The following is a 50,738-nucleotide window of genomic DNA, read 5'->3' on the forward strand; positions in this document are numbered from 1 at the left end:
GAAACATCGTTGTGCTTATTTAAATTTCGCTTTGGCCTGAATAGTATTTATACTCATTACATATTTGAGATGCTCCCGTAAAAAACCCGTTTTTTTTGGTCGGAGTGCGTAAATATTGTCTGCAAGAGAACTAATGAGTTATATTCTTCAGTCCTCTTTGAGAGGACTTGCACTATGAGACAGGGAATTAATTCCCTGGCGGACTGTGGAATGAATCTTTATTCGCGATCGCGTCTCAATCTCAAAACGGATGGAAGTGAACCATCTACTCTACATATTCACATACTTTGCACTTTCCCGCAATTTATTTTGCACCTCATACTTAATCAAGTCTGTGGGTATAACGAATGATTTTCCGATCTGGGTTGCTTAAGATTTAAGTCAAGTGTTAAGAGGATTTTTTTATGACTTTACAACCCGATCCGTTAGAATCTCGACGATTAATTGGCGACAATACATCCGAATTTGTTACTTTGTCGATCGCCGATGCAGCTAATTTTCCTTTGGGAGCTTGGATGCTTGCAGGTGACGATTTCGTCACTGGCTCAACAGCTAATGATTTGGTTTATGGCAATGAAGGAGAAGATTTTATCAGCGGGGATTTGGGCAACGATTCTTTATTCGGAGGGAAAGGTAAAGACTTCCTGACTGGAGAAGATGGAAATGATTCTCTCAGTGGCGGTCAAGATGCAGATTTTATAATAGGTGATGCAGGAAACGATATTCTCTTGGGCGGCAGAGGCAATGATTTGTTAATCAGCGGTAGCGGAAATGACACTCTGGTGGGAGGTTTGGGTCAGGATTTTTTAGCAGGTTTGGATGATAATTATTCAATCAAAATTGGGGGCAGCAACTTGTACGTCATCCAAGCAGAACCCGGAGTTACAGATGTCAATAATGCGGATTTAATTCTAGGTTTCAGAGTTGGCGTCGATCAAATTGGATTGGCAGGCGGTTTGAATGCTAGCGATGTAGACTTGCAATACGTGACAAACATCACAGTTTTATTGGATTTTGATGCACCAGAAATTTTTAACCTATTGACCCCGCCCGGTACATTAGATACTCAACCGATACAGAGTCAAGGCACTCTAATTAAAGTGAGGAATTCCGGCGAGATAGTAGGCTTTGTGGAAGATGCAAGAGTGGCTGATATTCAAGGTAGTATTATCTCTGCTCCGGGATTTTAATCACTTGTTATAGCTTCGTAGCGAGGAATAAATTCCTCATCAATGGCTCTTAAAAACTTCTGTGCCTAAAAGCGACATTTATATCTGAAAGAGGACTAATGAGTTATATTCTTTAGTCCTCTTTTAGAGGACTTGCGCTATGAGACAGGGAATTAATTCCCTGGCGGACTGTGGAATGAATCTTTGTTCGCGATCGCGTCTCAATCTTAAGACTGATGGAAGTGAACCATCTACTCTACATATTCACATACTTTGCACTTTCCCGCAATCTATTTTGCACCCCGTACTCGATCGAGTCTGTGGGTATAACGAATGATTTTTTGATCTGTGCTGCGTAAGATTTAAATCAAGAATGAATCTAAATATCTGAGGTTTTAAATTATGTTAGACATCACAACTAATTCTAACGATCGCCTTTATTTCAATCAACAGCAAAACAATCTCGCCACATCAACATTTCCGGCTAACAATGACTTGCTCAACGGAGCGATAGATCCATTGAATATTCCTGGTTATAGTGCTGAATCTAGCTTGACTAATCCCACAGCATCTAGCATCGACCAACACAAACAGATAGCAGATTTTATTGTAGCTAATGCAGGCGAGGGCCTCAGTGTCTCTGCGGGCGATGCTCAACTCAAACCGCAGTCACAATCGCCGATCGCAAATGCAGATCCACTAACAGGAACGATATCTGATTCTGGGTTGAATTTCTCCGATCCAGGTAACTCTCTTTCGACTGCTCGTAATATTCTTGGTGTTGAGAATGGTAGCATCAGCTTAACTGATTTTGTCGGAGTTGGAGATTCCAACCATTTCTATCGATTCGATATCAACACTAAAAGCAATTTTAACCTGCGTCTAGACGGTTTGAGAGCGGATGCTGACGTAAAGCTAATTCAAGATAGAAACCGCAACGGTGTAGTTGATTTGGGAGAAACTATTGACTACTCTCTTGAGATTGGCACCAGCCCGGATGTCATTAATGTACCCAATCTGGCTCCAGGAACATACTATGTCCAAGTCTCTAGCTTCTTAGACAACTCTACTAATTACAACCTGAATCTTTCTGCAACCTCTATTCCTGAACTAAATATTCCCACACCTAGCGGCACTTTTAATAGTAATTACGGCTACGGTTTAGTGAATGCAAATGCAGCAGTTTCCACTACCTTAAACAGCTCAAATCCTTTCCCTGATGTTCCCGGTTTGGGCGGGACTAATGGGGCGCTAGATGTCATAAATGCACCGGAAGTTTGGAATCAGAACATTACAGGAAATGGGATTGTTGTAGCTGTCATCGATACTGGTGTTGACTACACCCATCCTGACTTGGATGACAATATTTGGCAGAATACTGGTGAAATTGCGGAAAATGGTATCGATGACGATGGCAACGGATATGTTGATGATATTCGGGGTTGGGATTTTGTGGCTAGCGACAACAACCCAATGGATCTGGATTTAGACGGTCACGGGACTCACATAGCAGGTGCGATCGCGGCGGAACGAAATGATTTTGGCATCACAGGAGTTGCGCCCAATGCTAAGATTATGCCTGTCAGAGTGTTGCCAGCCTTGGGCAGTGGGAATCCGAATAATGTTGCTACTGGAATCCGCTATGCTGCTGATAATGGAGCAAATGTAATTAACCTTAGCTTGGGAAATGAGTTTGTCCCTTCCAACGTAATAAATAACGCAATTGAGTATGCAAATAACAAAGGCTCTCTTGTGGTTATGGCAGCCGGAAATTTGGGTGTTGAGCAACCAGCTTATCCAGCTCGTAATGCCGATCGCTGGGGAATTGCCGTGGGGAGTATTGATATAAACGGCAGCATGGATTACGACTCTAACCGTGCGGGTTCCACAGCTTTGGATTACCTAGTTGCTCCGGGAGTAGACATCTATTCTACAACTCCCTATAGCACCTATGACACCCTAACTGGCACATCTATGGCAACGCCACACGTAGCTGGTGTAGCGGCTTTAGTTTTGAATGCTAATCCGACTTTAACTCCGGCTCAAGTTGAGTACATTTTGACGACAACAGCTAATCGAAATGGGTTAACAGGATAGCATTGCAAATCCCCACTTAAGTCCTGCGGACATTAATCGAGCATTAGAGCAGACGGCTCTGGATAGAGACGATTTAAACACGCCAGGTTTTGATGTTGGATTTGACTATACCAGCGGATAATGGTTTGATTCAAACCGATCGCGCGATCGCTAAAATTGTCCTCTAATTCACATTTGAGTCCTCATCCCGGCCGCGAGATTGGGGAGGCAGAGTAAACTTCTATGAAAGTCGATCGCCTGTGGCAGAATTAGCCCGATCGCACGACGACGGCAGAAAGAGCGATTGGGCTAATTCTCTAAATTCCAACTCTAGAATTCTATGCTGTATTCCCCATTTAAGCGACTCAAATCAACCCACTCTAGGCTCACTCATGTTTTCCTAGCTTCCATTTCCCTGTTCGTGCTTGCCACTATCCCCCTATTAACTACTCCTGACTCTCTCTTCCCAGCGATCGCTCAAACTACGGATGCTCGTAAAGCAGAGGGCGATCGGCTAATGCAGCAGGGCCAGCAACAGTATCAGACTAGCCAATTCCCCGCAGCGCTGAATTCTTGGCAACAGGCACTGCAAATTTATCGCGCTCTCAAAAACCGCCGAGGGGAGGGTGGGGCACTGGGCATTTTAGGATTGGCTTACCTCTCTTTGGGCAACGATGCCAAAGCCATTGAGTATTCACAGCAGAGTTTAGCCATCGCCCGCGAAATTAAAGACCGCAAGACGGAGGGTGTAGCATTACGCATTTTAGGACTCGCTTACTTCTATCAGGGCAACGATGCCAAAGCCATTGATTATTCACAGCAGAGTTTAGCCATCGCCCGCGAAATTAAAGACCGCAAAGGGGAGGGTTCGGTACTAGGCAATTTGGGAAATGCTTACTACTCTCTGGGCGACTATGCCAAAGCTATTGAGTATGGGCAGCAGAGTTTAGCCATCGCCCGCGAAATGAAAGACCGCGAAGGGGAGGGTTCGGTACTAGGCAATTTGGGAAATGCTTACATCAATCTAGGAAACGATGCCAAAGCCATTGAGTATGGGCAGCAGAGTTTAGCCATCGCCCGCGAACTTAAAGACCGCAAAGGGGAGGGTGGGGCATTAGGCACTTTGGGAGTCGCTTACATCAATCTAGGAAACTATGCCAAAGCCACCGAGTATACACAGCAGTGGTTAGTCATCGCCCGCGAACTTAAAGACCGCAAAGGGGAGGGTGGGGCATTAGGCAATTTGGGAGCCGCTTACCTCTCTCTGGGCAACTCGGCCAAAGCCATTGAGTATTCACAGCAACAGTTAGCCATCGCCCGCGAAATTAAAGACCGCCAAGGGGAGGGTGTTGCACTCGGCAATTTGGGAGGTGCTTACCTAAAGCTTGGCTACGATGCCAAAGCCATTGAGTATATACAGCAGAGTTTAGCCATCGCCCGCGAACTTAAAGACCGCAAAGGGGAAGGTGAGGCAGTAGGCAAGTTGGGAGTCGCTTACCTATATGTGGGCGACTATGCCAAAGCCATTGAGTATTCACAGCAGTGGTTAGTCATCGCCCGCGAAATTAAAGACCGCCAAGGGGAGGGTGGGGCATTAGGCAATTTGGGAGCCACTTACCTAAAGCTGGGCGACTATGCCAAAGCGATTGAGTATTCACAGCAACAGTTAGTCATCGCCCGCGAAATTAAAGACCGCCAAGGAGAAGGTACGGCGTTCAACAACCTCGGAGGGTCGTTCTTAAAGGCTGGCAACCCCACAGAATCTGAAAAAATGCTCGTGAATGCGATTCAAGTTTGGGAATCGATGCGGCAAATGCTCGGCTCCAACCATGCCAATAAAATCTCCATCTTTGAAGAACAAGCTCGCACCTATCGCGTTCTACAACAAGTCCGAGTGGCTCAGAATAACCCGATCTCCGCTTTAGAAATTGCCGAACGGGGACGTGCCCGTGCCTTTGTCGATCTCCTGACAGAACGCTTATCTTCAGGTTCTACCAATCCGGTGATTAACACTTCTCCCAACCAAGATCAAATCCGCCAAATAGCCAAAGCACAGAACGCCACTTTGGTGCAGTATTCCATCATCTACGACGAGTTCCAGATTCAGGGCAAACAACAAACGCGAGAATCCGCGCTCTACATTTGGGTGATTCAACCCACGGGCGAAATTACCTTCCGTGAGGTTGACCTCAAACCCCTTTGGCAACAGCACAAAGCCTCTCTAACCGATCTAATTATTGGCAATCAGGAGTTTCTTGCCGTTCGCAGTCGCAGCAGCCTGAGCTCCACCCAACCCCAACCCAACTTACCGACGCTGCATCAACTGCTGATTGACCCAATTGCCAGTCTCCTACCAAAAGATCCCAATGCTCATGTCATTTTCATTCCTCAACGTTCACTGTTCCAAGTACCTTTCCCCGCCCTCCTTGATGCCAACGGTACTTACTTAATCGAAAAACACACGATTCTCACCGCCCCTTCGATTCAAGTTTTGGATTTGACTCGACAGCAACGGCAGAAGTTAGTACAGAATCCAGCCAACGATCGCGGTAATGCTCTAGTATTGGGCAATCCTACGATGCCGAGCGTGTCTCCCTCTCCAGGAGAACCCAAACGGCAATTGTCTCCTCTACCTGGGGCCCAAGCTGAAGCGATCGTGATCGCGCCTCTGCTCAACACCCAAGCCATTACAGGCGCACAAGGGACAAAAGCTGCGATCGTCCAAAAAATGCCCCAAGCATCGATTATTCACTTAGCAACGCATGGATTGCTTGATGATGTAAATGGATTGGGAAGTGCGATCGCCCTGGCTCCTTCTGGTACTGACAACGGCTTATTGACCGCAGAAGAGATTTTTGACATGAAACTGCAAGCAAGCTTAGTCGTTTTGAGTGCTTGCAACACTGGAGAAGGCAGGATTACCGGGGATGGCGTGATTGGTTTGTCGCGCGCTTTGATTTCGGCAGGCGTTCCCAGCGTGATTGTTTCTTTATGGGCGGTTCCCGATGCGCCGACATCGGAATTGATGCAGGCATTTTATCACAACTTGCAAAATAATCCCGACAAAGCGCAGGCATTGCGGCAAGCAATGTTAACTACGATGAAAACTCATCCCCAGCCGCGAAATTGGGCGGCATTTACTTTGATTGGGGAGGCAGAGTAAGGATGATCGCGACAAGCAGATTACAGAGTACGATCGGGGATAATAACCATTACCGCGAAACTGGCGGCTGCAAAACTTTAGCATCCTTTGCTATTTCCGCTGACTCCAAAACCTCCTCTAAAACCGGAGAAGGAATCGGCACTTCTTCAACTACCTGATGCTTTTCCAAAGTCAAGCGAGACTGCGACGAACCAGACAATCTTTTCAACAATTTCGGTGTCGGATCGTACAGCAAATAAATAATTCGATCGCCTGCTTGCCAAATCTGGGTCGCCGAGACTACTTGCAAATACCCCTGCCTTTCCAGCAGCAGCGGCGCTAACTCCCCGGCTTTAACTAAAGCTTGTAAGTGAGCAATCTGAAACTGCAATCCCTCTGTTTTTAACTCAGTTTCCCCCAATTTCACTTCGCCGTCGCTCAAATATTCGTTCCAATCCTTCAGCGACAAATCGGAGACAAAAGCTTGATTGATTTTACTCTGATTAGCAGGCGTATTTGCTTGCGGATCTTTGGGGAATATTGCCAAAACCCTCGGCGGTGCAAACTCTTCGGCTGCTCTCTGAGCTAACACTAAGTTTACCTCGCCGTTGTTAGTCATTGCCAGAAAAGTTCCCATCGACTCCAGTCCGGCTTCTTCTAACACGCTGTGATCCAGAGCACTGCTCAAAAACACGCGCAAACCCTCTCGTTCTGCTTGCGCGCAAGCTTCGGGATTTGTGTCGATAATTGCCACCGATTCTCCCCGTTCTTGAAACAAGCGAGCAATTAATCTGCTCAAAGGATTTGACCCCACAATTGCAGCACCGGTTGCGGATTTTGAGGTGATGCCCAAAAGTTGAGCGATCGCTCCGGCCGTTAGTCCCTGGACGAAAACTGTCATAATAATTGTTAGGAAAACTAAGGCTTTAATCGAGTCGCCGCCGTTGATTCCCCGCTGGGTGAGCAAAATTGCAAATAAAGATGCGATCGACGCTGAGACAATTCCCCTCGGCGCTACCCAACAAACAAATAATTTCTGCCGCCAATTCAGTCCGCTGTTCCAAGTACACAGCCAAACGTTGATCGGCCGCACTACCCACATTAAAGCTAAAACTGTAAACAAACTTCCCCAACCGAGGGCGACCACACTAGCGAGGGATAAATCGGCCGCCAGCAGCACGAACAGCATGGAAATAGCCAGGACTGTGAGTTGACCTTTAAACCTCCTCAGCAGCCTTTCTTCCGGCACAGCAGCGGCTCTGAGGACGATGCCGGATACCACTGTTGCCATCAGTCCCGATTCGCTGCGGATTTCTTCTGCTAACCCGAAAAATCCCCACAAACCGGCTAAAACTACTAAGTTTTTGAGGTCTTCTGAGAGAAATTGCGATCGCTTGAGAATGAATCCCAGCAGCCAACCTCCCGCAACTCCGATGACGGCGCCAACTAATAGTCGCACGATTAAATCTCGGAACAAAACCACCAAATCAGCATTGCCGTTCAAAATAATATTCAGCACCAAGACTGCCAGAATTGCCCCGACAGGATCGATTAAAACGCCTTCTGCTTCTAGCAAGGCGGCAACTTTTTTGTCAACGGATACTTGTTTGAGCAAAGGGCCGATTACTGTCGGGCCGGTGACGACTACTAGAGAAGCATACAAAAATGCGATCGGCCAGGGAAATTCCCCCAACCAGTGTGCGGCCATTCCGCCGCCAATTAGCGTAATTAAAGTGCCTACGGTAACTAAATTGCGGATGCTGCCGGAAAGTTTGCCCAAATCTCGCAATTCCAAATTCAAGCCGCCTTCAAACAGAATTAAAGCTACGCAAAGGGATACCATAACTTCCAAACCGCTGCCCAGCAGATTCGGGTGCAGCACTCCCAAGCAGTCTGGGCCGGCTAAAATGCCAAACAACAGCAAAAAGACGATCGCCGGAACTTTCAGATAGGCGGCGATAACTTGAGCGCTGATGCCACAGATGACGGTCATGACCATCAACAGGGTGATGTTAAAGGGGATTTCCATAGATATAATTGTTACAGGCTGCCCGCTTAGTTTTAAATGTTCGATCGCGGGTAATTGGAGTGCAGGCGCTATTTTCGGCGCAGCTTACAAACTCGGCACGGCCCTGGATTTTTCCCAATAAGATTAAAAAACCTTGATAGTCGCTATAACTTTATCAGATAATTCTCTTGGCGTCAAAGATGCGAGTAAGCTGTAGCTAAGCTGTTGCGGCATTTAAAGGGTATGTCAAAAAAAATTAAAGTCTTGTGGGGAGTAGGGGTTGGGCGTCCCGCCCGCCCTGAATATACAATTTAAATGCGCGACAGCTTAAGCCAGAGATTGTCTGTTATGTTCGAGAGTCCGATGGGGATGCGGGGACAGAGGGAGAGGATTTGACGAATTTTAATGGGGAGTCAATCGATTTTAGATTTTAGATTAAAGCATTGAAGTATTGACCCCACGGATAAATTCGGGGGGCAAGTTTCATCGGATAAGCTGTTGCGGCATTTAAATGGTATGTCAAAAAATTTTAAAGTCTTGTGGGGAGTAGGGGTTGGGCGTCCCGCCCGCCCTCAATCTACAATTTAAATGCGCGACAGCTTACAGGTTTTTTATTTCTGGGTACTGAGTCTGCTTTCGGAATAAATCCGGGGGCTTGTATCCTGGATGCTTTTGGTCAATCTCCAATTAAAAAGCTCACATCTCAAATCGAGCGCCCCCAGACTCATCTTTAGAGTAGAGTTTCCATCTAAAATCCCAAGATTCATCTGTAGAGTCAATCTACAATCTATAATCTAATCGATCGTTCCCACACTCATCTTTAGAGTAGAGTTCCCATCTAAAATTTTACATCACAAGATTCATCTGTAGAGTCAATCTAAAATCTATAATCTATAATCGACTCGCATTCTGCCACCGGCGAAAAAACTCTGATAGAATGGTCGGCGAAATTCGCCCTTCCAGCCAATCTAAAGCCTGGTTTTGCTGGGGTGCGGCCCGATAAAATTTGCACGCATCTATCAGCCGAATCGGAGAATTAGTGACAGATTGAGAGCGCCATTTTTGTGCAAACTCGGTAATAATAGCTGGAGAAAGTTGTTTTTGCAGCCAATCTAAAGCTTGGTCTTGTTGTGCTAAACCGCGATAAAATTTGCCCACATCTATCAATCGCAAATTACTGTCTGGAGGTAAGGTAGTTGCCCGCCATTTTTGAGCAAATTGCCCTAAAACAGAGGGAGTAACCTGACTTTGCAGCCAAATTAAGGCAGTATCTTGGCTAGCCTTAGCTTGATAAGACGAGAATACCTGAGTCAGCCGCACGTCTGAGATGGGAGTGGGAGTCGGAGAAGGAGTCGGCTGCGGGACGGGTGTCGGGGCTGGAGGGGGGACAATTACTTTGGGAGATTTTCGCATCAAAGCGGCCCAGGTTTTTAGGCTGGCAATGCCGTCTGGATTGAGACCTTGAGATTTCTGAAATGAGATGAGCGCCGCTGTGGTGGTGGCTCCAAATTTGCCGTCCATCGCGCCTTGATAGAAACCTTTAATTCTTAATTCCCTCTGGATGTCTGCAACTTTATAACTTACGGCGCCTTCTCGGACGCTTTCATAAATATTGGTGTCTACATTGCCCGATACGCCGGAGACGCTGCCGCTGTCGCTGTACTGCCAAAAAGTCCAAGTTTTCCAGCCGCCGGGAACCCAAGGTTCCTCAGCACTGGTATAGTGAGCAATCCACAGCGGGTAATCGGCAAACCGTGTTGTCCCCAGGTTGTCCCAGAAACCGGGGTAGGTGTAGATAATCGGCCGCATCAACGTGGCTTTTTCGACTGCTTCTAACCAAATTGCGGCTCGATCGCACAATTGAGTCGCAGTCAAACCGCCTGTAGTTTCGATATCCAAGACTGGCGGCAAATCCCCCGCTTCGAGTTTTACAGTTTTCAAGAACAAATCTATTTGTCCTTGAATGCTGCTTGCAGGTCGAAAAAAGTGGTAAGCACCGCGTTGAATCCCCGCCGCTTTCATCGCCACCCAATTGCGAGCGAAAGTTTGGGCAACGAACGTTGCACCCTCGGTCGATTTGACAAAACTGAAGGTGATACCATCCCGGGCAACTGCTGACCAATTGACATTGGGCTGGTAGTCGGAAACATCTATACCGCGAATACTCATATGACGAAGAGTGGAGAAAAGCTGGTTTACTCTGAAGCAGCGACTCGATTAAGGGTACATTAAATTGTAATGCTAAGTCGCTAATTGTTTTTTTTGCAGGGGAGATGGTGCAAATGAACTTCGATCGAATAGAGCCCGGCCCTGGTCAAGAGTCTGTTTGGGATTACCCACGTCCCCCTCGGCTTGAGGAATCGACCAAACACGTACAGATAATTTTTAATGGAGTGACGATCGCCGACACGCGCCGTCCTCAGCGGGTATTGGAGACCAGTCACCCTCCTGCCTACTATATCTGCCCCGATGACATCAAAATGGAATATTTGCACAAAACTTTACGGGGTTCTTGGTGCGAGTGGAAGGGACAAGCCGGTTATTACACTGTGACGGTAGAGTCGAAAGAAGTAGTAAATGCTGCTTGGTTTTATCCCAATCCTAATCAGGTTTTTGCAGCTATTAAAGATTATGTGGCTTTTTATCCAAGCAAGATGGATGCCTGTTATGTGGACGGGGAATTAGTGCAATCTCAACCAGGGGATTTTTACGGCGGCTGGATTACCAAAGATATTGTCGGCCCGTTTAAGGGAGGGCCTGAAACTTGGGGGTGGTGAGGGAAGGTTTAGTTTTGAATTTTGAGTGGACAACTGGGGCAGAAACCACGTTTTTTTATGCAAAACCTCGTTACAGCCTCGACCCGGTTTAAAAACCAGGTTTTTTGAGTTTTTGTGCGCCGTCAATGAGTTGAGTAATGGCGCAGAAATCAGTTTTTTTTACGCCGTAAGAAGCCCATCGTAAAAAAATTAGTAAAAAATAGAGAATTATTCAATAAATCTGTAATTTAGGAACCAGGAATCAATGCCATGCAGCTACGGCAAAAACTAACGCTGCTGCTTATTCCATTCTTAAAAAGAGTGTAGTAAACAATACAACGAATGGCAACAAATAAATACTAATATAGCAATCCTCGCATCAGTTTCAATAACTGGTTAACTTCCAAGCTCTGCCTGGGAACCGATGTAAGCGAGGCTCTGCCTCGGCCCAGACTATCGAGGCTCTTCCTCCGGATATGCGTTACCAGGAAGAGCCTGGTAACGAGTATAATCATTTAGGATTGCTATATAAGTTAATAGTTGACACTAGCTTTGTTGCTGCTTTATTATTTATTCGGATCTGCGCTGTGTCTGTTGAATTTATTGAGCCGTCTAACTCGGCAGAAAACTCACCCCAAAATTTATCTTTAGAGTCTACTCTTAAGGATCTGGCTCTATTCAATTTTCAGGTTGACTCCTCATATCTCGCCAAAGAAGTAGCTCGGTTGTTTCAATCTCACCCGCTGCTTCCGGGAGTTATCTTGACCGTAAATGGCGAATTTTTAGGGATGATATCGCGTCGGCGATTTATGGAACGCATGAGCCGACCTTACGGAGTAGATATATTTGCTTGCAGACCGATTATAGCCTTGTATCAAATAGCTCAAACCGATAGTTTGATTTTACCAGGAGTAGCCTTAATTGTCATGGCAGCTCAGCGCTCCGTGCAGCGACCGCCGGAACTGCTTTACGAGCCGATTGTTGTACAGTTAGAACCTCAAGTTTACCGACTTTTAGACGTGCATCAACTCTGGGTAGCTTTATCCCAAATTCACCAACAAGCTACTTGGTCTATGAGCGAACTTTATTACAATTTATCGCTTACGCAATCCGAGCTAGAAGCAGCTAATTCTCAATTAAAAGCAGCTAATTCCGAATTGTATCGCCTTGCCAACTTAGATGGCTTAACTCAGATTGCCAACCGCCACTGTTTTAACGAATACTTACAGAAAAAATGGCAAGAATTGGGAGAAGCAGCAGCAGAACTATCTTTGATTTTATGCGATGTTGACTTTTTTAAGAGATACAACGATACTTACGGACATCAGGCGGGAGATGCTTGTTTGCAACAGGTAGCCAAAACTATTGTTGAGGCTGTAAATTACTCAGCAGGCGCAGTTTCGGGGGAGACTCTGGTAGCTCGTTACGGAGGTGAAGAATTTGCGGTAATTTTACCCCGCACTTCGTCCGAAATAGCTGTTTGGATTGCAGAGCAAATTCGAGTGGGCGTAAAAAAACTAGAAATCGAACACCTTAATTCAGCGGTGTGTTCTTTCGTGACGCTGAGTTTGGGGGTAGCGAGCACGTTTCCTCAGCCCGAAACTTCTCAGGAAAACCTGCTTGCAGCGGCAGACCGTTCGCTTTATCAAGCTAAACACCGAGGGCGCGATCGAGTGATTTTAGATTTTAGATTTTAGATTGGAAAAAGCGATCCACGAATTTATCCGTGGGCTTGTTTAACCCTCTTTTGTCACTCTACGCAGAGGAAAAGTGGAAATAAGGGATATTGAGGTTTTGAAAAATTGAACGAGTTAAATTATTGACAAGCATTTGAAGTTTAAAAAAGCCCTCAGATAACTTAGGAACATTAAAAACTTGTAGCCAAGGTTTAATAAAGTTAAATAGTACCAATGGTTGAAGTATTAAACGGAGGTTGTTAAGAATATTCTTCCACCCATTTCCTTGATCTCACCAAGGATGTAATGAAAAATTAGATTCAGATTGTGGTGGTAATTTTAGCAGTTGTTCAGAGTGGAGACTAACGAGCAAATAAGCGCTAAAAATAATTTCCCACCATTTTTCTATTTGTGGATAATTAGTTAAGCGAAAATCGGCCCATCCTAATTCGTTTTTACTTTGCTTTAAACCATATTCTACCCAAGTTCTTAAACCATAAAAATTACCTACTTCTCGGGGTGTAATGTTAGGAAATTTACTCATTACATACCAAGTAGTGTTTTTGGGAAGCTCCTCTTTATCAGTTGTGATTTGCCAATATTTAATTTCCGGATTATCACCACAAATAATCTCTCTTATATATCTGTCTTCCGAGCTTAAATCAGAGAAGACACGTTTGAATTTTTGCCACTTTGAATATTTGACGTTCGCGTCTGTAACTCCCCATGCTTTGTGGTTAGAGCGAATTGCCACAATAAAATTTAGATTCAATTCCTCTAGTATTTGAATAAAATTTTTACGGCTCTCTCCGTATAAACTATCGGCTAGGACAAGATTAAATTTAAATCCCATCGCACGCAATTGTTTGATCATTTTCGCGGCAATTTCAGGTTTAGTTAGGTATTCATCTCCTGGTTGCAGTCTTTCTCTCGGTTTATAAACTTCAAATAATAGAGGAAAAGTCATGCCAGAGCAAACACCATACGCTGTAACTGCAACGATACCATTATCTGTTTTACCTAAGTTTCCAATGTACTGTCGTTTTACATAATCAGTCGTATCCCCCTTTTTTTTATCTCCGGTCTCATCAATTATTAGTACTATTGGGCGCCCTTGAAGTACATATAGTATTAATTCTAATCGTTGCTGACTTAATTCTTTTACATCCCAAGGTGATTGTGTTAAAAAATGGTGTAAGGCTTGATGATTATCTAGCCCTATAACTTTCGCTATTGATGGTAGTGTTTTGCGTTTTATGTCTGATATCATACCGACATGTAAGTACTTAAAAGCTTCAAAGCTCCTAACTTCTGGAAATATGTTTTGGTAAATTTGACAGTATTCATCTATAAATTTGACTGTGGGTACTGGTTTACGAGGCTCTACCATAGGACTGGCAATGCTTTTGGGGTGTGTCACTGCTTATACTACCACGAGAGTGACAAAAGAGGGTTAATGGTTTCGATCACAGATTGTCTGGCAAATCGCCGATCGACCTGCCGATCCTAGCCAGCAATTTTTCCAAAGCTTTCATCTGCTTGACGGTGAACGTGGGTACATTCTTTCCCAACTCCCAACGACTGATTGTTTGCGACGAAACGCCAAGCTCTCGCGCCAAATCTTCCTGACTCATCTCCAGTTCTTCCCTGAGCTTCTTCAAATGCGACTCTTCATTTTCAGGTCGCGGAACGGGCTTTTTCGGCATATCCTCGATCGCACATTTTTTCTATAAGATGCTTAAGCATCTTGACTAAACAATAAATTAGACCTATTGCAAAATAATTTTGTGCTATTATAGAAAGTTTAGACAATTTTTAAATCTAGCAGGGTGGGCAAGTTTAAGGAGATGCCAATCAACCCAATAATTCCAATTTTGACCTAAACTTGAGCAAACTTTTAAGTATAACACATATTTTTTTTGCAAGAGGTCTATTGATTAGACAGTTTTGGAAAGGAGCATGAATCGATTATGCCTTACCAACAGCGTCTGAATTCCTAGGTTATTGTTCGCCAGCTTCCCAATTGACAATAGAAGCGTCGTGGGTCGGTTTCGCAGTTGGTCGGATTTGGACAAGTATTTAGCTTAAACGTGTGCAATACTGCCTATAAAATTTGATCTGGCGATCGTCCCCTTTCTACAAAGACTCGCACCAAGCACGTTCTGCCGTCCAGTGTCTGTCTGAAGATTCATAAATCCTCAACCCATCCAACCCGGCATTTTCGATCATCTCCTCAACTTCATCCAGCGTAAATGCTGCTTGCAACGAATCGCTGAATAACTGTTTCTGATGCGCGTTGCAATCTCCCGCATACAGATTGACTAAATTATCCCTGATTTCCGCTTTTTCCGGCCGCAGCAAATCCCGCAAAAAAATTGCTCCCTGCGGCTTCAACACCCGCTTGACTTCCTGCAAAAACGGCAGCGGATCGGGCAAATGGTGGATAATGCTGTTGGAAATCACCATGTCAAAATAATTGTCAGGGTAAGGCATTGCCTTAGCATCGATTAATTCGAGACTAATTTGCGATCGCACGCCCGCCTTTTCCACATTTTGGGCCCCGACTTTCAGCATATTGGCCGACAAATCAATGCCAGTCAATTTCCATGCTGGCCGCATTTGACAAAGTGCGATCGGAATTCTCGCCGTACCCGTCCCCGCATCCAAAACGTTTCCAAAAACTGGCCCCAAGGCCGCAGCACTCTGAGCAAAAGCAGCATTAACCTCAGTAAAGTCCATCGAATCGTATTCGATCGCCTCTTCCAAGGAATCCATCACTTCCGGTTCCAAAACTCGCTGCATAAAATTTATCTCGTTATCTGGAATGTCCATATATGGGCTGAGTTTTGCCTGCAAAAGCTCGACTAACTCCGGTTCCATATATTGGTAATTGTCCGGGATTTGCAGGCAAATAACTTTCTTGCCTTCGAGACTTTGCGGAAATTTGCTGCGAAGTCGATCGCCATGCTTCTTCTCCATCACAAATATCCAATCTGCCCAGCCCAGCAAACCCTCAGTTACTCTAACTCTTGCACCTTTTTCCGTTCCCGCCGATCGCACGCTGTAGCCACTAACCTTCTGGTATATCTTCTCGGCAGTCAAACTTCTCCACTTATTCTGACTGCACACAAACAATATCTTGATTTTCTCCATCTAGACACAATTATAAAATTCTATGTTTATCCTGGCACGGGCGTCCCGCCTGTGCTTCCGAAGCGGTTAAAAATTTCCTTCTAATTTCCCCCCGCTTGCACCTTCCATACCACAAATACTGTATTTTGTCAAATCTGGCAAAATCTGCGTTACAATTCTTAAACCATAAAATGCTGATTTTGCATAAAAAATTGTACTTATTACATTTGCGAATTCGTTAATTTTACGCTTTTAAAAGCTTGCAGCCTCAAAAACGTAAATTAGTCATAATGCCCCTGGATTGTGAAAATCGTACCACAAGCCTCAAAGCAAGTAAATAGGTAAAATAATTGAGAATGAAGTCAATAATTTTGGTCGTCTTTAGATTTTCTTAAGAATTGAGAGGTCAAAATAGATCGAACATTTAAAACTAAATCGACTTTTAGATTGTTTTTGCTTATTAAAGTAGCTGGAATTGCCCCGAAGACCGATCGACCCTCAACAATAGATATAGATGCTCGATCGCACAATGGCATCCCACCAAACTCGATCGAACTCTGCTAGAATTAGTAAAACGAAGTCGTTATGAGTTTAATTAAATAGCTATGACCAACGAAACCGTAGAAAACCTAGTAATTATCGGCTCAGGCCCTGCAGGCTACACAGCAGCAATCTACGCAGGTCGGGCAAATCTGAAACCCATAGTCTTTGAAGGCTACCAAGCGGGAGGTGTCCCCGGCGGTCAACTGATGACCACCACAGAAGTCGAAAACTTTCCCGGCTTTCCCGAAGGCATCACCGGGCCAGAACTCATGGATCGGATGAAAGCTCAAGCAGTGCGCTGGGGTGCCGAATTATACACAGAAGATGTAATTTCGGTGGATTTGACCAAGCGTCCGTTTACAGTGCGATCGGAAGACAGAGAAATTAAAACCCACACCATAGTAATCGCTACAGGCGCGACGGCTAAAAGGCTGGGGCTGCCTAGCGAACACATATTTTGGAGTCACGGCATTTCGGCCTGTGCGATTTGCGACGGCGCTACCCCACTTTTTAAAGGAGTAGATTTAGCTGTAATCGGCGCGGGCGACACCGCAGCGGAAGAATCTATTTATTTGACAAAATACGGCTCTCACGTACATATGCTGGTGCGGCGCGATCAAATGCGCGCCAGCAAAGCCATGCAAGACCGAGTGCTGAGCAATCCCAAAATTACCGTGCACTGGAACACCGAAGCAGTGGATATCTTGGGCGAACCGGGCGGCAAAATGGACGGGGTGAGAATTAGAAATATCGAGACCGGCGCCGAGAGCGATTTGCTGGTTAAAGGATTGTTTTACGCGATCGGTCACACTCCCAACACTCAACTGTTCCAAGGTCAGCTAGAACTCGACGAAGTAGGCTATATCGCCACCAAACACGGTTCGGTAGAAACCAGCGTCGAGGGAGTTTACGCCGTCGGCGACGTGCAAGACCACGAGTTTCGCCAAGCCATCACCGCAGCCGGCAGCGGTTGTATGGGTGCGATGCTGGCAGAACGTTGGCTGTCAGTTAATGGTTTAACGCAGGAATTCCATCAAACCGAGGAATCCGAGCAACCCACAGCAGCGCCGGAAGCTCAAAAAGTACGCAAAACCAGCGCGAACTTTGATATCAACGACACGCGCCACGAAGGAGGCTATGCTTTGCGGAAGTTGTTCCACGATAGCGATCGACTGATTGTGGTCAAATATGCTGCTCCGAGTTGCGGGCCTTGCCACAGCCTCAAGCCGATTTTGAGCAAAGTAGTAGATGAGTTCGAGGGCAAAATCCACTACGTCGAAATTGACATTGAAGAAGATCCAGAAATTGCTGAAAATGCTGGCGTGATTGGTACGCCGACTATTCAGTATTTCAAAGACAAAGATTTGGTAGCTGAGCTCAAGGGAGTTAAGCCGAAAAGCCAGTACCGCGAGTTAATTGCCAGTAATTTGTAGAAAGGCAAATTAGCGAAGACTTTTTAACCGCAGATATCAGCGGATGAACACAGATAAACGCAGATAAGATTACATCTGCGTTTATTTGTGTTCATCTGCGGTTCAAAAGTCTTCCTATGGTTTCCGGTAAATATTGATATGCTGATGAAAACAAATCTGACGCACGAATTATCAATTATGGCTCAAAGCCGCCTCCGACTACCGCGATTTCTCAACAGTGCCTCACCGTCAAGCCTCTCAATGAAAATGATGTGGGCAGGTTTGACAATAACTGCCGTGTTTATATTGGTAGCCACTTTGTCTCCAGCTATGCAAGCTTGGGGATGGCTGCAAAATCCTACCGAGGCTTTGATTAACCCCATCCACGAACCGCCGTCGGCGAATTATTGGTTTGGTACTAGCCGCAGCGGTTACGATGTGTTTTCCCGCACGCTGTTTGCTTCTCGCGCGGCTTGGCAAGTGGTAATTTTAGCCACTGCTTTGAGTTTGTTTATCGGTGTGCCGCTGGGTTTGGTTAGCGGTTATTTGGGCGGTAAGCTCGATCGAGTGTTGTTATTTTTAATGGATACAATTTATACTTTGCCGGGGCTGCTACTTTCTTTGACGCTAGCGTTTGTAGTGGGAAAAGGAGTTTTGAATGCTGCGATCGCCCTGAGCATTTCCTACATCCCTCAATACTACCGCGTCGTCAGGAATCATACCGTCAGCGTCAAAACCGAATTGTTTGTCGAAGCTGCGCGAGCAATGGGTGCTGACACTTGGACAGTGCTTTCGCGCTACCTGTTTCTGAATGTGATTCAGAGCGTACCGGTGCTGTTTGCGCTCAACGCTGCCGATGCAATTTTAACATTAGGAGGTTTGGGATTTCTCGGATTAGGACTTCCCGAAGCAACTCCCGAATGGGGACACGACTTGCGTTTAGCTTTAGATGCGCTACCTACTGGCATTTGGTGGACAGCTTTGTTTCCCGGTTTGGCGATGACTTTAATGGTGGTGGGACTGTCTTTGGTGGGGGAAGGATTAAACGAGTTTGTTAACCCTCGCCTGCGGAATCAGCAGTAATCTGTCTCGCGGTTAAATTAATTTCGCAGTCAGGACTTTAGTGCTTATTCAGCAATATAAAGACAACTGGAGTCCTGACTACAAACACACGCTATAAAGATATGGTAATATCGCCCCGATTAATTACTCAATCTTTCTCTCAATCAGGCGAAGTCTTTCTAGTAAACCTTCGTTGGGTTGTCAATATAGACAGGGAGCGGAAATTTTTCTTGATAGCTTCATCCCCTAACGGTCAAGCCACATAATTTAAACCAGCGTAGAGGATAAAGCGAGACTCTGTGCTTTCTGATGACACGCTGTAAATAATAACAAAATTTTGAGCATCGCACCAACGTCCTACCGTTCCATTTCTTTAAGCGCATCCTGCGGTTTAGGCATTCTCTAACAATAGCAAGCACATCGCTAACTGGGTAAATTTTTCTTCCCTGGCGGAGTTATCATCTGCAGGCAGTTGCATCAACGTCCGCTGGGGATTTTTTTCCGTCTGCTTGAAATTATCAAGACAATTCGGGAATCCTACCTAAAATTGATGGAAGGAGTTTATTGAATCTTCACACTGTCACAATGTATTTAAAGGAATCGTGAAGTTATACTTCCGGGAGATGTCGAATTGTATTGTTTGTGAGACCGTGCGATCGCGCAAGTGCGAACCGAAAGCCAAAAAATTTTAGAGTAGTCCGCAGCCTAGAGTTGCGTGGCGGGTTAACTCTCAGTAGAATTTATCCTGGTGGTTTTTGCCATTGACGCGACAAACTCGTGTCGAACTGCTTAAATAAGAATGTGACGTTAAGAACTTAATGTGATTTAACGTCAAAATTAAACCCAATTTCTGAGATTTGAGCTAACTTAACAATGAAAGCCCCTGTTGCACTACTCAACCCGCAACGCTTCATAGGGGGTCAGAGTCGGTCTCTAATCCAGAGTTGCCGGCTTAAAACTAAAGCTACGAGCTTTATTCAATCGCAGATTGCGTATGATTCAATTCAGGGAAACAGGGTAATGATGGGTGTATCTACACGGATTGTATTGGTTCCAATTTGGGCAACTCAAAAATTGTCTGCTAACTGTCTGGCCAACTACGCCGCAGCCGTTCACCCAGATATACGCAGAAAACAGTGCCGTTTGATCGTGCCAAAGTTTTTGCGGGCCGTTCTCAGGATTTAGCAGAGCTGGACATGAGTTAGTATTGTCAAGCTAAGCTGACAGAGTTTCCTAGTTCTTGACCAACAATGGAAAACAACTTCCATTTTTTGTGAGAAAGGCTACAATCGGAAAGGTCTTGGCAAGATCCGATTCTCCCCGTTTGGTGCTTCAACCCTCTGCTGTTGCATTTGAGGCAGCAGACGGATATCCAAGGTGGCGAAAATTTCCCGTGCAACTGTCATGTCTGACAACCAGAGTGAAAGCAAGGCAAATCAAAAGTTCGACACCTCGAATACAAAAGTTAGACGGTTCCGTGCAGGAAAACTTGTACGGGTAAAAGCTCGAAGTACCGAGTAAAAAAGCCAGTATTTTTAGAAGTGCGATCGATCGCACTTCATGGTTTGCTTCTCTGGGCCAGGTATCGCAGATGATGTGGTAACTCGCTCCGAAAGAAAAAGCCTCAAGCTCAATTTAAGGTCGCGATGTTAAAATCTGCGAGCAATTGAATGCGCTGGCTGCTTCAAACCAGAACTCGAACCGTGACTCATAAAACAGGTGCAGTTTCGGTAACAGATTCAGCTAGCAGACCGAAAATCCCACTATTTTTTCCTGCGGGAATGTCAATACTGGCTAACTTGTCTAAACTACAAACAGACACTATTCCACTGTTATTTATTCTTTAATTCAGGAGCATGAGGAAGACGGCATGATCCAGGCTAACACCGTACTCGAAACCACAATTACACCGGAAATGGAAACACTCGAGTTGCTTCGGGGCGCCGAAAGCGTTCTACCTGAGAGCGAGTTAGAACTCTTTATCGACGAAGAAGACGATCGAGAAGAATTCTTAGACTCTCAATCTGAGGACGACCCTAAAGCTGGCAAAGGCGCCAAAGCCCGCCGTCGGGCTCAGGCAAAGAAAAAGCATTATACTGAAGACTCTATTCGTCTTTACCTGCAAGAAATCGGTCGGATTAGACTGCTGCGAGCTGACGAAGAGATTGAACTAGCGCGCAAGATAGCAGATTTGCTGGAATTAGAGCGAGTTCGAGAACAACTGCTCGAAGAGTATAACCGCGAACCCAAAGACAGCGAATGGGCTAATGCTGTAGATATGGCACTTCCTGCATTCCGTCACCGACTCCACGTCGGCCGTCGGGCCAAGGAAAAAATGGTGCAATCAAACCTGCGTTTGGTCGTGTCGATCGCCAAAAAATACATGAATCGCGGTTTGTCTTTCCAAGATTTGATTCAGGAAGGCTCTTTGGGTCTGATCCGGGCCGCTGAAAAATTCGACCATGAAAAAGGCTACAAGTTTTCTACCTACGCAACTTGGTGGATACGTCAAGCCATCACCCGGGCAATTGCCGACCAATCCCGGACTATCCGCCTGCCGGTTCACCTTTACGAAACCATCTCGCGGATCAAGAAAACTACCAAACTCCTGTCTCAGGAAATGGGTCGCAAGCCTACGGAAGAAGAAATTGCTACCCGCATGGAGATGACGATCGAGAAGTTGCGGTTCATTGCTAAGTCCGCACAGTTGCCCATCTCTCTAGAAACTCCGATCGGCAAAGAGGAAGACTCGCGTCTGGGAGACTTTATTGAATCTGACGGGGAAACACCCGAAGATCAAGTCTCGAAAAACTTGCTCAGGGAAGACTTGGAAAGCGTTTTGGATACTCTCAGCCCCCGCGAACGGGATGTACTGCGGCTGCGTTACGGCTTAGATGACGGACGGATGAAGACCTTGGAGGAAATTGGTCAAATCTTTAACGTCACCCGCGAGCGGATTCGCCAAATCGAGGCTAAAGCCCTGCGGAAGTTGCGCCATCCCAACCGGAACAGCATCTTAAAAGAATATATCCGCTAGAGTAATTTGCTAGCATCACCCAAAAGAGTGATTCGCACTCTTTTGGGGGGGAGACCCCGCGCCCCGGTTTGAGCTATAGCTGTTAAAGTTTGTGCTGCTAACTGCCCGGAGCAAGTGGCTATTTGCCACCCACATCGCGCTGCCAAAATTTAGGGAGTCCGTGACGGAACTCCCAAGCTTTGCAGTGTCACAAAAGCCTTAACTAGAAAATTACATTACGCCCCAAAAGTGAAGCAAGCCTTGACCGGAAACCAATTCGATGATGACAGCGGCAGAGAAACCAATCATCGCCAAACGACCGTTCCAATTTTCGGCTCCTTCGCTGAAGCCCCAGTTCCAAGCGTTGCGTTTTTGTTCTTGCATAGTGCGAACTCCTTTCGTTAACTTTTGTAAGTAAGGCTTATGTAAATAAATATAACATTGACTTGAAAAAAGTACGAACTTGTGAAATTGATATCGGTAACAACGGTCGATCGACCTTGAGGATTTTACCTAACAGGAAAAATAGCCAACTCTGTATCAGGATCGAACAAGTGAATTTTGTCATGGGCGATGGCCAGCCAAAGCTCCTCGCCAACTCGGATCGATCGCTCAGGAGGAACCCGCACTTGCATCCGCACCGCCGGAGCATCCGTCAAACAAACCCCCAAATAAGTTTCATGTCCCAAAGCCTCTACAATTTCCACTTGTACCGAAAGATTTTTGGTAGCCGGAGGGTTAATGCTCAGATGTTCCGGGCGAATGCCCAAAATTAGGCCTCGCCCGTCATATTGTTGTAGACTTTTTGCCCAAATATCGGGTAAAGTAAAGCGAAATTGCGGGTGAGAAATCAACAGCGGAGCACTAAATTCCACCGCCAAAAAATTCATCGGCGGAGAACCGATAAACTCAGCCACAAACAGATTAGCCGGCTTGTTGTAAAGCTCTAGAGGTTGAGCTACTTGCTGAATCTGGCCGACCTTCATAATAGCAATCCGATCGCCCATAGTCATCGCCTCAGTTTGGTCGTGAGTTACATAAATAGTTGTAGTTCCCAACTGTCGCTGCAACTGCACAATTTGCGATCGAGTTTCCGCCCTCAATTTTGCATCCAGATTCGATAGCGGTTCGTCCATCAAAAAAACTTCAGGATTCCTAGCCATCGCCCTACCCAAAGCTACCCGCTGCTTTTGCCCTCCCGAAAGTTGTTTCGGCAAGCGATTTAAAAGAGATTCTATTTGCAATAATTCAGCTACCTCTCGCACTCGTTTTCCTACCGCCTTTTCCCGTTCCGACAAATAGCGCAAACCCGGCGGCAACTTGCGAGTTGCTCCTCCTAAAAAGTCCTCAAACAAAGGATAAGTTAGAGGATTTTTAAAATAATTAGAAGCTAAATCATTAATAACCTCTTCTACCTTATTCCTAATTTTTTCTATCCTCTGGATGCTTCCTTCTTCTCCTTGTATCTCCCCCCTTATCCCTTCTTCTTCCTTCTTCCCTCTTCCCTCTTCCTTCTTCCTTCTTCCCTCTTCCTTCTTCCTTCTTCCTTCTTCCTTCTCCCTTTCCGATCGGCGCAATCCAAAGGCGAGATTATCGTAAACTGTTAAGTGAGGATAGAGAGCATAATTTTGAAATACCATAGCGATATCTCGGTCTTTAGGAGGCAAATCGTTAACCAGCCGATCGCCAACCCAAATATTGCCTGCTGTCAAAACTTCCAAACCGGCGATCGAGCGCAGCAAAGTGCTTTTTCCGCAGCCAGAAGGCCCCACCAGCACCATGAATTCCCCGTCTTCGACCGTTAGGTTAATGCGCCGCAAAACGCTGTTAGACGAAGGGCGATCGGCTAGAGGCGACACACTTTCTGCGATGGTGTTTGCTTCTTTTTCCTGTTCTCCTTGGCGGAGAGGAAAACTTTTGTAGATATTTTCTAATACAACTTGCGCCATTAAACAATTTTAGATTTTAGATTTTAGATTTTAGATTGGGGAATTGGGCATTGGGCATTGGGCATTGGTAATTGAGATATTCAAGGAAGGAGGAAGTTTGGGAACGAGCAGTGTACAGGATTTAAATGATTTAACGGATGGATATTGAAGTCAGAAGTCAGAGGTCACAAATCAGATTAATGCCCCATACCCCATGCCCAATGCCCCATGCCCCATGCCCCATGCCCCATGCCCCATGCCCAATTCCCAATGCCCCATGCCCCATGCCCCATGCCCCATGACTATTGACTGCTGATAACTTTGATGATTCTTTCACCCGGATTGAGGTCAAAAACTCGATCGCCCGCAGCATCTTTCCCCCAAAAAGCTATAGCATCCATAGCCGATCGCAGCAGGCGGCCAGAATTAGTAAAAAGTTTGACATCCGTACCCGGAACAGCCTGCAGCAAGCCAACTAAAGCATCTTTAGGCTCTGCGAAGCGAAAAGCTTGAGTGCCAATTTCCCCGCGGTTAGTAAGTCTGACAGAACCTGCAGGCATTCGTTTTGCCCAACCCAACTCGGAAAATAGCACCAGACTGTCGTTCGGGTCGAGAGTGATGCAGCCCACCAACTGTTCCTGCTTCCGCAACCTGGTTACTTGAGAACCCTGGGCCGCGCGGCCCATTGGCGGCAGTTGTTCATCATCGATCTCAAACCGGAGGACTCGGCCTCCTGAAGTTGCGATCGCCACTTGCTCGCCGACTTTAGCCAGACTCGCACAGCGCAGCCGATCGTCCTCCTTGAGTTTAACAACAGTAACCCCACGATTAGTCAAATCAGCAAATTCCTGCATCGCCAAGCGCTTAATTTTTCCTTGCTGCGTCAGAGTTACTAAATCTGCAGCTTCCGAATTTTCCGGCAAAATAAAGTGTGCAACTGTGATTTCCGACAAAGCGCGATCGCCACTGTCTTTAGTAGCACTCGGCGACAACAAACTAACGATCGGCGTTCCCCGGTCTTTGGCGCTACTACTAGGAATATCGGCCACTTTCAGCGGGTAAGCTTTGCCGTTAGGAGTTAAGACGACCAAAGTGCGATCGGTTTTCGTCAGATTTGCCGTCACAATAAAATCTTCATTTTTTTCTAAAGCTGAAACCGATTTTTCGCGACTTTTCGAGCGTGGCTTTTCCCCAGTCGGCAAGCGTCGCACGTACTGCTTGTGCGAAAATTCAACAATAGTTTCCTCTGGCTCTAGAACGGGCAATAAGTTCGGCTGAATCGTTGCCGGCGACAACTGCTTCACCCCAGAATTTTTCTTACCAGCAAATTGTGATTCGGCGTTTGCTGCGCGTGCAGTTCCATTGGCGAATTTAGTGCGGCGGGGGTCAGCGTACTTGCGTTTTAGCGATCGAAATTCCTTCTTTAAAGCCTTCAAAAGTTCACGCCTGTCGCTCAACAACCGCTGCAATTCTTGAATATTAGCCATCAACTCATCAAACTCAGACTGCAAATTTTGCCTTTCCAAACCAGTCAGCCTACGCATAGGCATCGCCAAAATCGCATCAGCTTGACTTTCGCTCAAATTGAGGCGAACTTGCAAAGTTTGCTTAGCAGTAGAGCCGTCTGGAGAATTTCTCAGAATGTCGATCGCGGTATCGAGATTTGTCAAAGCCAACATTAAGCCTTCGACAATGTGACATCGGCGTTCCGCAGCCTGCAACTCGTAATTGTAGCGGCGGGTAAGAGTCACTTCCCGGAAATCCAGAAATTCCTGCAACAATTGTCTGAGCGTCAACTGTCGCGGTTGACCGTTGACAATTGCCAGCAAAATCGCCCCAAAATTTGTTTGCAGGTCAGTTTGTTGGTAAAGGCGAGCGAGAACCGCTTCAGGGGTAAATTCCCGCTTGAGTTCAATCACCACTCGAATGCCTTCGCGATCGCTCTCGTCACGCAAATCCGAAATACCGTCGAGGCGGCCAGCATTGACCAACTCCGCCACCTTTTCAATCCAAGCCGCCTTATTTACCTGAAACGGAAACTCCGTCACCACGATCGCCGTTTTAGTACGCACCTTGCGATTACCTGGCACCTCTTCCACCCCGGCCACACCCCTGACCGCAATGCTGCCTCGACCCTTAGTGTAGGCGTCAACAATGCCCTCTGTAGCGACGATTTCCCCTCCGGTTGGAAAATCCGGGCCCGGAATCAGTTCTATCAACTTCTCGTCGGATAATTCCGGGTTTTCAATCAAAGCAATTAAACCGTCTACCACCTCCCCCAAATTGTGTGGCGGGATATTAGTTGCCATCCCCACAGCAATGCCCGTACAGCCGTTGAGTAACAGAAACGGCAACTGAGCAGGCAGTGCCGTCGGTTCCTGCTGCGAATTGTCAAAGTTACCAGTAAAATCAACAGTTGCCTCGCCGACTTGGGTTAGCATAGCTTCGTGGGCGATCGGTGCCAGCCTAGTTTCCGTATAGCGCATAGCAGCCGCCGGGTCATTGTCCACCGAACCGAAATTGCCGTGACCCGCCAGTAAAGGATAGCGGCTCGAAAACTCCTGAACCATGCGTACCAGAGCGTCGTAAACCGATTGGTCGCCGTGGGGGTGATATTTTCCCAAAACATCTCCAACTACCCGGGCGCACTTACGGTAAGGTCGGTCTGGCGTCAGACCGAGTTCGTGCATCGCATATAAAATTCGACGGTGAACTGGTTTTAAACCGTCGCGGACATCAGGCAAAGCTCGCCCGACGATCACACTCATGGCATATTCGAGGTACGATTGCTGCATCTCGGCGTGCAGAGGCGTAGAAATTACTTGCCCGGAAAGTAGGTTGAGTTGTTTAGCCATGAGTCCTTGTGTCCGTTAATTCCTGAGTGAAAACAGCCTCTGTCAATAATGCCGAGGTTGCCTGTCTCGATTGAAAAGCCTTTGCCGCAGGCGAACCGAAAGTTCGACCCAACCGCCCAGTTGAAGAATAAAAATAAACTTAACTTGTGAAAGCAGAATCAGAGTCCCGAAGACGGGCAACACTTGCCTCTTACTCTCCACTCTTACCCTAACCTCTATGTTGCCTTCATTTGCGCCTACCTGTCTATTTACCTTCTGCCGTGAGAAGGTTGATTCACAGGAGAACACGGAATGCCAGAAACTCAGAACGTAGTGAGGCTGTAGCTCTTCCTAGGAAAGCGTCACGAGGGACTTGAGTCCCCGTCAATCTATGATAGAATTTAATTGCAATTAGGAATAACCATCTACACGAAGAAATATTTTATTCAGGAGAAACCCCAGATTGATCTCGTCTCAGTACAGCCGTAGCGTGGATCAAGCAGCAATGGTTGACGATCGAGCTTACCGTATTTTGGCAAGCGTGATGGACTCTGAAAGTATTAAAAAAGAAAAGTAAGCCCAATTGGAATACCTCTGGTACTGGTACTTGTTCTGAGCGTGCTGAGAGTGAGAGTGTCAAAAATGCCGATATTGATGAATTATCAGTCAAAAGCTCTCCTGGCGATATCTCCTAGTCTGACATCCCCTTGATGAACGGAATCGTCGATATTTTAAGCCGTTTTGAGGGGTTAAAACTGAGAATTAGGAATCTCCAACAATCTCCGGTAGATTCGCTACTCCGAATGCAGTGGCGACGGGAGTATTGTAAATAAACATGGTTTGATTCTAATGAGGAGGAAGGAAAATAATTATTACACATTCCCGATTCTAACAATACTCCGGACAGTTTTTGGAACGATACTACAAGCTTACGCGGGGCAAGGAGCCTAAAAAAGTCGAATTAAATGTAAGTCAGGGGTGGAGCTGACATTGATTTAATTATCCACAGGGGCTGCGAAGTCAAGCGAGCCTAAGCCATTGGGCTATATAAAAACTGTCCGAACTATTGATTCTAATACCAGTTCAAAAAATAATGCAACTGTAGGCCCGTGCTCCAAACTGATATCCACGCAATCAGTTCCCATCTAAAATCTAAAATCTAAAATCTAAAATCTAAAATCTAAAATGGTAGAAGCCGGAGGCTTGACCGAAAGAGAGGATACTATAAGTCCAGGATGCACGGGTAGTCAGAAACCGGGTTTTTTCATAGCAATAGTTCGTTATAGCCCGCCAAAACGAGCAAAAATCCGGTTTCGAGGAGTCGTCCATGCGTCCTGGATTGTACTAGAAACCTGCTACCTGAGAATCTTGAGACTCTCACCAGTGCCAGGTCTAGTTATAAAAAACAACTAAACTGTCTGTGTGTAGTAGTCTAAATGATGGTACTGGATGCTTCTAGGCATCTGTAAACCCTCTCACAGCTAGTGGCTCAAGGATATACATACGGGTTTTGCAGGGTTCCCGGCTGATGGCGCTAAAAACTCTGCATTTTTGACGGGGAATGTACTCCCCGTGTCGTGTTCCTCTTTGGACTAAAGTCACAAAGTTTCTATACTTCCCATATTTATTTATGAAAACCGTTCTGATTGTAGAGGACGATTTGGTTAATGCTCGGGTTTTTTCCAAAATTCTGACTAAGCGGGGGGGCTTAGCCGTGAAACACACGGAAAATGTTGAAGAGGTGATGCAGATTGCTGCCAACGGCGAAGCTGATTTGATTTTAATGGATGTGTCTCTTTCGCGCAGCGTGTACCAGGGCAAATCTGTTGACGGCATTAAGATTACTCAACTGCTCAAAGCTGACCCGCAAACGGCCTCGCTGCCGATTATTTTGGTGACTGCTCACGCGATGGCTGGTGATAAAGAAACATTTCTGGATCAAAGCGGTGCCGACGGTTACATCTCTAAACCTGTGGTAGACCATCAAGAGTTTGTGAATCAAATCAAGGCTTTGCTACCTGATTGAGTGAACCATACATGCAGAAGGAATAAGAAGGAAGAAGGAAAAAGGAAGAAGGAAGAAATAATTGTTTGTTTGAACCAACAAACAATTAAAACTTTAGAATTACAAAGTTTTCTTGAACTCTGAATCTTCCTTCTTCCTTCTTCCTTTGGATGTCCCATCGCACAATGCTATGAGTTCGGACTTGTAATTTGTGAGGAAAAATTTGAGATTTTTATGACGAGTGAAATCGAAGTGTGCGTTGCGGCGAGGAACCAAATTATCCTCAGCGAGCGCAACGCGCTTCGCTCATTCATGCAATCTCAAAACTATGATTAGTCTTCGTCCTCATCGAAGTCAAAACCGATATCATCATCATCATCGTCAACATCCGGTCCCAAGGAATCATCCTCAGTCTCAGCGACAAAATCGTCCTCATCAACCTCAACTTCCTCAAAATCCTCATCAGGCTCAAGATCAGACGGGCGTCCGATCTCAAAACCGCTCTCGATCGTATAAGCACGGCGGGCAGTGCGGTCATCAAGTACCACATCCTCCTGTAAATCGTGGATGTCGTCATCAAACACAGCACCATCAAAACCAGCATCCTGAACCCCAGCATCCTCATAGGCATTGAACCCAGTACCGGCAGGAATCAGGCGACCGATAATCACATTTTCCTTCAGCCCCCGCAGCCAGTCAGACTTACCTTCGATCGCAGCCTCAGTCAACACCCGCGTAGTCTCCTGGAACGAAGCAGCGGAAATAAAGCTATCAGTATTCAGCGAAGCCTTAGTAATCCCCAGCAACACCGGAGTATAATCCGCCGGCGCTCCACCAGTAATTGACATCGCCTCGTTCACCTGCTCAACCTGCCGCAATTCTACCAACTCGCCAGGGAGCATAGTAGTATCGCCGCCATCTTCCATCCTGACTTTGTTGGTCATCTGGCGGACAATCACCTCGATGTGTTTATCAGAAATATCCACGCCCTGAGACTGATAAACCGACTGCACCTCATTCACCAAAAACGTCTGCACCTGTTGGAAACTCTCCAAGGCAGCCTCAAAAGTAGACTGCCGCTCCTTGAGCACGTGGAAGAACACCTCCAGAATTTCGTGAGGGTTAGCAGGCCCGTCGGTCAAAGCTTCGGCGACGCCGACGCGCTGTCCGTCGGAAACGATCGGGTTTTGACCAGGCAACAAAGGATACTCCTCAATCCGGCCATCATCCTCAATCACCGCAAGTTCCACAACATCGTCATCCGTAACCACACGAGCCGTCCCCGGCCGTTTGGCTAAAATACAAGCTTCCTTCGGCTTCCGCCCTTCAAGAAGTTCCTCAATCCGTGGCAAACCTTGAATGATATCCCCAGTCTTTGCCCGCTCAAACACCAGAATCACCAAATTGTCACCCCGCTGCACCAAGTCGCCATCGTCTACGTGCAGCACCGCACCGGCCGAAACCCGGTAAGGACGAGCCACCCTGAGCAAGAGTTTCGCCGGTTCTGTTTCCGACGCAGGTACAACCTTCACAACTTGGCCGGACTCTTCGAGAACAACCCCCGGAGCTATTTCGGTACCAGCCACCAGCAGTTGACCCGGACTCACATCCGGCGTACCGGCCACGCTTATCGAAATAGAATCCGCATCTCGCATCACCAACAGGCGACGCACTGGTTCGCCCTGGCCCTCACGGATGCCTCGAACGATACCCGCTTCTTTGCAGAGAATCTCCGTGCGGGCGACTACTGCCCCAGGCGCGATCGACTGCCCATCTTCGACCAACAGCCGCGTGTGAGTGCTGCCCTGAGTCGGATCGGCAGACACGTCCCGCCGAATCACTAGCGATTCCAATATCACTAACTGCAAGCGGAAAGTCTTGGAAGCTCGATCGCCCCCATCGGCAAGAGGCACCGCCAACTCCTGCGACGCACTAACGTCTTCAGGCGAACTCCAAGCCGGGCCCGAACCGTCCGCCCCAAAAGCCATAGCATCATCCTCATCCGGCAGCAGCTCGATATCCGCCGCCAGTTGCGGAGCTCCCGAACCAATTTCCAAAATAAGCTGAGTCCGCAGCAGTTCCAATCCCTCGACAGATTTGACGCGCTCCCCATCCTTATAAGGAAGTCGCTGCACCGCTTTCAAAGAGATCGACTCATTCAGCGCCGTCTGAGAAGGCACTGGTGGCTTATCAGGCACCGGGAACTCCACCACAGGCCGCAGCAGCAAAGCCGGGCCTTCGGGAGTTTCGATATACTCCGCATAGCCCAACTCTTCGGCAATCAAGCCTGGGAAAATCTCTTGACCTGCGTTGACGATTTGACCTTCCCCGAAGGTTAGCGGCGGGCGGTCAACTACATGGAGTGTGCCTGGTTTGATGACAATTTCCCGGAGGATGTCATTTTTCTGGGTGATTTCCACTGCCCCGCTGGTTTGGCAGAAAATATCTTTAACCACCTCAGTACCAGCCTCTACGTACTGACCATCTTCCACCAGCAGCAGAGAAATATCCTTATTCACCTCGTGGCACTCTTCCGGTATCCAGAGCAGAGTGCCGCCTTTGACGACTTCGTAGCCAAGTTTAGCTTTGCCGCGCTTGTGGACTTCCACTCCGCCGTACTTGACAATGCCCCCTGTAGCTGTGCGGTAGCTGTCGTCGAGCAGTTCGGCGACGACTTCCCCGTTAATCACTTTGCTCCCAGGAGCCGTCTTCAGGGAAAACCGCTGCTTGGAAGATGTTTCGATCGTGTAGTGGTCGCGGCCGCCTGCACTTTCGGCCCGCACGACTGCTTGGTCTAGCAGGACTTGGGCGGTGATAATTTCAATTTCTCTGGGGTCAGCGATGCGGACTACGCCACCGTGTTCGGAGACGAGTTTAGTTTCGGCAATCACGCTTTCGGCCGGAATGCGATCGCCATTTTTCACTGCCGGTTCCGCGCCGGGGGGCAAGTTGTAGACTTCTCCTGAGAGAATCCAAATCAGCCCGCCTTTGCTGGCTGTGCGGGTGGTGTTCCCTTGGCGGTCAGTTTTTTCTTCTGGCACCAAATCAGCAAATTTGGCTTCTCCGGCTAAGTCGGAAGCCACGTCTGTAGTGACTTTTTCTGTTGTTTTGCGGGCGGCGCGACCGATGATCGGCACTTCTGCCAAAACTTGACCGGGAATGGCGCGCTGTCCGTCTTTGACCATCAGAGTAGAACCCTGGACGATCGCCAATTCGATTTTCAGTTTTTGATTTTTAGCGCCGGATTTCCCTTCTTCAAATCCGTCGCCCTCAAATACAAGTTTGCCGTTGTTTTCTGCCACCAGTGCTTCTTCGCCGTGTCTGGTGCGGAACGAGCGAGTACGCAAGTTTTTGAATTTCACTACGCCGGGGAAGGGGGCGCGTTCTTGTTTGGCGACTTCTCCGGTGAATACGCCGCCGGTGTGGAAGGTACGCATGGTGAGCTGGGTTCCCGGTTCCCCGATCGACTGAGCTGCAATAATCCCGATCGCTTCTCCCATGTCCACCATTTTCAAGTGGGCGAGACTCCAGCCGTAGCAGTGCTGACAAACCGATCGGGTAGATTCACAAGTCAGGGGCGATCGTAAATACACCTCTCCCACCCCAGAATTACCAATTTCCGTCGCCAACTCCTCAGTAATTGGCTGATTTCGGACGGCTTTTTCGTCGCCGTAGGCCACAATTTCCCCGGTTTTGGGGTGCACCACATCTTTGGCGAACACCCGCCCCAGCAGCCTGTCCTTGAGGGGAATCAGCACCGTTGCCCCGTCAGTCATCGGCCGCACTCGAATTCCCCGCTGAGTGCCGCAGTCCACTTCCCGGACAATTACGTCTTGGGACACATCCACCAACCGGCGAGTCAAATAGCCAGAGTCTGCCGTCCGCAACGCTGTATCTACCAAGCCTTTGCGCGCGCCGTAGGAAGAGATGATGTATTCGGTGACAGTCAGTCCCTCGCGGAAGTTGGTTTTAATTGGCAAGTCGATGATTTCGCCTTGAGGGTCAGCCATCAATCCGCGCATTCCGACTAGCTGCCGCACTTGAGAAATGTTTCCCCGCGCCCCGGAGAATGCCATCATGTAGACCGAGTTGAGGGGGTCTGTGGCTCGGAAGTTTTTGACTACTTCGTCTTTGAGGTCTTCTGATGTGCTGTTCCAGGTATCGATTACTTTTTGGAAGCGTTCGACTTCGGTGATTTCACCTCTGGTGTATTTTTGTTCGGTGATGCGGATTTCTTCTTCGGCTGCATCCAGGAGCGATCGTTTTGACGGGGGCACTTGCAGGTCGTCTACGCTAATCGAAACTCCCGCTCGTGTCGCAAAGCGGAAACCCAAGTCTTTGAGTTTATCTGCCATTTGCGCTGTACGGGCCGTTCCGTAGTGCATGAAAGACCAAGAGATTAATTTTTTGAGCTGACCTTTGTCAACAACTCGATTGCGAAAAACAATTTCCTTATTTTCTGTCATTTTTCTGAGTAGTGGTAATTGGTAATTGGTAACTTTTACTGCCGTTCGACTTCGGTTCCCCTGATCGAAACCCTTGGGTTCAGGACCCGCGTAGCCGAATTATTGGTAATTGGTAATTGGTAATTGATAAGTAGATCGGCGGGAAAAAACACCAAGCATTTTGTAGGGTGGGTTTAGCGTATAAGGAAGAGAGCTAAGCTAGGAGATGAATGCACTCACCTGCTCTTCCCATAATCAAGTTTATGTTCACCTACCTACTTAATGGGTAATTGGTAACTTTTACTGCCATTCAACTGCGCTCAGTAACCGCGTAGCCGAATTATTGGTAAGTGTATTAATGGGTAATTTTTCCGGCTGCAATCACTATTATTACTTAGCGATTATTTGTCAGTTATTACCCATTACCTGTTACCTCTTACCCATTACCTCTTACCGCTTCCCAATTTCTAATTGTTAATTACCGATTCGATCGTTTGGTGATAGATAATCCGGCCCGGAGTAGTGCGAATGAACTGATTGAGCACCTTGCCCTCTCCGTCTTCCCGAACCCGGCGGAACTTGTATTCTTTCGTCACTATACCGTCGGTCGATCGTTCCACCTTCAGCGGTTCTCCCTCGGGTTCTGCGTTTTCTATGGCGCCTTGAAACCTCACCCACACATAAGAGTGCAAGTCAACGATTCCTTGTTCGTAAGCTACAACCGCGTCGGTGAGGTTGGAGAAATAGTGACCGGCTCCTTTTTGAGCGTCAGGATTTTCGGCTGTCAAGTAATAGCAACCGAGCACCATATCTTGAGAAGGAGTAACGATCGGTCTTCCGGTTGCCGGCGACATAATGTTATTAGAAGCCAGCATCAGCAAGCGTGCTTCCGCCTGAGATTCCAGAGACAAAGGCACGTGCACTGCCATTTGGTCGCCGTCAAAGTCAGCGTTAAAAGCCGGACAGACTAGCGGGTGAAGCTGAATTGCCCTCCCGTCCACCAAAATCGGCTCAAAGGCTTGAATCCCCAAACGGTGGAGGGTCGGTGCCCGGTTTAGCATTACCGGGTGTCCTTCAATCACCTCCTGAAGCACGTCCCAAACGCTGGGATCGTTGCGCTGGATCAGTTTTTTGGCAGCTTTGATGTTGTTGACCAATCCTTGGCGGATCAGGCGGTGGATGACGAAAGGCTGGAAAAGTTCGATCGCCATTTCTCTCGGCAAACCGCACTGATGAATTTTCAGTTTCGGCCCCACCACAATCACCGAACGCCCGGAGTAGTCAACCCGTTTACCCAGCAAGTTTTGCCGGAAGCGACCTTGTTTCCCTTCAATGATGTCCGACAGCGACTTCAGCGGGCGGTTGTTTGCCCCCACCACTGTCCGGCCCCGGCGACCGTTGTCAATCAGCGCATCCACAGCTTCTTGCAGCATCCGCTTTTCGTTGCGGATGATAATCTCGGGCGCCAGAATTTCTTGCAGTCTCGCCAAGCGGTTATTGCGGTTGATGACTCTCCGGTAAAGGTCGTTGAGGTCGCTCGTTGCAAAACGCCCGCCGTCTAGCTGCACCATCGGCCGCAAGTCGGGGGGAATCACCGGAATCACATTGAGCACCATCCAATCGGGTTGAGATCCCGTAGCGATGAAGTTGTCAATTACCCGCAAGCGTTTAATTAACTTTGCCCGTTTTTGACCTTTAGCATTGGCAATATCTTCCCGCAACTTTTCCGCTTCACTTTCTAGCGGAATATTTTGCAGCAAAACTTGCAAAGCTTCAGCACCTATGCCTACTTCTACGCCCGTCAGCGTCGAATCTTCGCTGTAAAGTTCGTCTTCTATTTCCAGCCAAGCATCTTCCGTGAGCAATTGTTTGTATTGCAGCTTCTCTGCATTACCTGGATTTAGGACAACGTAGGCATTGAAATAAACGATTTGTTCCACATCTCGGAGCGGCATATCTAACAGAATTGCCATGTAACTCGGAATACCTTTGAGATACCAAACGTGAGCTACTGGAGCCGCTAATTTGATAAATCCCATCCGGTGACGGCGCACGCGAGATTCAGTTACTTCTACACCGCATCTTTCGCAAACAATGCCTCTATGGCGAACTCGTTTGTACTTACCACAATGACATTCCCAATCTTTTGCAGGCCCAAAAATGCGCTCGCAAAACAAGCCATCCATTTCAGGTTTTAACGTGCGATAATTAATTGTTTCTGGTTTTGTCACCTCGCCAGTTATCTGACCGTTGGGTAAAGTTCTCTCTCCCCACTGTCGAATTCTTTCTGGTGAAGCTAACCCGATTTTGACGTAATCAAAGCGTTGTTCTATTTTTGCCATTCTTGACTCCAATTGATAATTTACAGGCGATTATTTGTGGGTTTGATCTTTTTTGTTTGCTTGTTTTACGGCTTAAATCAATGTTATACTCCTCTATATGTGACGTGGTTTTTAATATCAGAGATCACACTTGACGAGACTCCAAAGTCATCAGCGATTTTAGAGATTGATTCTCTCGCTCTAATTCTTTTGCGTACCTCAAGAGCTTGCTCGAAAGTCAATTTTCGATCAAGATATCCACCCATGCGAGGAACTGGAACCTCTTCGCCTGCTTCCTTCCAAGTGACGTGATATTTAATATCGTGTATGGTTTTGCGGCCGACACTGTATTCCTGTGCTACATCCTTCATCCTCTCTCCTGCTGCTAGCTTTTGTCGAATTTCTCGCACCTTTTCCCAATCTAATTTGGCATTGGAAAGAGGATGACTTTTTCCTTGAGTGCGTCCTTTCTTAGAAGCATCTAACAAATTTTGAGTGCGAGTACCTGCCCAAAGGTGTTCTGGATTGATGCAACTGGGATTGTCGCAGGTATGACAAGCATCCATCGAAGTCGGAAGTTCATATCCTAATTTCTCGGCTAAAACAGCACGGGTAACTGATTTTAATTTCCCATTTTTCCAGTATCTGCCATAACCTTGACCATCCTTTCCACCTGAGAAAATGATGCAGCCGCTGTCTTGAATTTCTCCTAAAAAATTGGGTGAAACTGTAGTGAAGTTATCGGGAATATTTGTCTGAAGTATCTTAGTAATAGTTTCATGTTGTACTCCATACTCTTTTGCTAGGTGGTTCTTGATGGTTCCAGATAAATATTTAGTCTGAATTTCCCGTAGTTGTGCGATCGACAATATGCCAATACCGGGAATACTTTTGCGTCTGGGAGTTTTGCGATCGCGCCCAATCATCTGCCCGGTATTCTCAGCAGCAGTACCTACTACCAGATGTGCCGGGTTGATGCAGCTTCGATTGTCGCAGGTATGGCAACCAAAATAACCGGAACCGAGGAACCCTGCTATTTTCGATTCGAGGACTAAACGGTGGACTAATACTGTTTTGCCATCGATCCACTTGCGCCCGTAACCGTTGCCAAACTTGCTCCCTTGCCAATTAATACAGCCCGTCGCCCGGTCAACTTCTCCTTGAATTCCTGGGACAACTGTTACAATATTCATGTTCAGCGTCTCTCCTGTTTAGAGCGTTGATTCGCCTCAGCAGTGGTACGAACACTGCTGAGGCATTTTAATTTGAGATTGCCGATTAAAGATTAAAGAATTGAATGCTGTCAAAAAATCTTTAATCTTTAATCTTTAATCTTTAATGCCTAATCCTCGTCGAGTTCGTCACGAGAAAGCGATTCGTAAGTAGGCCGGGAGGGCGATCGCTTGCCCCCAGCATCTGCCATCAAATCCACCTCAACGTGCTCGCTGCCCTCGTCGGATGTATTCACCTTGTGCACGGCAATATCCAAGCACAAAGATTGCAACTCCCGCATCAGCACCTTGAAAGATTCCGGCGTACCGGGGCGCGGAATAGCTTTGCCTTTGACGATCGCATTCAGCGCTTCATTCCGTCCCTGCATATCGTCCGACTTGACCGTCAGCAACTCTTGCAAAGTATAAGCTGCGCCGAACGCTTCCAGAGCCCAGACTTCCATTTCTCCGAACCGCTGACCCCCCTGCTGCGCTTTGCCGCCCAAAGGCTGCTGCGTTACCAGCGAGTAAGGGCCTGTGCTACGGGCGTGGATCTTATCGTCTACCAAGTGAACCAGTTTCAGCATATAGGCGATGCCGACTGTGATTGGGCGATCGAACGGTTCCCCAGTTCTGCCATCGTAGACAATAGTCTTGCCGGGGTGCTTTTCATTAAACACCCAAGGCTTCCCGGTTTTTTCGCGTGCCTCCTGTAGCTTGCCGTGTACGGTTTCCCGCGACTTTTCAGCGCCGTGCATTTCATCAAAAGGCACCATCTTGAACCGCATGGACAGATTTTCACCCGCCCATCCCAGCAAGCACTCAAAAATCTGACCTACGTTCATCCGCGACGGTACGCCCAAGGGATTGAGCACTATGTCAACCGGAGTCCCGTCGGGCAAATAAGGCATATCCTCCATCGGCAGAATCCGGGACACAATACCCTTATTTCCGTGGCGGCCGGCCATTTTGTCGCCGACTTGAATCTTCCGCTTTTGAGCCACGTAGACGCGGACGACCATGTTGGCGCCGGGGGGCAGTTCGTCGCCCTGTTCGCGGGTAAACACCCGCACGTCAACCACGCGGCCTTTTTCGCCGTTAGGGACGCGGAGGGAATTGTCGCGCACGTCGCGGGCTTTTTCGCCGAAGATTGCTCTGAGCAGTTTTTCTTCCGGCGGTTGGTCGGATTCGCCCTTGGGGGTAACTTTGCCCACTAGGATGTCGCTGGCTTCTACCCAAGCACCTTTGCGGATAATGCCCTGTTCGTCTAGCTGGCGCAGCGCGTCTTCGCCGACGTTAGGAATTTCGCGGGTGATTTCTTCGGGGCCGAGTTTGGTTTGGCGGGCTTCGATTTCGTATTTTTCAATGTGGATCGAAGTGTAGACATCTTCGTACACCAAACGCTCGCTAATTAGCATGGCGTCTTCGTAGTTGTAGCCTTCCCAAGGCATATAAGCTACGAGGATGTTGTGTCCCAGAGCGAGTTCTGCCCCTTCGGTGGAGGAACCGTCGGCGAGCACTTGACCGGCAACTACTCGATCGCCCTCATAAATCAGCGGACGCTGATTTAAACAAGTATCCTGGTTAGAACGCTGATATTTTTGCAGTTCGTGTTCGATGCAGCCAGCATATTTTTGCTTCCAAACCGAGGGCTGTTTGACTTTGAGATCGTCGTATTCCTTAATCAGGAAATGTTCTTCGCTGGAATTCGATTCGGCATCTACAGCCAGGGGTTTGACAATAATCCGGGTAGCGTCGATGTAAATCACCTCGCCGTCGATCCGGGAAACCACAACCATCCCGGAATCTCGCGCCGCCTGAGCTTCTAAGCCCGTACCGACTAGGGGCCGTTCTGGTTTCAGTAGCGGCACAGCTTGCCGCTGCATATTCGAGCCCATCAGAGCTCGGTTGGCGTCGTCGTGTTCCAGGAACGGAATCAACGAGGTCGCGACGGAGACGATTTGCACGGGCGAAATCGCCATGTAGTCCACCTGCATTGGAGTGGTGGTAGTAAACTCTTGGCGGTAGCGGACGGCTACGGTTTCGCCCAAGAGGTTGTTGTTTTCGTCGAGGCTGATGTCTCCGGGGGCGACGCGCAAATCGTCTTCTTCGTCGGCTGTCATGTAAACAGGGGCTTTGTCGCGCAGCACCCGTCCTTTTTCTACTGGATAAAAAGGAGTTTCGATGAAGCCGTAGGGGTTGACGCGGGCGTGGGTTGCTAAGGAACCGATGAGACCTGCGTTGGGACCTTCTGGTGTTTCGATCGGGCAAATCCGGCCGTAGTGGGACGGGTGAATGTCCCGCACTGCAAACCCGGCGCGTTCGCGAGTCAGACCTCCTGGGCCCAAGGCTGAAAGCCGACGTTTGTGAGTCAGTTCTGCCAGAGGGTTGGTTTGATCCATGAACTGCGATAGCTGGGAGGAACCGAAGAATTCCTTGATTGCCGCTACCAGCGGTTTGGGGTTGACCAGAGAAGCGGGGCTGAGGGAGTCGGCATCCGAGACGGTCATTCTTTCGCGGATAATCCGTTCTAAGCGGTTGAGTCCGACGCGCACTTGGTTTTGCAGCAGTTCTCCGACACTGCGGACGCGACGGTTGCCTAAGTGGTCGATGTCGTCGGTGGAACCGATGTCGAATTCTAGGTTTATTAGGTAGTCGATCGCCGTCAAGATATCTTGCGATGTCAGCACCCGCATGGTATCGGGGACTGTCAAGCGCAGTTTTTTGTTGAGTTTGTAACGGCCGACTCGGCCCAAATCGTAGCGTTTGGGGTCGAAAAAGCGCGAGTTAAGGAGCTGTTCGCCCCCCGCTACGGTGGGGGGTTCACCTGGACGGAGTTTGCGGTAGAGCTCCATCAAAGCTTCTTCTTCGCCGAATTGTCCTTCTTTCTCGATCGTTTTTTGGAAGTATTCCGGGTGGCGCAGGGAGTCGTAGATTTCCCCGTCTGTAAGTCCGAGGGCTTTGAGCAGCACCTGAGCCGATAGTTTGCGGGTTTTGTCGATTCTCACCCAGACTAAATCGTTTTTGTCTGTTTCAAATTTCAGCCAAGCGCCGCGGTTGGGGATGAGCGAGGCGTTATACGAACGGCGGCCGTTTTTGTCGGTTTCTGATTTGTAGTAGACCCCGGGCGATCGCACGATTTGGTTGACAATGACCCGTTCCGCGCCGTTGATGATGAAAGTGCCGCGCTCGGTCATCAAGGGCAAGTCGCCGATGAAGACTTCTTGTTCTTTGATTTCCCCTGTTTCTTTGTTAATCAGGCGGGTGGGGACGTACATTTGCACCGAGTAGGTGCTGTCCCTGCGCTTGGCTTCGTCCACATCATATTTGGGGCGCTTGAGTTTGAAGTCTTTGCCCATGAAGTGGAGTTCCAGCTTGCCCGTGTAGTCTGTAATCGGGGAGAAGCTGTCGAGTTCTTCGATCAGTCCGGCTTCTAGGAACCAGCGAAAACTTGCCCGCTGGATTTCGATCAAATCGGGCAAGGTGAAGGCGAATTCTGTGTAATCTTTAGTGGTCATGGGGGTCCTTTTTCCGCAGTGGCTCTAGCTTTTTACATGGCGCCAAGGCTGGGCTTTTTTACCTTGTTGCGTTTTTTTGATGGATTGTGTGAGAGAATTTATATGATGTTTTCGATCGCCTGCCAACTGCTGCAACGGTTATTTTTGCTTGTGGCTCGCAGTATTTTTGTGCGGATTTTAGTTTCGATCGAGATGCTTTTAGCTCTGATCTCGTGGTATCCCAGGGTGAATTCCCTACACTTTTGACTCCTAAAATTGACTTGACAGCTATTGCCAAATTGCTGAGGTTCCAAGTTTCTTCTGATGTGTAAGTTTGAGTGTGTAAGTTTGAGCTATTGCCTGAAGTTTTGACCGATCCCGAAGTTTAGCGTACTCGCGTTGTGTTGGTAGTTCCTGGGCGACATCGCAGTCGCGGATACTAAGCCAACGCCCGATCGCTCAGTTCTTTTTATTATAGGACGCAAATCCGATCGCAACAGGCAACGCCAAAAGAATCTCCAATAAAGGATGAATCCGGTTTTTCGGGCAGGATAGAAATGGGATTGTCCTGAGCACTGGCTCCTAAATCGACCTGTTTTCCTCGTTTCTCTGTTCTGCTATAACTAAACTGAAAAGCCGAATAGCTGACAGGCATTTTTGGTTGTCTGCTGGGACAAAGTTAAGAGAGAAACTCCTCTCAATTTAGCAACTTGCTCGGCTACGTAGTAGACATAGGCTGGTTCGTTGCGTTTTCCCCGCTGGGGTACGGGGGCGAGAAAAGGGCAATCTGTCTCGACTAGGATGCGATCGCTATTTACCATACAAGCTGATTCTTGTATTTGCAAGGCTTTTTTAAAGGTGACTGTTCCGCTAAAACTAATGTAGAAACCTAGGTCTAAAAACCACTGGGTTTCTTCGGGTGTGCCTCCCCAGCAGTGCATGACCCCGCGCACTGGCCCGCGTGTTTGCCAAAAGTTCCTCAGCATTTCGGCCATTGGGGCGGCGGCGTCGCGACAGTGGATAATGACTGGTTTGTCAAGTTCCTGGGCGATTGCAAGCTGTGCCTCAAACACTTTAAACTGGTGTTCTCGATCGTCAGCTTTATAAAAGTCCAGTCCGGTTTCGCCGATCGCCACTACCCTAGAGTCCGAACTTGCTAATTCCCTAATCTGGCTCGCAGTCTCGTCTTTCCACTTGTCCGCATCTAGGGGGTGGAGTCCAACCGCAAACGAGACTTCTGCAAACTGATTGGCGATTGCTTGGATGCCGGCAAACTCTTCTGGCTCTACACAAGAATGAACCAGCCGAACTACACCAGCTTCGCGCCAGCGTTCTCGAATGGCTTCTAACTCAGATTTGTAGGTTTCAAAGTTGATATGAACGTGAGTGTCGATGAGCTGCATGGGGGAAGCAGATTAGAGGTGATACGGGAGAGTCCTAGTGGGATAGGGCGAGGGGGGAGTGAGAGAGTCGGGGAGTGGGAGTGGGAGAGAGTGTGTGGGAAAAATCTTCCGTCTTCTTTCTTCCTGCTTCCTGCTTCACGCTTGACTTCTTCTCGCTTGACTTCTTCCCTCAACATCCATCCCTTCAATCTTGTACACTGCTTCGTTGCCGAACTTTCTGCTTCCTTAAGATGCTACCGAGGATGTTTCGTGCGGCTTGAGGGTTCTTGCCAAGCGGGACTTTTTGCGAGCGCCGTTGTTGCGGTGGAGTACACCTTTTTTGACAGCTTTGTCAATTTTGCTGTAGGCCTCAGACATTCGCTGCTGGACTTCTTGCATTAATTCCGGGCTCGGAGCTGCGGCGTACTTGTCTACGGCAGCGAAATACTTCTTCATCAAAGTTTTGACCGCTGACTTGTAAGATTTGTTGTACAAGCGGTTACGTTCGGCGATTTTGACTCGTTTGACGGCGGACTTAATATTTGCCATAGTTCAGTTGCTGGAAGTAGGTATTCATTGATACACCCTAGTCTCAAGACAGTCTTAAGACACGGGGATTTTGAAGGACAACCTTTTCGGGATCGATCCGCAAAAAGCTTGATTTTTAATGGCGGAGTGAGACAGCCACTTTCCATTCGCTCAAATTGAGCTTCAGATTGAGCTGAGTCTGTGGCTACTTTTTGGCGACGCCCGCGCAATAATTTTTTATTGACTCATTTAACTGCCTGTTTTTTACCCCTGACAATACCCACAGGTATGACACGGGTGTTACTGAGGCGTTTTGCGGTGTTTCCACCGTCACGAGTTAAAGTCACGGTTTCTTGCGCGCAATTTTCAAGTATACAATAATTTGGCGTTTTTTTATAAAAAAATTATCAGGTGTTGGAAAAACTAATATAGCACCTATTCTGCTTAAAATCCAATTCTCTGAAAAATCCAAGTTAAGCTATAACAAAGAATACGGGTTATTTGGGCTTCGGCAAGAAGCACTTACCGAAGGTAGAAGGTAAAAAGCAGAAGGTAGAAGGTAGAAGACAGCCGGATCTGAAGGTAGAAGCTAGAAGGCAGAACCAAAATTCTCCCGATCGAACACTCTCCCTCTCGGATATTATCGGGGTCGGACACTCTCCCCCTCTGCGTTCCAACCCTCTCCCTCCGCACCTGGTTCTCTAGCGGGCAATTCCTAGAGAAGGTTGTGACTTGTCCTCAGTGTTGCAAAATCCTCGACAGAGATTTAAACGCTGCACTGAAGCCTTGGAAAATGCCGCGACTCTCGCGGTTTAAGCTTGTGGACTGGTGGTGGCCTACTTCTCTAGGAGATCCCCACAAAAATCCCCAATTGTCAAGCAAATGTTAGTGAAGTTATAGACGGCATTCCTAATCTCCATGCTGCGAATCATTACTCAGTGGGTTGAGGCACAAGCTGAACTGCGACGGATCTGCGATCGCACCCATGACGAACTTGTCGTTCACAAAGAAGCCACCGTGCGGGAGGTGCTGCAAGCTGTAAGGCGCAGAGGCGATCAGGCTGTGCTGCACTACACTGCTGAATTTGACCGCATGACCCTAAATGTGGAAGATTTACGGGTGAGCGGCGCCGAATTGGATGCTGCTTACCAACAGGTGTCGAAAGAATTATTAAATGCCATCCGGCTGGCTTGCAAACAGGTAGAGGCGTTTCACCGACAGCGCGTACCCAAGTCTTGGGTGCAGTTTGGCGATGACGAGATTGTTTTGGGCAAGCGCTACACGCCGGTCGATCGAGCGGGAATTTACATTCCTGGCGGTCAGGCTTCCTATCCAAGCTCGGTGATCATGAATGCGGTTCCTGCGAAGGTCGCCAAGGTGCCGAGACTGGTGATGTGTACTCCCCCCGGACAGGAGAAGAAAATGAATCCTGCGGTGCTGGTAGCGGCTCAGGAAGCGGGAGTTGATGAGATTTATCGGATCGGCGGGGCGCAGGCGATCGCAGCCTTAGCCTACGGTACGGAAACTATTCCGAAGGTGGATTTAATTACTGGGCCGGGGAATATTTACGTCACCCTGGCTAAAAAACTGGTTTACGGGACTGTGGGGATCGATTCTCTGGCTGGCCCGTCGGAAGTGTTGATTATTGCGGATGGTGCGGCGAATCCTGTGCACGTGGCTGCGGATATGTTGGCTCAAGCTGAACACGATTCTATGGCGTCGGCAATTTTGCTGACGGCGGATTCGGTGCTGGCTAGGAAGGTGGTGGCTGAGGTAGACAGACAGTTGGCAAATCACCCGCGCCGAACTTTAACAGAAAAGGCGATCGTCAACTATGGTTTAGTCGTAGTAGTTGACTCGCTCAAAGCGGCGGCGGAACTCTCTAACGAGTTTGCCCCGGAACACTTGGAATTGCAAGTTGCAGATCCTTGGGCTTTGCTTGACCAAATTCGCCACGCTGGGGCGATTTTCTTGGGCTGCTCGACGCCGGAAGCTGTAGGTGATTATTTGGCTGGCCCGAATCACACTTTGCCGACTTCTGGGGCTCCGCGCTATGCGTCGCCGCTGGGTGTCGAGACTTTTATGAAGCATTCGAGTTTGATTCAATATTCGCCGGCTGCGCTTAAGAAGGTGAGTAGGGCGATTAATGTTTTGGCGGAAGCCGAGGGGCTTCCTTCTCACGCTGATTCGGTGCGGCTGCGGACTGAAAATGAGGGAAAGGGTGAGTTTTAGAGGGTAGATTTAAGTAGATGATCGGCAAAATACATAGGTAGTCAAAAGTGAGTGAAATGCAGTGAAACGAAGCAATTCTCTTGCGATTATGGTAGCTTTACATTCTGTGACAAGCGACCCAGTTTATTTGCACCTACTTACTTACGCACTGCGGGCTTAAGAAACCCGGTTTCTTCAAGAATCTTGCTTAAATGACGCAATTATGTTAAGAAACCGGGTTTCTGAGTAATAATAATGTTGGTGGGAAGCGCGGAATAGGGGACAGTAGGCGACAATCAACGAAAAATTTAAAGGTGCATGATATTGAATACTGTTTTGGTAGCGATCGACAATTCAGAGTTAGCGACTCAGGTATTGCAAGTTGTAGGGAAATTTCAGCTAGAACCGACGGCAAAGGTGATTCTAGTTCATGTTGTCAGTTCTGGTACGTCGGATTTTGACGCGGTTGTCGATCGACCTCACGCTCAGGGAGATGAGATTGCTTATAGAGAGGTAGAGAAGTTGCTGCAATCTTATCAGGAAAAGTTGCCTTGCCAGAGCGAATTGGAGATTGTTTCGGGACAACCGGCAGAAGAAATTGTCCGTTTGGCTAATATTTATAAGGCGGATTTAATTGCGATCGGCTGTCGGGGTTTGACTGGTTTAAAGCGGATTTTGGAGGGTTCGGTGAGTGCTGAGGTTGTCGCTGAGGCTCCTTGTTCCGTGTTGGTTGTGCGGGCGAAGTAAGTAAGGGCGGTAAATGAAAGAGTCGATCGCATTTACCTAAACCAACATACTTATTCCACTAATAGATTACGAGATCGAATTGCGGCGATATATCTAGTTCTATATTGATGAAGGTTTTGGAGTCGCCCAGTTGGCGATCGCTGATTGAGACAAAAGTGGGTAAGCATTTGTTTAGGTTGCAGCCTGTGATTCGGAAATATAGCCTTTCTCAGAAAGATGAGGTACTCATGGGCATAGGGCATAGGGCATAGGGCATAGGGCATAGGGCATACCTCACTTTTTTGAGAACCGCTATATGTAATTAATCGGTTTTGTCAAAAATTGAGCTGATTATTTATAGCACTTCTCAGTAATATGAGATTTGCTTACAAATTACCATTAATTAATTTAGCTTACTTTCCTGAAAGTAAGGTTGATTCTTGGTTCAGTAACTTTGGCTGCTTTCGGGATTTGGTGTTGCCAAAAATGCTGGGTTACTCCTTTCATCAGCAGGAAGCTTCCAGGAGTTAATTGAATTTCTAATTTCATTTCTTTTTGGTATTTGTGCCTGAGCATAAAACGACGAGTTGCCCCAAAACTTACAGAACCGATCGCTGGGTTTTCACCAAGTTCTGATTCATCATCACTATGCCAAGCTACACTATCTTTGCCGTCGCGATATAGATTAAGCAACACGCTGTTAAAGGATGTACCTGCTATTGCTTCTATTTTAGATTTGATTGTTATGAGTGTAGGTGTCCATAGATTAGGCTCCATTTTTATTTTGGAGTAAGTGTAAGATTTACCTGGATCTCCGTACCATGCGCTAAGTCGCGGTATAGCGACTTGCTTGCCAAAAAGCAGAGCCACCTCTTGCTTCCAATTAATAGTGCCGTACAATTCCGCAAATATCTGGTTGCTCTCATTGTTATTGAAGAAGTCGCGGTACATGATTATTTCGGCATCAGGCAGAGATAATTGCTGACCATGCTTCTGGCTTTCTGCTTTTGGCTCTTCCCACAATGAAAGTTGAGTATACATAAATCTGCTCGCTGATTACCTTTTACTGAAATTTATAAATATACAGTTCTTGACACAAGCATTGCCCAGCTTTACCATTAATCATGTAAAGCTAATTTTAGCATTTTAACAAGACAACGATAATTACTTTTTGTAACCTACATAAGTTTTTATGTGTTAACAAACCCAATCCAGAATCGTGATTTAAGATTTGGTTGGTGTCAATTAGCTATGTACTATGAATTGCTTTCAAATAATTAAATCTGTTCTTGATGAAGCTTATGTCCAAATTCCCGGAGATGAATCTGAAAAGGATGAGGTAATTAATGACGCACTAGAATACCTGCGAGAAGAATATTCTCACCTATCGCAGGAATGTAACATAGATTATAGCGATCCGAGGTTGAGGGGGTTGTCACCCCGTCAAATGAAAATGATCTCCCCGTCGAACAATTGAGCGATCGAGCTTTGGAATTTTATGATTAATCTAAATTGTGTGGCCTGTCATTGATTTTTGTGCGATTTCTTAAAGTAGACTGACAGCGTTCCCAGTAAATTTTAGCGACGGCATCGCCCTGATTCTGATGCCAACACTCGGCAAACAGCCGCGCCGCCTCAGCTAACTTCCCTTCCAAGTAATTTGCCCTCGCTTCTGCAAACAATTCCAGCGTAGCTAACTTGCCCTCTTTAATTTCTAGCGGATCGCAATCAAACACTTCATAAACCGTCACCGCTTCAGATTTTCCCTTGACTTTTACCGTATCGAGGGTGCGGATTGCGTACTGGGAGAGATTTTCTAAACGCGAGTAAGTTTCCTGGGTAATTAATAGCGACACCCCATAATTTTTCGTCAAACTTTCCACGCGAGAAGCTAAATTCACCGCATCGGAAATTACTGTGCCCTCCATGCGATTTTGACCTCCCACCGTTCCCAGCATCAAAGAACCCGTATTAATTCCAATCCCTATTTGAATCGGCCCATAGCCAGAATTAGCGCGGTGTTGATTATATTCAACAAGGCTCTGCAGCATAGCAATTCCGGCTTTCACCCCATGATCCGCCTCGCCGCTAAACAGCGCCATAATCGCATCGCCAATATATTTATCAATAAACCCGTTATTTTCATTAATGACGGGTTCCATGCGAGAAAGATAGGCATTGATAAATCTGAAATTGTCCTCCGGCGTCATGCTTTCCGAAAGCGTGGTGAAGTCGCGAATGTCGGAAAACAACACCGACATTTCCAACTGCACTTGGTCGCCCAATTCGACATCAATAATGCTTGATTTCTCTAAAAATTGGAGGAACTGATTGGGGACGAAGCGCTGGTAAGCTTTGTTGAGTTGGAACAATTCATCGGTAAATCGGATTCGCTCTGTTTCGGCTTTTTTACGCTCCGTGATATCTTGAAAGGCTACCATTGCATAAGAAATGTTGTCCTTTTCATCATAGATGGGAGTAGCCCAAGCCTCGATCGGAATAATCTTGTTGCCTTGGTGGATTTCCAGATCCTCAGCGGTGGCACTTTCGCCCCTCAACGCCCGCACAATCGGCAATTCGGCAGAGGGATATTCCTGCTCTGTTCCAGCTTTATAGACTTGATAAATCTCTGGTATTTGCTCGCTGGCGACTTGAGGAATAACTCCTTTACCTAATAATTGAATAGCAACGCGATTACTATAGTAAGGTTTGCCAGAAGCATCCAGCACTGACACCCCGACTGGAATTGCTTCTAAAAATTGAGCGAGTCTGTTCTCACTTTCACGGACTTCTGTATAAAGCTTAGAATTTTGGATCGAGATCGCCGCCTGTCCCGATAACACTTTTAATAGTTCCACTCTTTCTGGCGTAAAAGCTCCCGCTGTCAGATTGTTTTCTAGGTAAACAATACTGACGATTTGAGATTGATTAATCAGTGGTACACATAAAATTGATTTGGGCTGATGCTTTTGGATGTAGGGGTCGTTAGTAAATTGTCCCTCTCGGACAGCATCATCTAGTACCACGCTTTCTTGAGTGCGAGCCACATAGTTGACAATTGCGGAGGAAAGTTCCTGACAATTTTCCACCGGGATGGATTGCAAAACTGTGACTTGTTCTGAATTGATTGTCCCTTCAGCATCAATTAACAGCGTTCCCTGGCTGAACCAAATCAGATAGCCCTTTTGCGCCCCCGCATTCTCAATCAAAATTTTCATTAAGCTAGACAGTAATTTATCTAGCAATATTTCGCCAGAAATCGCCTGATAAGCTTTCATCACTGTGGTGATATCTAGGTTACTACCCGCACCAGCAGTCGTCACTGTTGCAGTTGTTGTAGTGTTTTTAGTGGCAGACTGAATAGGTATTAATAACTGGGAATATCGCGTTTCTAAATCTTTTACCTTAGCAGTTGCTCCCCATTGAACATAACAATAATATGCCTCAATCATGTAGGTTTGAGCAATTTTTTCTTTGCCCCATTCCCAGTAGAATTTGGCTGCTAGTTCGTTAGCTAGTGCTTCTTCGTTGAGGAATTTATTTTCTTTGGCTCCAGAAATGGCGCGATCGTACATTTCAATCGTCTCAGCTTTATTGCCCAACACCCGTTGCCGTTCAGCCTCAACTAAATACCATTTATGCAGATAATTCATGGGCGCATTTTGCGCCCACTGTTTCAGCGTAGTTTGATGAATTTCCACCTCAGCGAGAATTTGAGCTTGCTCAATTTCTGGGCGGGTGGGAAAAAGTGCCAGGTGGGTGAGGGCGGCATAGAAATGGAAAATGGCAACAAAAGCTAATCCCGATACTGCCATTAAATACTGTTTGGCTTGGGCAATGTTGTCTAGGGCGGCAGTGTAATTGCCCCATAAGTAGGCAAGCAGTAGTTTGTAGATATAGGTAGTGGCTACCACCGTGAAATCATTGTCCTGATGGTACTTAGGAATCATCACCGTTTCATCGTAGGCAGTTCCTATTAAACAATCCGACCAAATACGATCTTCCCTCAAGTTAGACACCATCTGCTGCTTCATATCCAAATAAACCCGACCCGAATATTGCTTCGCCTGAGCCAAGGCAGCACTGTAAATTGCTAGTTCGGGTTCCCAAGAGTCTAGTTCTACCCCACCAAAAAAGTTGGCATCAAAGTAAACACTTATGCTGTAGCCAGCGTATAGAAAATCACCTGTTTCCATGCCCGCCGTAAAGCCATCTTTCGCCCTCGGTTTCGTTGCCAAGAGAGCTTCTTGATGATGCTGAATCCAGCCACCAAACACCAAGAGAATTATAGACTTGAATTCTGGCACATTGAACCGATCAAGCAATGAGAGTGCCAATTGCCCAAACCCATAGCCGCTTTCCACCTCTCCCAAAAAGGCACACAACGCCAACCCGTGCATGACATACCCCACCGTGGATGCGGGGGCATTCCCAAAAGAGAGCGATAAACTCACCATCATGCAGCTAACTAGAGGTGTTAAACTCGGCATTCCTTGAAAAATGGGTGCAGATAACATTCCTAACAGTTGTATGGCTGCCTGAGCTTTGGCATCAGTCATCATCGGCAGATTAGCTAGTTCTTCAATCCGTTTATCCTGGATTTCGCCGGCAAGGGCTTGTAGCGCTTTACTAATCAAGGCTTGGTCAGGTGCTGTGGGTAGTTCAACACCCAGTTGTAAGAGTGCATTTCTGCCGACTGCGATCGCTTCTAACACCTTGCTCTGGGCTGTCTGAGCGGCAATTTGAATTTCGTAAATTTTAATTTTGTCTAAAATGGTTTGGGCTTCTTGTAAAACCTTTGCTGCCATCTGTTCCATACCCTCAATGTCACCATTCAAATAGGCAGTTTCGGTAGCAGCAATATAGAGATTCAGCGTCAACTCATACTGACTTTGCCAGCAGTTGGCTCTCAGTAGCTCAATCCCTGTTTGCAGATAGATATTTGCGGCTGTGTAGGCGGTAGAATTTCTAGCCTTACGTCCAGCTTCTAAGTTGAGTTGGGCTAAGGCTTCTCGTTCGCTTAATTGATTGATTAACTCAATTCCTTGATTCAAATGCCCCACTATATCAAAGAGTTTGTCTTCTCTTTCTATCTCCGAATAATTTTGGAGGAGTAACTGTCCGATTGTGAGATGAGTAGCTTGTTTTTGGTTTTCTGGAATCAATGAGTAAGCCGCTTGTTGGACGCGATCGTGCAGGAACTTATAAATTGGATTAGCCACAGACTCAGGAGGGGATTGATCATCTGTTTGAATTAAATCATAGCCTTCTGCAATCAGTAAAATAAGCCCTTCTTGCAAGGCTTCCCACAGCGCTGATTCCGTTTGTTCTGGTAATTCTTCGTTGACTATTGCCAATGTCTCTAAATCAAACTGCGCCCCAATGCAAGCCGCCAGTTTGAGAACATCCTGAGTTTTAGCAGGCAACTTCTGTAATTGTGCCCCCATAAACTCCACCACATCCGAGGCATCGGCAAATGTAACTTGATCAATATCGCATTGCCAATGCCGTACATTCCAGTCAAAAATAATTTGCTCATCTTCATATAACGCCTTGAGGAATTGAGTGGAGAAAAAGGGATTAAGTAGGTCGGCGCAAAAAAACCGAACTATGTTAAGATAAGTAAACAAAAAGAATATATCTACTGAGGTAACTCAA

At 47.1% G+C, this 50,738-nt stretch carries 29 protein-coding genes and 2 pseudogenes; 15 read left to right on the forward strand and 16 right to left on the reverse strand.

Annotated features, from left to right (window positions below; translation table 11 throughout):
* The first annotated feature begins 404 nt into the window (after positions 1-404).
* The 4 genes from QUA83_RS17510 to QUA83_RS17525 all read left to right on the forward strand — a co-directional run bounded on the left by QUA83_RS17510 (position 405) and on the right by QUA83_RS17525 (position 6,408).
* Complete coding sequence (locus tag QUA83_RS17510) at positions 405-1,190, forward strand: calcium-binding protein (RefSeq protein ID WP_333294725.1); 786 nt, start codon at positions 405-407, stop codon at positions 1,188-1,190.
* Positions 1,191-1,329: 139 nt separating this feature from the next.
* Entirely contained in the window at positions 1,330-1,506 is a 177-nt protein-coding gene (locus QUA83_RS17515; RefSeq protein ID WP_333294726.1) for a hypothetical protein, read from the forward strand.
* 65 nt (positions 1,507-1,571) lie between these two features.
* Positions 1,572-3,266: a S8 family serine peptidase gene (locus QUA83_RS17520; protein ID WP_333294728.1), complete on the forward strand. Its 1,695-nt coding sequence runs from the start codon at positions 1,572-1,574 to the stop codon at positions 3,264-3,266.
* A 319-nt stretch (positions 3,267-3,585) separates the two neighbouring features.
* The gene (locus tag QUA83_RS17525) at positions 3,586-6,408 is read left to right on the forward strand and encodes a CHAT domain-containing tetratricopeptide repeat protein (protein ID WP_333294729.1); all 2,823 of its coding nucleotides are present in this window, start codon (positions 3,586-3,588) and stop codon (positions 6,406-6,408) included.
* 49 nt (positions 6,409-6,457) lie between these two features.
* On the opposite strand, the gene QUA83_RS17530 is transcribed toward QUA83_RS17525, so the two are convergent.
* Both QUA83_RS17530 and QUA83_RS17535 read right to left on the reverse strand, forming a co-directional pair.
* Positions 6,458-8,416 (reverse strand): cation:proton antiporter domain-containing protein, encoded by a 1,959-nt coding sequence (locus QUA83_RS17530; RefSeq protein ID WP_333294731.1) that lies wholly within the window; start codon positions 8,414-8,416, stop codon positions 6,458-6,460.
* Positions 8,417-9,286: 870 nt separating this feature from the next.
* Entirely contained in the window at positions 9,287-10,564 is a 1,278-nt protein-coding gene (locus QUA83_RS17535; protein WP_333294732.1) for a GH25 family lysozyme, read from the reverse strand.
* Positions 10,565-10,677: 113 nt separating this feature from the next.
* Between QUA83_RS17535 and QUA83_RS17540 the strand changes: the two genes are divergently transcribed.
* Positions 10,678-11,172, forward strand: coding sequence for a DUF427 domain-containing protein (locus tag QUA83_RS17540; protein WP_333294733.1), 495 nt, complete (start codon positions 10,678-10,680; stop codon positions 11,170-11,172).
* 455 nt (positions 11,173-11,627) lie between these two features.
* Positions 11,628-12,848 (forward strand): diguanylate cyclase domain-containing protein, encoded by a 1,221-nt coding sequence (locus tag QUA83_RS17545; RefSeq protein ID WP_333294735.1) that lies wholly within the window; start codon positions 11,628-11,630, stop codon positions 12,846-12,848.
* Positions 12,849-12,906: 58 nt separating this feature from the next.
* On the opposite strand, the pseudogene QUA83_RS17550 reads toward QUA83_RS17545, so the two are convergent.
* The 3 genes and pseudogenes from QUA83_RS17550 to QUA83_RS17560 all read right to left on the reverse strand — a co-directional run bounded on the left by QUA83_RS17550 (position 12,907) and on the right by QUA83_RS17560 (position 15,929).
* Positions 12,907-14,217: pseudogene (locus QUA83_RS17550) on the reverse strand (IS701 family transposase).
* Between the two features lie 76 nt (positions 14,218-14,293).
* The gene (locus QUA83_RS17555) at positions 14,294-14,533 is read right to left on the reverse strand and encodes a helix-turn-helix transcriptional regulator (protein WP_333294737.1); all 240 of its coding nucleotides are present in this window, start codon (positions 14,531-14,533) and stop codon (positions 14,294-14,296) included.
* Positions 14,534-14,963: 430 nt separating this feature from the next.
* Positions 14,964-15,929, reverse strand: coding sequence for a methyltransferase domain-containing protein (locus QUA83_RS17560; RefSeq protein WP_333294740.1), 966 nt, complete (start codon positions 15,927-15,929; stop codon positions 14,964-14,966).
* A gap of 635 nt (positions 15,930-16,564) precedes the next feature.
* Between QUA83_RS17560 and trxB the strand changes: the two genes are divergently transcribed.
* The 4 genes from trxB (at position 16,565) to rpoD (ending at position 22,013) form a co-directional block, all read left to right on the forward strand.
* The gene (trxB, locus tag QUA83_RS17565) at positions 16,565-17,935 is read left to right on the forward strand and encodes a thioredoxin-disulfide reductase (protein ID WP_333294742.1); all 1,371 of its coding nucleotides are present in this window, start codon (positions 16,565-16,567) and stop codon (positions 17,933-17,935) included.
* A 177-nt stretch (positions 17,936-18,112) separates the two neighbouring features.
* On the forward strand, positions 18,113-18,997 hold the full coding sequence (locus QUA83_RS17570) for an ABC transporter permease (RefSeq protein WP_333238056.1): 885 nt from the start codon (positions 18,113-18,115) through the stop codon (positions 18,995-18,997).
* A gap of 1,279 nt (positions 18,998-20,276) precedes the next feature.
* On the forward strand, positions 20,277-20,477 hold the full coding sequence (locus QUA83_RS17575) for a hypothetical protein (protein WP_333294744.1): 201 nt from the start codon (positions 20,277-20,279) through the stop codon (positions 20,475-20,477).
* A 369-nt stretch (positions 20,478-20,846) separates the two neighbouring features.
* The gene (gene rpoD, locus QUA83_RS17580) at positions 20,847-22,013 is read left to right on the forward strand and encodes an RNA polymerase sigma factor RpoD (RefSeq protein ID WP_333294746.1); all 1,167 of its coding nucleotides are present in this window, start codon (positions 20,847-20,849) and stop codon (positions 22,011-22,013) included.
* Between the two features lie 210 nt (positions 22,014-22,223).
* Here the strand turns inward: rpoD and QUA83_RS17585 are convergent, their stop codons facing one another.
* The 3 genes from QUA83_RS17585 to QUA83_RS17595 form a co-directional block, all read right to left on the reverse strand.
* Entirely contained in the window at positions 22,224-22,376 is a 153-nt protein-coding gene (locus QUA83_RS17585) for a high light inducible protein (protein ID WP_015179166.1), read from the reverse strand.
* Between the two features lie 125 nt (positions 22,377-22,501).
* A complete protein-coding gene (locus QUA83_RS17590) occupies positions 22,502-23,941 on the reverse strand; it encodes an ATP-binding cassette domain-containing protein (RefSeq protein ID WP_333294749.1) in 1,440 nt (479 codons plus the stop codon).
* 281 nt (positions 23,942-24,222) lie between these two features.
* A complete protein-coding gene (locus QUA83_RS17595) occupies positions 24,223-26,775 on the reverse strand; it encodes a DNA topoisomerase (ATP-hydrolyzing) (RefSeq protein WP_333294751.1) in 2,553 nt (850 codons plus the stop codon).
* A gap of 1,609 nt (positions 26,776-28,384) precedes the next feature.
* Here QUA83_RS17595 and QUA83_RS17600 point away from each other — a divergent pair.
* Positions 28,385-28,780, forward strand: coding sequence for a response regulator (locus tag QUA83_RS17600; protein WP_006632892.1), 396 nt, complete (start codon positions 28,385-28,387; stop codon positions 28,778-28,780).
* Positions 28,781-29,091: 311 nt separating this feature from the next.
* On the opposite strand, the gene QUA83_RS17605 is transcribed toward QUA83_RS17600, so the two are convergent.
* The 4 genes from QUA83_RS17605 to rpoB form a co-directional block, all read right to left on the reverse strand.
* Positions 29,092-33,225 carry a DNA-directed RNA polymerase subunit beta'' gene (locus QUA83_RS17605; protein WP_333294753.1) on the reverse strand — a complete coding sequence of 1,378 codons (4,134 nt, stop codon included), beginning with the start codon at positions 33,223-33,225 and terminating at the stop codon, positions 29,092-29,094.
* Positions 33,226-33,671: 446 nt separating this feature from the next.
* Positions 33,672-35,546, reverse strand: a complete 1,875-nt coding sequence (locus tag QUA83_RS17610) for a DNA-directed RNA polymerase subunit gamma (RefSeq protein WP_333294756.1) — start codon at positions 35,544-35,546, stop codon at positions 33,672-33,674.
* Positions 35,547-35,629: 83 nt separating this feature from the next.
* A complete protein-coding gene (locus QUA83_RS17615; RefSeq protein ID WP_333294758.1) occupies positions 35,630-36,718 on the reverse strand; it encodes an HNH endonuclease in 1,089 nt (362 codons plus the stop codon).
* 149 nt (positions 36,719-36,867) lie between these two features.
* On the reverse strand, positions 36,868-40,254 hold the full coding sequence (gene rpoB / locus QUA83_RS17620; protein WP_333041547.1) for a DNA-directed RNA polymerase subunit beta: 3,387 nt from the start codon (positions 40,252-40,254) through the stop codon (positions 36,868-36,870).
* 102 nt (positions 40,255-40,356) lie between these two features.
* Between rpoB and QUA83_RS17625 the strand changes: the two genes are divergently transcribed.
* Positions 40,357-40,500 carry a hypothetical protein gene (locus tag QUA83_RS17625; protein WP_333148624.1) on the forward strand — a complete coding sequence of 48 codons (144 nt, stop codon included), beginning with the start codon at positions 40,357-40,359 and terminating at the stop codon, positions 40,498-40,500.
* A 356-nt stretch (positions 40,501-40,856) separates the two neighbouring features.
* Here QUA83_RS17625 and QUA83_RS17630 read toward each other — a convergent pair whose 3' ends face one another.
* On the reverse strand, positions 40,857-41,636 hold the full coding sequence (locus tag QUA83_RS17630; protein ID WP_333148625.1) for a TatD family hydrolase: 780 nt from the start codon (positions 41,634-41,636) through the stop codon (positions 40,857-40,859).
* Positions 41,637-41,861: 225 nt separating this feature from the next.
* Complete coding sequence (gene rpsT / locus QUA83_RS17635) at positions 41,862-42,164, reverse strand: 30S ribosomal protein S20 (RefSeq protein WP_333066838.1); 303 nt, start codon at positions 42,162-42,164, stop codon at positions 41,862-41,864.
* A gap of 897 nt (positions 42,165-43,061) precedes the next feature.
* On the opposite strand from rpsT, the gene hisD reads away from it, so the two are divergent.
* Both hisD and QUA83_RS17645 read left to right on the forward strand, forming a co-directional pair.
* The gene (gene hisD / locus QUA83_RS17640) at positions 43,062-44,375 is read left to right on the forward strand and encodes a histidinol dehydrogenase (protein ID WP_333294761.1); all 1,314 of its coding nucleotides are present in this window, start codon (positions 43,062-43,064) and stop codon (positions 44,373-44,375) included.
* A gap of 297 nt (positions 44,376-44,672) precedes the next feature.
* Entirely contained in the window at positions 44,673-45,101 is a 429-nt protein-coding gene (locus QUA83_RS17645; protein WP_333294763.1) for a universal stress protein, read from the forward strand.
* A gap of 387 nt (positions 45,102-45,488) precedes the next feature.
* Here QUA83_RS17645 and QUA83_RS17650 read toward each other — a convergent pair whose 3' ends face one another.
* Entirely contained in the window at positions 45,489-46,121 is a 633-nt protein-coding gene (locus tag QUA83_RS17650; protein WP_333294766.1) for an alpha-ketoglutarate-dependent dioxygenase AlkB, read from the reverse strand.
* 217 nt (positions 46,122-46,338) lie between these two features.
* On the opposite strand from QUA83_RS17650, the gene QUA83_RS17655 reads away from it, so the two are divergent.
* Positions 46,339-46,557 (forward strand): hypothetical protein, encoded by a 219-nt coding sequence (locus tag QUA83_RS17655; protein WP_333294768.1) that lies wholly within the window; start codon positions 46,339-46,341, stop codon positions 46,555-46,557.
* A 25-nt stretch (positions 46,558-46,582) separates the two neighbouring features.
* Here QUA83_RS17655 and QUA83_RS17660 read toward each other — a convergent pair.
* A pseudogene (locus tag QUA83_RS17660) lies at positions 46,583-50,662 on the reverse strand (adenylate/guanylate cyclase domain-containing protein); the annotation flags it as partial.
* Positions 50,663-50,738: the final 76 nt, after the last annotated feature.

Origin of the sequence: Microcoleus sp. K1-B1, assembly GCF_036704705.1 — a bacterium.
Lineage (GTDB): Bacteria > Cyanobacteriota > Cyanobacteriia > Cyanobacteriales > Microcoleaceae > Microcoleus.

What these genes read in the sequence shown, in the direction of transcription:
- QUA83_RS17510 (WP_333294725.1), top strand. Translation starts at nt 405, where the DNA reads ATGACTTTACAACCCGATCCGTTAGAATCTCGACGATTAATTGGCGAC.
- QUA83_RS17515 (WP_333294726.1), top strand. Translation starts at nt 1,330, where the DNA reads ATGAGACAGGGAATTAATTCCCTGGCGGACTGTGGAATGAATCTTTGT.
- QUA83_RS17520 (WP_333294728.1), top strand. Translation starts at nt 1,572, where the DNA reads ATGTTAGACATCACAACTAATTCTAACGATCGCCTTTATTTCAATCAA.
- QUA83_RS17525 (WP_333294729.1), top strand. Translation starts at nt 3,586, where the DNA reads ATGCTGTATTCCCCATTTAAGCGACTCAAATCAACCCACTCTAGGCTC.
- QUA83_RS17530 (WP_333294731.1), bottom strand. Translation starts at nt 8,416, where the DNA reads ATGGAAATCCCCTTTAACATCACCCTGTTGATGGTCATGACCGTCATC.
- QUA83_RS17535 (WP_333294732.1), bottom strand. Translation starts at nt 10,564, where the DNA reads ATGAGTATTCGCGGTATAGATGTTTCCGACTACCAGCCCAATGTCAAT.
- QUA83_RS17540 (WP_333294733.1), top strand. Translation starts at nt 10,678, where the DNA reads ATGAACTTCGATCGAATAGAGCCCGGCCCTGGTCAAGAGTCTGTTTGG.
- QUA83_RS17545 (WP_333294735.1), top strand. Translation starts at nt 11,628, where the DNA reads ATGCGTTACCAGGAAGAGCCTGGTAACGAGTATAATCATTTAGGATTG.
- QUA83_RS17555 (WP_333294737.1), bottom strand. Translation starts at nt 14,533, where the DNA reads ATGCCGAAAAAGCCCGTTCCGCGACCTGAAAATGAAGAGTCGCATTTG.
- trxB (WP_333294742.1), top strand. Translation starts at nt 16,565, where the DNA reads ATGACCAACGAAACCGTAGAAAACCTAGTAATTATCGGCTCAGGCCCT.
- QUA83_RS17570 (WP_333238056.1), top strand. Translation starts at nt 18,113, where the DNA reads ATGGCTCAAAGCCGCCTCCGACTACCGCGATTTCTCAACAGTGCCTCA.
- rpoD (WP_333294746.1), top strand. Translation starts at nt 20,847, where the DNA reads ATGATCCAGGCTAACACCGTACTCGAAACCACAATTACACCGGAAATG.
- QUA83_RS17585 (WP_015179166.1), bottom strand. Translation starts at nt 22,376, where the DNA reads ATGCAAGAACAAAAACGCAACGCTTGGAACTGGGGCTTCAGCGAAGGA.
- QUA83_RS17590 (WP_333294749.1), bottom strand. Translation starts at nt 23,941, where the DNA reads ATGGCGCAAGTTGTATTAGAAAATATCTACAAAAGTTTTCCTCTCCGC.
- QUA83_RS17595 (WP_333294751.1), bottom strand. Translation starts at nt 26,775, where the DNA reads ATGGCTAAACAACTCAACCTACTTTCCGGGCAAGTAATTTCTACGCCT.
- QUA83_RS17600 (WP_006632892.1), top strand. Translation starts at nt 28,385, where the DNA reads ATGAAAACCGTTCTGATTGTAGAGGACGATTTGGTTAATGCTCGGGTT.
- QUA83_RS17605 (WP_333294753.1), bottom strand. Translation starts at nt 33,225, where the DNA reads ATGACAGAAAATAAGGAAATTGTTTTTCGCAATCGAGTTGTTGACAAA.
- QUA83_RS17610 (WP_333294756.1), bottom strand. Translation starts at nt 35,546, where the DNA reads ATGGCAAAAATAGAACAACGCTTTGATTACGTCAAAATCGGGTTAGCT.
- QUA83_RS17615 (WP_333294758.1), bottom strand. Translation starts at nt 36,718, where the DNA reads ATGAATATTGTAACAGTTGTCCCAGGAATTCAAGGAGAAGTTGACCGG.
- rpoB (WP_333041547.1), bottom strand. Translation starts at nt 40,254, where the DNA reads ATGACCACTAAAGATTACACAGAATTCGCCTTCACCTTGCCCGATTTG.
- QUA83_RS17625 (WP_333148624.1), top strand. Translation starts at nt 40,357, where the DNA reads ATGATGTTTTCGATCGCCTGCCAACTGCTGCAACGGTTATTTTTGCTT.
- QUA83_RS17630 (WP_333148625.1), bottom strand. Translation starts at nt 41,636, where the DNA reads ATGCAGCTCATCGACACTCACGTTCATATCAACTTTGAAACCTACAAA.
- rpsT (WP_333066838.1), bottom strand. Translation starts at nt 42,164, where the DNA reads ATGGCAAATATTAAGTCCGCCGTCAAACGAGTCAAAATCGCCGAACGT.
- hisD (WP_333294761.1), top strand. Translation starts at nt 43,062, where the DNA reads ATGCTGCGAATCATTACTCAGTGGGTTGAGGCACAAGCTGAACTGCGA.
- QUA83_RS17645 (WP_333294763.1), top strand. Translation starts at nt 44,673, where the DNA reads ATGATATTGAATACTGTTTTGGTAGCGATCGACAATTCAGAGTTAGCG.
- QUA83_RS17650 (WP_333294766.1), bottom strand. Translation starts at nt 46,121, where the DNA reads ATGTATACTCAACTTTCATTGTGGGAAGAGCCAAAAGCAGAAAGCCAG.
- QUA83_RS17655 (WP_333294768.1), top strand. Translation starts at nt 46,339, where the DNA reads ATGAATTGCTTTCAAATAATTAAATCTGTTCTTGATGAAGCTTATGTC.